Below are 53256 nucleotides of genomic sequence, written 5' to 3' on the forward strand. Positions count from 1 at the left end.
CACGGGGGCGGCGGGGGCCGCTGCACCGGTGTCCTGCGCGGTACCGGACGCCGCGTGCACCCGCGTCGGTACGTAGGCCTGCGCCGCGCTCGGCCGCCGCCCCTCCGCCGCCTCGGCCAGCATCGCCTCGGCCTCGTCGACGTCCGGCCGGGCCGCCGGGTCCTTGCGCAGGAGCGCGCTGATGACAGGACCGATCGCCCCGGCGTACGCGGGCATCTCCGGCTCGTCCTCGATGACGGCCTGCATGGTGCTCAGCGGCGACGTGCGGCGGAACGGCGAGCGGCCCTCCACGGCCGTGTACAGCGTCGCGCCGAGGGCCCACAGGTCGGCGGCGGGCCCCGGTTCGGCGCCGCTGACCCGTTCCGGCGCCAGGTAGTCCACCGAGCCGACGATCTCGCCGGTCCTGGTGATGGCCGTGTCGCCCTCGACCTGCGCGATGCCGAAGTCGGTGAGCTTGACCCGGCCGTCGGGGGCGAGCAGCACGTTGCCCGGCTTGACGTCGCGGTGCAGCACTCCGGCGGCGTGGGCGGCGCGCAGCGCCCGAAGCGTCCACAGGCCGATGCGGGCGGCCTCGGTGGGCGCGACCCTGCCGTGCTCCTTGACGACGTCGGCGAGCGAGGGGCCCTCGACCAGCTCCATGACGATCCACGGCCGGTCGTCGTGCTCGAGGACGTCGTGGACGGTGACGACCGCGGGGTGGTTGATGCGGGCGGCGGCCCGCGCCTCCGTCTGCGTACGCGCGAGCAGCACCGCGCGGTCCGCCTCGTCGGCCCACTGGGCGGCCGTCAGCTCCTTGACCGCCACGGTCCGGTGGAGGACTTCGTCGTGTGCGCGCCACACGCGGCCCATGCCACCGCGCCCGATGGCGTCACCGAGGCGGTAGCGGTCCGAGAGGAGCTGGCCCTGCTGGCCCTGCATCTGATTCACGTTCCCCCGTAATGGTCTTGACAGGGCCACATTAGGGAGCAAGGGACAGGCAAGGAACAGCCGGGGTCCGATGGAAACCGCAATGTGACGCTTTTCGCGCGGGCAGCGGCCTCGACGGCCGCCTCGGTGAAGGTCTCAACCGTCGTACGTGTACGTGCCCTCGGCCTGTTCGAACAGCCGGGTCACCTCGTCGCGCTCCGCCTCCGGCCCGCGTACCTGCACCACGTGGTACTTGCCGCCGATCAGGATGGCCACATTGCGCACGAACACCTCGCGCCCGTCCGGCCCCTGCCAGGTGAACTGCCCCTCGGCCATGGTGCGTCCACCGACGTCGATCGTCTTCATCCCGCTCGACGTGGCCCAGGTCGAGTCCCGGAACGGCTGCAGTTCCCGCTCGTGCTCGCGCTGGTAGGCCATCGGGTCGCTGCCGTACGTGGCGGCGGAGTCCCGGCCGGGCACGACGAGCAGCTCGAAGTCCCCGTGTGCGTAGACGACTTGCCGCTGCCCGTTCTCCCCCTCCCGCCGCCACCCGTCGGCGACGGCGACATGGAACCCCGCGGGGTCCTTGCGCAGGGTGAACCCGGCGGCGATGTCGGACTGGGGCTGCGTGCTGGAGGACCCGGACGCGGAGGTGGACGGCGACGAGGACGGGGAGGCGGAGGCGGCCGGGGAGGAGGCAGGGCCGGACGGGGAGCCCTGGCCGCTGTGCGGCGCGCCCGACGTGCTGGGCGACGCCTTCGGCATGAACACCATCGCGTACGCGACCGCGCCCGCGAGGCCGAGCAGGACCAGCACGAGCAGCCACCGCCCCAGCGCCCTCGGCCGCCGCTCCCCCGCGCCCGCGCCGCGCTTGTGCCGCCCGTGGGCGGTGGTCGCGGGCGCCTTGGCGCGGCGCCTGCGCACCAGCTCGCCCCGGCGGCGTACGACGGGGAGGCGGCCCGGGTCGGCGGACGGCACGGAGACGACACGGGTACCGACGTCCGGTTCCGGCGCCGAGCGCACCAACGAGGTCAGCCAGCCGCGCAGTTCCTCGACGCGGGGCCGTTCGGTGGGGTCCTGGCGCAGCAGCGACTCGACGACGGGCCGCAACGGCCCGCACTCCTCGGCGGACGCGGGCGGTTCGGCGCACACCAGCCGCGCCAGCTCGACCGCCGACTCCTCGGGGTAGGGGGCGTTGCCCTCCACGGCCCGGAACAGCAGCGCGCCGAGCGCCCACAGGTCGGTGGCGGGGCCGACCGGCGCGGCGAGCTGCCAGGTGTCGCGTACGGGCCACGCCTGTTCGGGCGCCCAGCGCTCGGTGACGGCCCCGACCACGGTCATCCGCACCTGTCGGGCCCGCTCCCCGGCGGCCGCGGGGCGCCGCCGCTCCTCGAACGCCGCGGGGGCTGGTTCCGGTTCCCTCGCCGTGGGGGCCGCTGGTTCTTCGGGTATTTCGGGTATCAGGTCGTCCTTGCGGACAAGCGGCACCCCGGAGCCGACGGCCCGCCGGGCCCCCGCCCGATAGGCCGCGATCGCACCGGCCCTGGCGGCCCGGTAGTCCTCGGGTGCGGGCTCGGCCGGTGCGGCGGGAGACGGGTCGGGCCGCTCCGCAGGGCCAGTCACAGGCTTTGGACCAGGGCCAGGCACGGGCTCGGGGGCGGGCGCGGGCTCCGGCCTCGGCACCGGGTCGTTGCCGCACAGCACCTCCTCCGCCGCACCGGCCGCGAGCCCGCTCAGCACCACCCGCCCGTCGGCGCAGACCAGCACCGTGCGCGCGGTGACATTGCGGTGCACCCACCCGTACACGTGCAGCACCCGCAGCGCCGCGAGCACGTCGGAGGCGACCTCGGCCGCCCGGTAGGGCGTCAGGGGCCGGTCGGCGAGGAGCGAGGCGAGCGGCCGCGCCGCCACCGCCTCGCTCACGATCCACAGCGAACCACCCTCGGCGAACACGTCGAAGACCTGTTCGAGCCTGGGGTGGTCGGGTATAGCCGCGGCGGCCTGCGCGGCCTCGACCGCGCGCGCCACGACCGGCTCGCCGAGACCACCGCCTCCGCCTTCGCCACCGCCACGCATCGACGGCGCGGGGCTCCCCGGCCGGAATCCTTCGGGCAGCCCGTCCGCGTCGAGCACCTCCGCCTCGACGACCTCGGGCAACGGCACCTGCCGCACGAGCACTTCCTGCCCGCTGTACGTGTCGAAGGCCGGGGTCTCGCTGAAGTCGGAGGGAATCAGCGGCAGTCGGTACCGGTCGGCGAGGACCCGGCCCGCGTACTCGTCCACATCGCCTCCCCCCTGTCGGCCGCGCACGGTCCGCAGGCACTCACGATACGTGCCGAACGGCCGTCCGGTTCACGACTTCGGCTTGAACGACCGCGTGAACGTCTTCCACGCCGCCTCGCGCTGCGCCCCGCCCCAGTCGGCGTCCTTCGCGGTGTACATCAGCCCGTACCCCAGCGAGCCGTTCACCACGAACCCCCGGTCCACGGAGTGGTACTTCGTACCCCCGTCGACATAGGTGAACTCCCAGTCGGCGGTCTTCCAGCCGCGGTAGTCCACCCCGGCTATCCGTACGCGGTGGTACTGGGGGCGCCGCATGTACTTCTCCTGGTTCTCCCAGTCCCGCACGGGGTCGGACTTGGGCGAACTCGTCCAGCCCACCAGTAGTTTCTGCCCGTTCGGGCCCGTGAAGCGGGCACCGGCCCCGCCGGTCGAGACGTACTTCCAGCCCTTGGGCAGCCCGATCGAGAAGCCCTCCGAGTGCGTGTACGTACGGTCGGCACCGGTCTTGCCGCCGCCTCCGTCTCCCGATGACGAGGCGTTCGGTGAGGCGCCCGAACTCCCGCCCGTGCCCGTGCTCGCCGACCCGTCGGGAGACCGACTCGGCGTGCGGCCGGGCGCGCCACCGCCGTTCTCGCCGTTCTTGTCCGTGCCGGAAGGTGCCCCGGTCGAGGCGGTCTTGCCGGACCCCGCCTTGGCCCCGTCGCCACCGCCACCGCCACCGCCCAGGGCGAACGCCAGAACCGTGCCGAGCACGGCGAGCGCGACGACGATCGCGGCGATCACGAGGGTGCGGCGCGGCACGACGTCCGTGATGGAGGCGCGGCTCGCGGGCGTACGGGGCGGGCCGCCGGGCTGGGCCGGGACCTTGGCGGCGGCGTTGCGCACCGACTTCAGCGCGCCCCGCATCCGCTCGGCGACCTCTTCCGTGCGGACGGCGGTGCCACCGCGCCCGGCGCCTTTCACGGCCCCGCTCTGCGGCAGCGGCACCACCTTCGTGGCCTCGACGGGCTCCGGCTCGGGCGCTACCGGCGCGGCCTTCGGCTCCGGCGCGTGCACGACGGCCTCCAGCAGGGCTCGCGCCCCCTGGTCGTCGAGCCGCTGGTCCGGGTCCTTGGCGAGCAGCCCGTAGATGGCCGGCTCCAACGGCCCGGCGTTCTTGGGCGGGTCGAGCGGTTCGGTCATCACCGCGGTCAGCGTGGCGATGGCCGAACCCTTGTCGTACGGGGGGCTACCCTCCACGGCCGCGTACAGCAGTCCGCCGAGCGACCACATGTCGGCGGCGGGGCCCGGCTTGTGGCCGCGGGCGCGCTCAGGAGCTATGTAGGAGGGGGCCCCGACGAGCATGCCGGTGGAGGTGATGGACGGGTCGCCCTCCACCTGCGCGATGCCGAAGTCGGTGAGGACGACGCGGCCGTCCTCGGCGATGAGCACGTTGGACGGCTTCACGTCGCGGTGCAGGATGCCCTCGCGGTGGGCGGACCTGAGCACGTCGAGGATCGCGAGCCCGACCTCGGCGGCGCGCCGCGGTTCGAGCAGCCCGTCCTCGCGGATGGCCTCGGCTAGCGACTTGCCCTCGACGAGCTCCATGACGATCCACGGCCGGTCGTCCTCGTCGACGACGTCGAAGACCGTGACGGCGCCGTTGTTACGGATCCGCGCGATGGCTTTCGCCTCACGCAGCGTACGGGTGACGAGCCGCCGCTTCTCCTCCTCGTCGATGCTCGACGGGAAGCGCAGTTCCTTGACCGCGACGGTGCGCCCGAGGGTCTCGTCCTTGGCGCGCCACACGGTGCCCATGCCGCCACGGCCGAGGACGGCACCGAGCCGGTAGCGCCCCGCGAGCAGCCGTGCGCCCGGCTCGTCGTCCCGCTGCTTGTCCGCCTGCTCCGCCTCCGACATGAGTCCCCTCTGCAACCCGCCCCGACAGAGCCTTCATTGTCTCCTACCCGAGAGACACGTGAAGCCCAGGGGGCAGCGCCGCCAGGGGCGCGGGGAACCGCGCGACCAGCCACGACGCTCCCGCACGCGCCACCGGGGCGAAAACAGGGCGGACCGGGGTCGCGCCCGGAGGGCCGGCGCGGCCTCAGAACCCGTGCGGCGGCACGATGTCGGGCGCGCCCAAGCGGGCGGCGTCGGCCGTGAGGTCGTCCGGCTGCCGCTGCGACTCCCGTTCCGCCTCCACCCGCTTCTCGTAGTGCTCGACCTCCCGCTCCACCTGCTCCTTGCCCCAGCCGAGCACGGGCGCCATCAGCTCCGCGGCCTCCCGCGCACACCGCGTGCCCCGGTCGAACGTCTCGATGGAGATCCGCGTACGCCGAGTCAGCACGTCATCGAGGTGCCGCGCCCCCTCGTGCGACGCGGCGTAAACGACCTCGGCCCGCAGGTAGTCGTCGGCCCCGCCCAACGGCGCGCCGAGCCCGGGGTCCTCGGCGACCAGCGCGAGCAGTTCCTCGGCCAACGCCCCGTACCGGTTGAGCAGATGCTCGACCCGGACCACGTGCAGGCCGCTGCGCGCGGCGATGCGCGCCCGCGCGTTCCACAGCGCCCGGTACCCCTCGGCGCCCGCCAGCGGCACGTCCTCGGTGACGCACTCGGCGACCCGCTGGTCGAGCCCGTGCACGGCCGCGTCGACCGCGTCCTTGGCCATGACCCGGTACGTCGTGTACTTGCCGCCCGCCACGACGACAAGGCCCGGCACGGGGTGCGCCACGGTGTGCTCGCGCGAGAGCTTGCTGGTGGCGTCGGACTCGCCGGCGAGCAGCGGGCGCAGGCCCGCGTAGACGCCCTGCACGTCGTCCCGCGAAAGCGGCACGCCCAGTACGGAGTTGACGTGTTCCAGCAAGTAGTCGATATCAGCGCTGGACGCCGCCGGATGGGCCTTGTCCAGGTCCCAGTCGGTGTCCGTCGTCCCCACGATCCAGTGCCGCCCCCACGGGATCACGAACAGCACGCTCTTCTCGGTGCGCAGGATCAGCCCGGTCGTGGAGTGGATGCGGTCCTTGGGCACGACCAGGTGGATTCCCTTGGAGGCCCGTACGTGGAACTGTCCGCGCTCGCCCACCATGGCCTGGGTGTCGTCCGTCCACACGCCGGTCGCGTTGACGACCTGGCGGGCCCGGACCTCGTACTCGCCGCCGCTCTCGACGTCCCGCACGCGGGCCCCGACGACCCGTTCGCCCTCGCGCAGGAACCCGGTGACGCGTGCCCGGTTGGCGGCCTTGGCGCCGTACATGGCGGCGGTGCGCACGAGCGTGGCCACGTAGCGGGCGTCGTCCATCTGGGCGTCGTAGTACTGGAGCGCCCCGACGAGCGCGTCCTTCTTCAGGCAGGGGGCCACCCGCAACGCGTGCCGGCGCGACAGGTGACGGTGCGTCGGAAGGCCGCGCCCGTGCCCGCGCGCCATGGACATCGCGTCGTACAGGGCGACGCCCGACCCGGCGTACAGCCGCTCCCAGCCCTTGTGCCGCAACGGGTACAGGAACGGCACCGGCTTCACCAGGTGCGGCGCGAGCCGTTCGAGCAGCAGCCCGCGCTCCTTCAACGCCTCGCGCACGAGGGCGAAGTCGAGCATCTCCAGGTACCTGAGCCCGCCGTGGACGAGCTTGCTGGAGCGGCTCGACGTGCCGGACGCCCAGTCGCGCGCCTCCACGATCCCGGTGGCCAGGCCGCGCGTCGCGGCGTCGAGGGCGGTGCCCGCGCCGACCACGCCGCCGCCCACGACGAGCACGTCCAGCTCGTGTTCGGCCATGGCGGCGAGCGCCGCGGCGCGCTGCTCGGGTCCCAGTGCGGCTGCCTCCACTGCTGCCTCCCGCTGTCGTCGGCCTCACGACGATTCTGACCGCCCTGACCGGATCCAGCCACCACGCGGCGCCACGCCCACCCGCCAATGCCACATATCGGTCATATTTACTCCTAGTCTGACCATGCGCTCGCCCGTTCCGACCACCCGGCTTGCGCACCCGCCCCGCTCCGGCCAACGCCGGTCCGTCACCCGGGAAGGACGGCATCCGCCATGCCCGCAGACCTCGCCGTCATCGGCCTCGGCCACCTCGGCCTGCCGCTCGCCCAGGCCGCCGTCGCCGCAGGCATCCAGACCGTCGGCCACGACCCGGTCCGCGCCCAGGACCTCGCGGCCGGCCGGCTCCCCTGCGACAGCGACGGCGCCGCACTCACCGCCGCCGACGTACGCCGCATGCTCGCGTGCGGGTTCCGGCCCACCGCCAACCCCGCCGAGCTCGGCCGCGTCCGCACCGCCGTCATCTGCGCCCCGGTGCCCCCCGGCCCGGACGGCGCCCCGTCGCTCACCCCGGTCGCCGAGGCGACCCGCACCCTCGCCGCCCGGCTGCGCCCGCACACCACGGTCGTCATCGAGTCGCCGGTGCCGCCCGGCACCACACAGACGGTCCTGCTCCCCCTGCTCGAAGAGGGCTCCGGGCTGCGCGCGGGCCGCGACTTCCACCTCGCACACGCGCCGGGCCGCGTCGACCCGGGCAACCGTCTGCACTCCTACGCCTCCACTCCCAAGGTCATCGGGGGCCACACCCCGGCCTGCACGGAATCCGCCGCCGCGTTCTACGGCCGCCTGACCGACAAGGTCGTACGCGCCCGCGGCCCGCGCGAGGCCGAGACGGTCCACCTCCTGGAGACCACCTACCGCCAGGTCAACATCGCCCTGGTCAACGAGATGGCCGTGCTCTGCCACGACCTGGGCGTCGACCTGTGGGACGTCATCCGCTGCGCCGAGACCAAGCCGTTCGGCTTCCAGGCGTTCCGGCCGGGGCCCGGCGTCGGCGGCCACGCCATCCCGCAGGACATGTCCGGGGGAACAGGCCGGGGCCTGCGCCTGGTCGAACTGGCCCGCCAGGTCAACGACCACATGCCGTCCTACGTCGTCCAGCGCGCGGCGGCCCTCCTCAACGAGCACGGCAAGTCGGCCCGCGGTGCCCGCGTCCTCCTCCTCGGCGTCACGTACAAGCCGGACCTCGCCGACCGACAGGCCACCCCCGCCGAGGAGATCGCCACCCGCCTGATGCGCCTGGGCGCGTCCGTCAGCTACCACGACCCGTACGTCCCGTCCTGGAGCGTCCTCGACCGCCCGGTCCCGCGCGCCGACTCCCTCTACGAGTCCGCCGCCGACGCCGACCTGACGATCCTGCTCCAGCCCCACCGCACGTACGACCTGCAGGGCCTCGCGGTGAAGGCCCAGCTCCTCCTGGACACCAGGGGGGCGACCCCGGCCGGAGCGGCACACCGTCTGTGACTGCTAATGTGCGCACGCCTTTGTGCGCACACCAGTGCGACACTCACATCCCGGGGGGACACCACCATGACTCAGCCGCCTCAGCCTGCCCAGACGCCCCAGTCGGCTCAGCCCACCCAGCAGCCCTACGCCCCGTTCCCGCAGCAGCAGGGGCAGCCGACGGCGCAGCCGGCACCCGGCGCCGCGGGCGGCTACCCGCTCGCCCCCACGGCCTCGCAGCCCGACACCGGGAAGCCGGGGCTCGGCATCCTCGCCGCGATCGTGGCGGCGGTCGTCTCGGCCGGCGTGTACGGCGCGATCATCGGCGGGACCAGGCACGAGATCGGCTACGCGGCGGTCGGCGTCGGCTTGCTCGTGGGGCTCGCCGCGGGCAAGGTCGGCGGCCGCAACCCGGTGATCCCGGTCGTCAGCGTCGTCCTGTCGCTGGCCGGGGTCTACTTCGGCCAGCTCCTCGGCGAGGCCATCCTCGCCTCCAAGGACCTGCCGGTCACCGTGTCCGAACTGTTCTTCCACCACTTCGGCCTGCTCAACCAGGCGTGGCGGGACACCGTCGACCCGCTGACCTTCCTCTTCTTCGCCATCGCGGCCGCGGCCGCCTTCAGGTCGGCCAAGAGGGCCGCGGCGTAACGGTGGCGCGCGGGGCGGGCGTCTTGGCGGTGCCGACGGAGCCCACCGGGGCGTGCACCGCGGCAGGCTCCTGACGTCCGGCCCCGCATCCGCCCCGAACGCGACCGCACGCCCCCACCCCGCCCCGCACGCCCCACACGCGTGCCGAAGGGGGCCGGCCACCACCCGGTGACCGGCCCCCTTCACGCGTGCGCGCGGCGGCGCCTACCGCCGGTGCTCCGAGTCCGCGACCGTGACCTCGACCCGCTGGAACTCCTTGAGCTCGCTGTAGCCGGTCGTCGCCATGGCGCGCTTGAGGGCGCCGAAGAAGTTCATCGAGCCGTCCGGGGTGTGGGACGGGCCGGTGAGGATCTCCTCGGTCGTGCCGACCGTGCCCAGGTCGACCTTCTTGCCGCGCGGCACGTCCTCGTGGACGGCCTCCATGCCCCAGTGGTGGCCCTTGCCGGGCGCGTCCGTGGCACGGGCCAGCGGCGAACCCATCATCACGGCGTCCGCGCCACAGGCCACCGCCTTGGGCAGGTCGCCGGACCAGCCGACGCCGCCGTCCGCGATGACGTGGACGTAGCGGCCGCCGGACTCGTCGAGGTAGTCGCGGCGGGCCGCCGCGACGTCCGCCACGGCCGTGGCCATCGGGACCTGGATGCCCAGCACGTTGCGCGTGGTGTGCGCGGCGCCGCCGCCGAAGCCGACGAGCACGCCCGCCGCGCCGGTGCGCATCAGGTGCAGGGCGGCCGTGTACGTGGCGCAGCCGCCGACGATGACCGGGACGTCCAGCTCGTAGATGAACTGCTTCAGGTTCAGCGGCTCGGCGGCGCCCGACACGTGCTCGGCGGAGACGGTCGTGCCGCGGATGACGAAGATGTCGACGCCCGCGTCCACGACCGCCTTGGAGAACTCGGCGGTGCGCTGCGGCGAGAGCGCGGCGGCGGTCACGACACCGGAGTCGCGGACCTCCTTGATGCGCTGCCCGATCAGGTCGGCCTTGATGGGCGCGGCGTAGATCTCCTGGAGACGGCGCGTCGCGGCCTCGGGCGCCAGCTCGGCGATCTCGTCGAGCAGCGGCTGCGGGTCCTCGTAACGGGTCCACAGTCCTTCGAGGTTGAGCACGCCGAGGCCGCCCATCTCGCCGATGCGGATCGCCGTCCGCGGGGAGACGACGGAGTCCATGGGCGCGGCCAGGAACGGCAGCTCGAAGCGGTAGGCGTCGATCTGCCAGGCGATCGAGACCTCCTTCGGGTCGCGGGTGCGCCGGCTCGGCACGACGGCGATGTCGTCGAAGGCGTAAGCGCGGCGGCCGCGCTTGCCGCGCCCGATCTCGATCTCAGTCACGTTGGGGGCGCCTTTCCATCTGGGTCCCACTTGGGCGTGCCCGTCCAGTATCCCTGACACGCACGGGAGGGGCGGCCCCGGGAATCCGGGACCGCCCCTCACCGTACGGCCGTCGCTACTTGCGGCTGTAGTTCGGCGCCTCGACCGTCATCTGGATGTCGTGCGGGTGGCTCTCCTTGAGGCCCGCCGAGGTGATCCGGACGAAGCGGCCCTTGCTCTCCATCTCCTCGATGGTGGCGGCGCCGACATAGCCCATGGTCTGGCGCAGGCCGCCGACGAGCTGGTGCAGCACGTTGGCGAGCGGACCGCGATAGGGGACCTGGCCCTCGATGCCCTCGGGCACGAGCTTGTCGTCGGAGGCCACTTCCGCCTGGAAGTAACGGTCCTTCGAGTACGAGCGGCCCTGGCCGCGGGACTGCATGGCGCCGAGCGAGCCCATGCCCCGGTACGACTTGAACTGCTTGCCGTTGATGAACAGCAGCTCGCCGGGCGACTCCTCGCAGCCCGCCAGGAGCGAGCCGAGCATCACCGTGTCGGCTCCGGCGGCCAGCGCCTTGCCGATGTCGCCGGAGTACTGCAGGCCGCCGTCGCCGATGACCGGGACGCCCGCCGCGCGGGCCGCGAGGGCGGCCTCGTAGATGGCGGTGACCTGCGGCACGCCGATGCCGGCGACCACGCGGGTGGTGCAGATCGAGCCGGGGCCGACACCGACCTTGACGCCGTCGACACCGGCGTCGATCAGGGCCTGGGCGCCGTCACGCGTCGCCACGTTGCCGCCGATGACGTCGACGCCGACGCTCGACTTGATCTTCGACATCCAGTTGAGGGCGTTGCTGTTGTGGCCGTGCGAGGTGTCGACGATGAGGAAGTCGACACCCGCCTCGGCCAGCGCCTGCGCCCGCTCCAGCGCCTCGGGGCTGGCGCCGACGGCGGCACCGACGAGGAGGCGGCCCTCGGCGTCCTTCGCCGCGTTCGGGTACTGCTCCGCCTTCACGAAGTCCTTGACCGTGATGAGGCCCTTGAGCACACCCGCGTCGTCGACCAGCGGCAGCTTCTCGATCTTGTGGCGGCGCAGCAGCTCCATGGCGTCGACGCCGGAGATGCCGACCTTGCCGGTGACCAGCGGCATCGGTGTCATGACCTCGCGCACCTGGCGGCCGCGGTCGGCCTCGAAGGCCATGTCGCGGTTGGTGACGATGCCGAGCAGCTTGCCGGCCGCGTCGGTGACCGGGACACCGCTGATGCGGAACTTGGCGCACAGGGCGTCCGCCTCGGCGAGCGTGGCGTCCGGGTTCACCGTGATCGGGTCGGTGACCATGCCGGACTCGGAGCGCTTGACGAGGTCGACCTGGTTGACCTGGTCGGCGACGGACAGATTGCGGTGCAGCACGCCGACGCCGCCCTGCCGCGCCATGGCGATGGCCATGCGGGCCTCGGTGACCTTGTCCATGGCCGCCGACAGGAGCGGGATGTTCACCCGGACGTTGCGGGAGATGCGGGACGAGGTGTCGACCGCGTTCGGCAGCACTTCCGACGCGCCCGGCAGCAGCAGCACGTCGTCGTAGGTCAGCCCGAGTGTCGCGAATTTGTCGGGCACTCCGTCGACGTTTGCAGTCATGACACCTTCCCCAAATGGCCTTGATCGGTGCGGATGTCCATGCTAACGGCCTGGAGAGGTGTCCCATTCCACGAGCAAGATCATCGGCGTTCTTTGTACGTTCACACGTACGCGGCCCGATTCCCGTGCTCCCGCGCGGCCTACTGCTCGGCCAGCGCCCGCAGACGGCTCAGCGCGCGGTGCTGGGCGACGCGTACGGCACCGGGTGACATGCCCAACATCTGGCCGGTCTCCTCGGCGGTGAGGCCGACGGCGACGCGGAGCAGCAGCAGTTCCCGCTGGTTCTCCGGCAGGTTGGCGAGCAGCTTCTTGGCCCATTCGGCGTCGCTGCTGAGCAGCGCCCGCTCCTCGGGGCCGAGGGAGTCGTCGGGCCGCTCGGGCATCTCGTCGGACGGCACGGCCGTCGATCCCGGTCCGCGCATCGCGGCGCGCTGCAGGTCGGCGACCTTGTGGGCGGCGATGGCGAAGACGAACGCCTCGAAGGGCCGCCCGGTGTCCTTGTAGCGCGGCAGCGCGAGCAGCACCGCGACACAGACCTCCTGGGCGAGGTCCTCCACGAAGTGCCGTGCGTCACCCGGCAGTCGGGACAGACGGGTGCGGCAGTAGCGGATCGCGAGGGGGTGGACGCGTGCGAGCAGGTCGTGCGTCGCCCGCTCGTCGCCGTCGACGGCACGGCCGACGAGCTTGCCGATGGTCCCCTGCGGGGTCGGTGCCTCGTCGTCGCGCATCGGTCCATGGTGCCTCGGCGTCGCCCGATCCGTGACATCGCGCCCGTAGTTGTGCGCTGAAGCGTTATGAGCAGGTGCGCCGGCACTCATCTCCTGCGCCCTCCCCTCTCGCTGACCCTGCTCGCCCGACTCGTTCCCGCGGAACTCCACACATCAAGGATGCGGCATCGCGCGGGAAACGAGGCAATGGCGTCCCGCGGCGCCCCCGCGAGGGGCGCGGGACATGATCCACCGGCGGCTCCGCCACACGGTGCGACCAGCCACAACGGGAGTCGCGCTCGGTCGGCGGCGGCACGGGACGACGCCCGGCGGGCGTTGCCGAAATTACCGGACCAGGCCCCACCGGAACCCGAGCGCCACGGCGTGCGCCCGGTCCGACGCGCCGAGCTTCTTGAACAGGCGCCGCGCGTGCGTCTTGACCGTGTCCTCGGAGAGAAAGAGCTCACGCCCGATCTCCGCGTTGGACCGCCCGTGGCTCATGCCTTCGAGCACCTGGATCTCACGCGCGGTGAGGGTCGGCGCGGCACCCATCTCGGCCGAGCGCAGTCGGCGCGGGGCGAGCCGCCACGTGGGGTCGGCGAGCGCCTGCGTCACCGTGGCCCGCAGTTCGGCGCGCGAGGCGTCCTTGTGCAGATAGCCGCGGGCACCGGCCGCGACGGCGAGCGCCACGCCGTCGAGGTCCTCGGCGACCGTGAGCATGATGATGCGCGCGCCGGGGTCGGCGGACAGCAGTCGTCGCACGGTCTCGACGCCGCCCAGGCCGGGCATGCGTACGTCCATCAGAATCAGGTCCGAGCGGTCGGCGCCCCAGCGGCGGAGGACTTCCTCGCCGTTGGCCGCGGTCGTCACGCGCTCGACGCCGGGCACGGTCGCGACCGCGCGGCGCAGCGCCTCTCGGGCGAGCGGGGAGTCGTCGCAGACGAGGACGGAAGTCATGACAGTGCTCCTCCGCGGCTCTCACAGCTGCTGCGCGTCACCTTGAGCCTCCAGGCTGGTACGAATCGTCACCTGTGCGGTCGACACTCTCAAGCGGATCTCCGGCAGATGGGGACACCTGCCCGACCGCTTGTTCCTTCAACCGCCTCCGCACTCTCAACGACGGTCACCCGAAAGAGTTACGGGTCGGACGGCCTGATTCGGCACTCTACGTGAGGGCCCGGACACGGTGGGAGCGGCGCGACGGACCCTCAAAGTTTCACCACAACCTATGCCCCATTTGGCGGCATTTCTTCCCTTTTGCTGGTGTCTGTAGCTAGATTCTCAATGAGTCATATTTTCATCTCCTTAGACAGTAGATGTACGGTCAAGGGCACCGTATCCGCGTCATAACGGCTACAAGGGGACACAGCAATGGCAGACTTCTCCCGCCTTCCCGGACCGAACGCAGATCTATGGGACTGGCAACTGATCGCAGCCTGCCGCGGGGTCGACAGCTCGCTCTTCTTCCACCCGGAGGGCGAGCGCGGGGCGGCGCGCAGCGCCCGTGAGAACTCGGCCAAAGAGGTGTGCATGCGCTGCCCGGTGCGGGCGGAATGCGCAGCTCACGCCCTACAGGTACGAGAGCCGTACGGAGTGTGGGGCGGACTGACCGAGGACGAGCGCGAGGAGCTCATGGGCCGGGCGCGCAACCGTCTCGTCACGGCCTCGGCGGGCGGGGGGCAGCGGACAGCGAGCGCGACCCACCACTGAAGGAACGTTTTTTCGGCAGAGGGGCGCGGCGCCGCCGCGCCCCTCCACACGTCGCCGACCCGGTGCGCCGGGTCGGCGCCTCAGCGCGTGGCGGCCTTCGCCAGATGATCGAGGGTCGCCGCGACCGCGGGCACCTGCGCCAGGTCGGGCAGCGTCAGCGCGACGATCTCCCGCCGCACGGCCGGCTCCACGCTCACCGTGCGTGCACCTCTGGGCCGAACGGACTCGATGGCGAGTTCGGGGAGCACGGCCACCCCGAGCCCGGCGCCGACGAGCCCCACCACCGCCGGGTAGTCGTCGGTCGCGAAGTCGATACGGGGCACGAACCCGGCCTCCTCGCACACCTCCACCAGCTGGCGGCGGCAGCGCGGGCACCCGGCGATCCACGGCTCGTCGGCGAACGCCCCGATGGTCACCGACCCTGCCGCCGAGAGCGGGTGCCCCTCGGGGACGAGCCCGACGAGCCGGTCGGAGAGCAGCGGCCGTACGACGAGGTCGTCCCACTCCTCCACCGCCCGCGCCCCCTCGCCCTCCCGTCTCCCGCCACCGCCCCTGCGCGCGGGCGCTTCGCGCCGCCCCTCGTACCGGAACGCGAGCGCCACGTCGCAGTCCCCCTCGCGCAGCATCTCCACCGAGCGCGGCGGCTCGGCCTCGACCAAGGACACGCGCGTACCCGGGTGTTCGGCGCGCAGGGCGGCGAGCGCCGCCGGGACCAGCGTCGAACTGCCACTGGGGAAGGACACGAGCCGCACCCGCCCCGCCCGCAGCCCCGCGATGGCGGCGACCTCCTCCTCGGCCGCGGTGAGCCCGGCGAGGATGCCCGCGGCGTGCCGCACCAGCGCCTCCCCGGCCTGCGTCAGCCGCATCTCGCGCCCGGTACGGATGAGCAGCGGCGTGCCGGCCGAGGACTCCAGCGCCTTCATCTGCTGACTGACGGCGGGCTGGGTGCAGCCGAGCTCGCGGGCGGCCGCGGAGAAGGAGCCGGTGGCGGCCACGGCACGCAGGACACGGAGATGACGGGCTTCGATCACACCTCAAGCATAAGCACATCTTGGGGTGCGAGCCACTTTCTTTGGATCGACTTTTAATGCGTGGTGTGCGGGCGCGCACCTCTCCTAGCCTTCTCGCCCATGAAGCTTCTCTCGCTCAACCTCGGCCGCCCCAAGCCCGTGGAGTACACCGACCAGGCGGAGGGAGTGACCGGCATCGACAAACGACCGGTCGAAGGTCCCGTCCGGGTGAGCGCGCCCGGCGCCAAGGGCACCGGCGGCAGCGGCCTGGCGGGGGACGCCGTGTGCGACAAGCGGCACCACGGCGGCGACGACCAGGCCGTGTACGCGTACGCGCGCGAGGACCTGGACGCCTGGGAGCGGGCGCTGGGCCGCACCCTGCCCTGCGGCGTGTTCGGCGAGAACCTCACCACCGAAGGCGTCGACGTGACCGGGGCGAAGATCGGCGAGCGCTGGCGGGTCGGCTCCGACCTCGTCCTCGAAGTGACCACGGGTCGCATCCCGTGCCGTACCTTCCAGGGCCACCTGGGCGAGAAGGGCTGGGTCAGACGGTTCACACGGGACGGCGCGTCGGGCGCGTACCTGCGGGTGATCGAGCCGGGCGAGATACGGGCGGGCGACCCGATCGAGGTGGTCCACCGGCCCGACCACGAGGTGACCGTCTCCCTGGTCTTCCGCGCGGTGACGACCGAGCGGGAGCTGCTGCCGAGAGTCCTGGCGGCGGGTGACGCCCTGCATCCGGAGGAACTGCGGGCGGCACGGGAGCACGTGGCGAAGTACGGATCGCGGAGCGGCCCGCGCGACGAGGGGTAGACGCGGACGGCAAGGGAGTTGACGTGGCGTCGGGCGCGTCGCGGCGGCGGTGATCAGCACCCCTTTCCCGTCACTACCCTTGCCCCATGACTACGGCACTGATCACGGGATCCACCGCGGGCATCGGCGCCGCGTTCGCCCGGCGGCTCGCCGCCGACGGCCACAACCTGGTGCTCGTCGCGCGCGACACGAAGCGGCTGCGCGAGCAGGCGACCGAGCTGCACGACCGGCACGGCATCGAGGCCGAGGTACTGACGGCGGACCTGGCCACGGACGACGGCATCGCGGCGGTCGAGCAGCGCCTGCGGGACCCTAAGGCACCGGTCGATCTGCTCGTCAACAACGCCGGCTTCGGCAACAAGGGACACTATCTGGAGGTCCCGATGGCCGACGAGCTGAAGATGCTCAAGGTGCACTGCGAGGCGGTGCTGCGGCTCACGTCGGCGGCGACGTCCGTGATGCGCGAGCGCGGCCGGGGCGGCGTGATCAACGTGGCCTCGGTCGCCGCGTTCGTGCCGCGCGGCACGTACGGGGCGTCGAAGGCGTGGGTCGTGCAGTTCACGCAGGGCGCGGCGAAGGACCTGGCGGGCAGCGGTGTGCGGCTCATGGCGCTGTGCCCCGGCTTCGTACGCACGGAGTTCCACCAGCGGGCCGGGATGGGCACGGACAACATCCCGAAGTGGATGTGGCTCGACGCGGACAACCTGGTGACGGCGGCGCTGTCCGACCTGGCGCGCGGCAAGTCGCTGTCGATCCCGGATCCCCGCTACAAGGCGCTGATGGGCGTGGTGAAGGTGACGCCACGCGCCCTGCTGGGCGGGCTCACGTCGCGGACGGGACGCAAGTACGGGCCTCGGTAGATCTGTCGGTGGCCGGGTACGGGTCCGTCGTGGTTCCCCGCGCCCCTGAAGGCACGCGGCTTCGCCGCTCCTTGCCCGATGAGGTGCGCACGAAGGGCGTGCGCCTCAGGGGCGCGGGGCTGTGCCGGTCAGCGGCTCTGCCGAGGGACGCGAGCAACCACACGCCGGCCGCGCCCGGCAACGAGGCACCAACCCGGCGGACGTCTGCCCGCTGAACGCCAAGGCCCGGCCCCCCGCGCATGGCGGGGGGCCGGGCCTCAGGGGCGTGTCAGGTCAGTGGGAGTGACCGTGGCCGTGGCCCGCGGCCTCCGGCTCCTCGTCCGCCGGCTTCTCGACGACCAGGGTCTCGGTCGTGAGCAGCAGCGCGGCGATGGACGCGGCGTTCTCCAGGGCGGAGCGGGTGACCTTGACCGGGTCGATGACGCCGGCCTTGACCAGGTCGCCGTACTCGCCGGTCGCGGCGTTGTAGCCGTTGCCCTTCTCGAGCTCCTGGACCTTGGAGACGATGACGTAGCCCTCCTGGCCGGCGTTCTCGCCGATCCAGCGCAGCGGCTCGACGACCGCGTTGCGGACGACCGCGACACCGGTGGCCTCGTCGCCGGTCTTGCCGAGGTTGTCCTCCAGCACCTTGGCGGCGTGCACCAGGGCGGAGCCACCACCGGAGACGATGCCTTCCTCGACCGCGGCGCGGGTCGCGGAGATGGCGTCCTCCAGACGGTGCTTCTTCTCCTTCAGCTCCACCTCGGTGGCGGCGCCGACCTTGATGACGCAGACGCCGCCGGCGAGCTTCGCGAGGCGCTCCTGGAGCTTCTCGCGGTCCCAGTCGGAGTCCGTGTTCTCGATCTCGGCCTTGATCTGGTTGACGCGGCCCGCGACGTCCTCGGACTTGCCGGCACCGTCGACGATCGTCGTGTCGTCCTTGGTGACGGTCACGCGGCGGGCGGAGCCGAGCACGTCCAGACCGGCCTGGTCGAGCTTGAGGCCGACCTCCTCGGCGATGACGGTGGCACCGGTGAGGGTGGCCATGTCCTGGAGCATCGCCTTGCGGCGGTCACCGAAGCCGGGGGCCTTCACGGCGACGGCGTTGAACGTGCCGCGGATCTTGTTGACGACCAGGGTCGACAGGGCCTCGCCCTCGACGTCCTCGGCGATGATCAGCAGCGGCTTGGAGCCACCCGCCTGGATGACCTTCTCCAGGAGCGGGAGCAGGTCCTGGATGGCGCCGATCTTGCCCTGGTGGATCAGGATGTACGGGTCGTCGAGGACGGCCTCCATACGCTCCTGGTCGGTGACGAAGTACGGGGACAGGTAGCCCTTGTCGAAGGCCATGCCCTCGGTGAAGTCCAGCTCCAGACCGAAGGTGTTGGACTCCTCGACGGTGATGACACCGTCCTTGCCGACCTTGTCCATCGCCTCGGCGATGAGCTCGCCGACCTGGTTGTCCTGGGCGGACAGACCGGCGACGGCGGCGATGTCGGACTTCTCGTCGATCGGGCGGGCCGAGGCGAGCAGGTCCTCGGAGACGGCCTTGACCGCGGCGTCGATGCCCTTCTTCAGGGCGGCCGGGGAGGCGCCCGCGGCGACGTTGCGCAGACCTTCCTTGACCAGGGCCTGGGCGAGCACGGTGGCGGTGGTCGTACCGTCACCCGCGATGTCGTTGGTCTTGGTCGCCACCTCCTTCACGAGCTGCGCGCCGAGGTTCTCGTACGGGTCCTCGATCTCGACCTCACGGGCGATGGTGACGCCGTCGTTGGTGATGGTCGGGGCACCGAACTTCTTGTCGATGACGACGTTGCGGCCCTTGGGGCCGATCGTCACCTTCACCGTGTCGGCCAGCTTGTTGACGCCGCGCTCGAGGGCGCGACGGGCGTCCTCGTCGAACTTCAGGATCTTCGCCATGGGAGCGATTCAGCCCTCTCGGAAAACTTGGGGTGAAGCTGTGTGTGAACGAACTGCGCCCCGGGCGCCCGGCTTGTCGTCGCGGGGGCCAGGGGCGCAGATCAAAGCGGAAGCCTAGGCTTCTCGGCTTGCGTACTCGTGCTTACTTCTCGACGATCGCGAGGACGTCGCGGGCCGAGAGAACGAGGTACTCGTCGCCGTTGTACTTGACCTCGGTGCCGCCGTACTTGCTGTACAGCACGACGTCGCCGACCTTGACGTCGAGCGGAAGACGCTCGCCGTTCTCGAAGCGGCCCGGACCCACGGCGAGGACGGCGCCCTCCTGGGGCTTCTCCTTCGCGGTGTCCGGAATGACCAGGCCCGAAGCCGTGGTCTGCTCGGCGTCGAGCGGCTGGACCACGATGCGGTCCTCAAGCGGCTTGATGGCAACCTTGGAGCTGGCGGTCGTCACGATCCGACCTCCCCCTTCGGAGATCTCACGGGGTTAACTGTCTGAGGTGGCGACCAGGTGGATCCGTCGTCGCGGGTGCCGGACCTGCCCGTCGCTGTTGGCACTCTATGGTGCCGAGTGCCAGAGCTGAGACTATGACCGCGATTAGCACTCGGTCAAGCGGACTGCTAATCAGCCGCGGCGCGGCGCGGGATTTCGCACCGGTTTCACGCCGCTTTCGCGCCGCGGGGGCACAGGTTGGTCTCGTTCCGGCGACCTCCGACGAGGAACGATCCGTTCCGTACGAGAGTTCCGGCATGGCCGGTCACTACCGCACTCCGCGCTCCCCCTGGGGCGACGCCGCGCTCGCCGTCTTCGTCGTGTTCGTGGACGCCGTCGCCTGCCTGAACGCGGCGCTCTGGCTCTTCGCCGCCCACGCCTGCGGCGCGGCGGTCACAGGGGCGTACCTCGGCCTCGCGGGCCTGATCGGGGTGTCGGCGGCCGCGTTCTTCGGACGTGCGGCGCTGCCGTTGACCGGCGCCGCGCAGGTCGTCGCCGCGGTGGTCCTGGGCCTCGGCGCCCTGGCCTCGCACCCCGGCGGGTGACCCGACCCGCCGGACCGACTCCGGAGCCACGGCCGGGGCCACGGCCGGGGTCGGTCCGGCGGGAGGGGCGTCAGAGGTAGTCCTCCAGGCGCGCCACCGCGTAGCCCTTGGCCGTGATGCGCTTCAGAAGGTTGCGGACCATGTCTTCCATGCTGCCCTTCAGGTCCAGGTGGTTGAAGTGCGTGAGGATGATGTCGCCGGGGTGGAGCTTCTGGTCGTCCTCCCCGTAGTCGACGGTCTTCGCGAAGACCTCGGCCTCCCACAGGGGCACGTACTTGATGCCGCAGGCCTTGGCCGCCTTGAGGGTGTCCTGGTTGTAGTTCCCGTAGGGCGGGCGGAACATCACGGGCCGCTTGCCGTAGCGCTTCTTCATGATCTTCTGCATGCCGCAGATCTCGTGCTTCTGCTGCGCGTACGAGAGGGCGGGCAGATAGCGGTGGTGGAGGGTGTGGTTGCCGAGGACGTCCCCGGCGCGCTGCACCTTCTTGTAGTAGCCGTAGTCGTCCTTGACCGCGTCGTTCGTGAGGAACGCCGAGTACGGGATCTTCAGCTCGTTCATCATCTTCACGAACTTCCGGTCCTTGTCCCACCCGTCGTCGATGGTGAGGAAGACGATCTTGTCCTTGGTGGGGACCCTGGCGAAGACCGGCGGCAGGCCCAGCTTCTTCTGGTCGTGCACCCACAGGCGCTTGCCCGGCTTGATGACCGGCTTCTTGGTCGGCGGTCTCGGCGGCAGGATCGGCACCTTCGCCACGCCCCACCGCTTGGCCACGGCCGCGCGCTGGATCTGCCGGATCTTGAGGTGGGCGGCGTACGCGCGCAGCGCGCGGGCCGCGGGGACCTTGAGCGGTGGCCCGCCGGGGGCCGGTCTCACCGGATGGGAGCCGCCGCCCTGCGCCGCGCAGCCCGTGGCCAGGGCGCAGGCGGTGAGGCCCGCGGCGGTGAGCCGGAAGACGTACTTGCGCCGCGTCCTGCGCGCGCCGGGACGCCGGTGCCGTGCCGCCGCGTCGGCCCGGACGCCTCGGCATGGACCATTCGAGTCACTTTCTTCAGTTTGTAGTACTAGTTCCATGGCGCCGGATCTTCGCAGCCGACTGGCGCGATCCCGCGCCGACACCTCCGCCGGGCGCACACCATCCACCGACTGGCCCACAATGAGCTGGTGAACGACCTCGCCGACCTCCTCACCCCCGACGGCCGTGCCCTCCTCGACGAGGTGCGCGACACCGCCCCGGCCGACGAACTCGCCGTCGCCACCCGGCTGCGCCGCGAGCACCCCGCCGCACTGGTGTCGGCGGCGCTCGGGCAGGCGCGGTTGCGGCAGCGGGCGGCGGCCAAGTTCGGCGCCGAGGACGCGGCGCGGATGTTCTTCACGCCGAACGGGGTGGAGCAGTCGACGCGGGCGACGGTGGCGACGTACCGGGCGGAGTCCTTCCGGAAGCTCGGCGTGCGCTCCGTCGCCGACCTGTGCTGCGGCATCGGCGGCGACGCCATCGCCCTCGCCCGCGCGGGGATCGCCGTCCTCGCAGTGGACCGGGACTCGCAGACCTGCGCCGCGGCGCGGGCCAACGCGGCGGCGCTCGGCCTCGGCGACCTCATCGAGGTACGGGAGGCCGACGTGACACAGGTGGACGTCGCGCCCTACGACGCGGTGTTCGTCGACCCCGCCAGGCGGGCGGCGAGGCAGGGGGGCGGCCGCGGCCGGATCTTCGACCCGGAGGCATACTCGCCGCCCCTGTCCTGGGCCGTCGCCACCGCGCGCACGGCGCCGCACGCCGCCCTGAAGATCGCGCCGGGCATCCCGCACGAGGCGATCCCCGCCGAGGCGGAGGCGGAGTGGATCTCGGACGCGGGTGACGTGAAGGAGGCCGTGCTGTGGTTCGGCACCGCGCCCGGCCGGATGCGCGCCACGCTCCTGCCGGGCCCACGCGCCCTGGTCGGCCGAGGTCTTCCGGACCCCGGGGTGCGGCCCGTGGGGCGCTACCTGTACGAGCCCGACGGCGCGGTCATCCGTGCGCACCTGGTCGCCGAGGTGGCGGACGAGCTGGACGGCGGCCTGCTCGACGAGACCATCGCCTACATCACCGCGGACGAGTTCCGCCCGACCCCGTACGCCACCGGCTACGAGATCACCGACCGGCTCCCGTTCAACGTGAAGAAGCTCAAGGCGCTGCTGCGCGAGCGCGAGGTCGGCGTCCTGACGGTGAAGAAGCGTGGCTCGGCCGTCGAGCCGGAGGAACTGCGCCGCAAGGTGATGCCGAAGCCGTACGGGAAGGCGGCGGCGACGGTGTTTCTGACGCGGGTGGCCGGGGCGCCGACGATGCTGCTCGCCGACCCCGTCCGTCCGCCTCGCTGACACCACCCACACGGGCGAACCTCTACGCTCCCTCGCCATGCCGTTCGACCACAACGACCACTACCACCCCCTGCTGCTGCGCCACCTGCCCCCGCACGGCCGCACCGCGCTCGACGTCGGCTGCGGCACGGGCCGGTTCGCACGGCGGCTTGTCGCCCACGGCTACCGGGTCGACGCGCTCGACGCCGATCCGGCGACGCTGGCGGTGGCCGAGGCGTCCGGCGGCGGCCCGCGCTACCGCCTCGCCGACGCGGCCACCGCCGAGCTGCCGCACGCCCGCTACGACGTGATCACCTGTCTGGCCGGCCTCCACCACATGCCGTTCGAGACGGTGACCCGCTTCACCCAGGCCCTCGCCCCGGGAGGCCGCCTGCTGGTCCTGGGCTGCTACGCGGGCGTGACGGCCTGGGACCTGGCGGCGATCCCGGCCAACGCCGTGGCCCGGCTCGCGGTGTACGCGGGGGAGCGCGCGATGGGCGCGGGCGCGGACACAGCGCCGCGCAAGGCGGCGGTGCGGGAGCCGGGAATGACGCTTCCCGAGGTCAGGGCGGCGGCCCAGCGACTGCTGCCCGGCAGCAGGGTCCGGCAACTTCTTTACTGGCGTTACCTGTTGGAGTTCACCGCACCTGAGTGAGCTGGGCTCAGACCGCCTCGAAGCGCCAGCGGTGGACCGGACGGCTGGTCAACGTCTCGTCGGGCTCCGGGAGTTCGGGGACCTTCGCGTCGAAGTCCTCCGCGTCCCACCATGTGATGACCAGGACGCGGTCCCCGGGGGCGCGGAACGTCTCACGGCGGGCCGGGGCGGGGTCGAGGGTCTTGCTCTTCGCCCAGGCCAGCAGGGCGTCGCCGCGGCCCTCGGTCGCGCGGGCCTCCCACATCAGGGCGAGCGTCATGAGTAGAGGTTCTCCTTGCTGACCTCGTGCACGTGCTCGTGGGAGTGGCCGGCCGATGCGTCGTCCGGCGCCGGAACGTGCGGGTCGGTCACCGGCAGGGACGAGTCCGCCGACAGGCCCCACGACGACGGGCGCCTGCCGCGGGCCACCATCTCCGCGCCCAGCGCCGCGACCATCGCGCCGTTGTCCGTGCAGAGCTTGGGGCGCGGCACGCGCAGCCGGATCCCGGCGCGTTCGCAGCGCTCCTGGGCGAGAGCGCGCAACCGCGAGTTGGCGGCCACCCCGCCGCCGATCATCAGGTGGTCGACCCCCTCGTCCTTGCATGCCTTGACCGCCTTGCGGGTCAGGACGTCCACGACCGCCTCCTGGAACGACGCCGAGACGTCGCGCACCGGAACCTCCTCCCCTGCCGCCCGCTTGGCCTCGATCCAGCGGGCCACCGCCGTCTTGAGGCCGGAGAAGGAGAAGTCGTACGCCGGGTCGCGCGGGCCCGTCAGGCCGCGCGGGAAGGCGATCGCCGTCGGGTCGCCCTCGCGCGCGTACCGGTCGATGACCGGGCCGCCGGGGAATCCGAGGTTCAGTACGCGCGCGATCTTGTCGAACGCCTCGCCCGCCGCGTCGTCGATGGTCGCGCCCAGCGGGCGGACGTCGGAGGTGATGTCCGTGGACAGGAGGAGCGAGGAGTGGCCGCCCGACACCAGCAGCGCCATCGTCGGCTCCGGCAGCGTGCCGTGCTCCAGCTGGTCGACGCAGATGTGCGAGGCGAGATGGTTGACGCCGTAGAGCGGCTTGCCCAAGGCGTACGCGTACGCCTTCGCCGCCGAGACGCCGACCAGCAGGGCGCCCGCGAGGCCGGGGCCCGCCGTCACCGAGATGCCGTCGAGGTCGGACGCGGCGACACCCGCGTCCTTCAGGGCGCGCCGGATCGTCGGGACCATCGCCTCCAGGTGGGCGCGCGAGGCGACCTCGGGGACGACGCCGCCGAAGCGGGCGTGTTCGTCGACGCTGGAGGCGACGGCGTCGGCGAGCAGGGTGGTGCCGCGGACGATGCCGACGCCGGTCTCGTCGCAGGAGGTCTCGATGCCGAGGACGAGCGGTTCGTCAGCCATGGTTCCTGGTCTTCTCCGTCTTCGCTTCGTTCGCGGGATGGTCGTTCGCGGGATGGTCGTTCGCGGGATGGTCGTTCGCGGGATGGTCGTTCGCGGGATGGTCGTTCGCGGGGTCGGTGGTCAGGCGCATCACCAGGGCGTCCACGTTGCCCGGCTGGTAGTAGCCGCGGCGGAAGCCGATCGGCTCGAAGCCGAAGCGCTCGTAGAGCTTCTGCGCGCGTGTGTTGTCGACGCGGACCTCCAGCAGCACCTCGGCGACCTCGAACGCGGTGGCCTGCCGCAGGAGTTCGGTGAGCAGCCGGGCGCCGAGCCCGGTGCCCCAGTGGTCGCGGGCGACGGCGATGGTCTGCACGTCGGCCAGGTCGTCCGCGGCGGCGAGCCCGGCGTAGCCGACGAGCCGGTCGCCGCCGTACGCGACCAGATAGCGCCGCGTCGAGCCGACGCCGCGCGCGTGCGCGAGCTCGGACCAGAACATGCCGCGCGACCAGGCGTCCTCGGGGAACAGCTCCCGTTCGAGTACGAGTACGGGGTCGATGTCCCACCAGCGCATCTCGCGCAGCTGGATGTCCGCGGCCGTCACTGGGGCGTGACCACCTTGTAGTTCTTGGGGACCTGGGCGTCGGGGCGGCGCAGATACAGCGGTCTGGGCGCGGGCAGCTCCTCCCCGGCCGCGAGCCGCTCCGCCGCGAGGGAGGCGAGCGCGGCCGCGGAGACGTGCTGCGGCTCGTGCGCCTTCGGGAACGTGTCCGGGTAGAGCAGCGCGCCCGCGCCGACCGCGGGCAGGTGGGACACCTGGTCGGCGATGTCGGCCGGCCGGTCGACGGCCGGGTCGGACAGGCGCGTGCGCGAGTCGGCGTAGCGGGCCCAGTAGACCTCCTTGCGGCGGGCGTCGGTCGCCACGACGAACGGCCCGCGCTCGACGTCTGCCTCGTACGCCAGCGCGTCGAGCGTGCACACGCCGTGCACGGGGACGCCGAGCGCGAGGCCGAAGGTGTCGGCGGTCATCAGGCCGACGCGCAGGCCGGTGTAGGGGCCGGGGCCGATGCCCACGGCGATGTCGGTGACGGCGTCGAGCGCGAGTCCGGCCGAGTCGAGCACGCGGTCGACGGCCGGAAGCAGCAGCTCTCCGTGCCGGCGCGCGTCCACCTGGGTCGACGAGGCGATGACGTGCGTGCCGTCGTGCAGGGCGACGGTGACGGCGGGGGTGGCGGTATCCAGAGCGAGCAACAGCACACGAACAGCCTACGGCTCCCGGCGACCGGACACGTCCGCGCTCCGTCAAGCCCAGGCTGACGGGTGCCGGCTGCTACCGTCGTCCGCGGGCCCGGACCGACGAGGCTGGACTGGAGAGGCAGGAACCTGTGGCACGGAGCAGCAGCGGATTCGTCGCCGCGCTGACCGCGAGCGCGGTCGCCGCGGTCGGCTTCCTCGCCTACCAGGCGTCGGCCAACGCCCCGGACACCCTCGGCAAGGCGAAGACCAAGGCCCCCGCGGCCACCGCGTCCCGCTCCCCCGCGCGCAAGGCCGACCCGGCGGCGCTGCCCGCCGATTCCGGCAGGGGCGAGCGGGTGGTGTACTCGCTGCGCGCGGACCGGGTGTGGCTGGTCGGCACGGGCGGCAAGACGCGGCGCACGTACAAGGTGATGCCCGGCACGGTCGACCCGGCGGTCGGCAAGTACACGGTGACCTCGCGGTCGGGCCATGTCACCGGTACCGACGGGGTGCCGATCGAGCACGTCGTACGGTTCGACAGCGTGAGCGGTGTGGCGGTCGGGTTCAGCGCCGCGGTCGACGGGTCGACGCCGGAGCCCGACTCGTCGAAGAAGACCGGCGGCATCCGCGAGTCGCGGGCCGACGGCCGGGCGATGTGGGAGTTCGCGACGTACGGGCGGCAGATCGTCGTCGTGCCGTAGTCAGGCCGCCGCGTTCTGCCCGTGCTCGTCCTCGTTCTCCGTCTCGGCGCGCGGCGGGGTCGACACCGCTCTGGCAGCCGCGCAGGAGGCCAGCAGAACACTCATCGGCACCTCGTGCGGCGTGTCCCTCGGCAGGTCCCGCGGCAGGTCCCGGGACTGCTCCCGCAGCCGCTCCCGCGGCCGCTCGTCGTGCCGGGCTGCTGACGCGCCCGGAGCTGGCATGGACGACATGGGCGCCTCCCGATGGCACCGGACCCGACTCAGTTAGGTAGACCTAACCAATACCGGTCTCCATGTGACCACGGCAGACGCGCGCCGCGCAACATCTTCCCGACGCCATGTCGGAATCTCTCACTCCGCCAGCGCGTCGAGCCCCGCCCCGGCCCAGCGCTCCCCGATGCCGTTCAGCGTGACGACCCGCACCTCGTCCGTGGTGTCGCCGGTCGCCCGGTCGATGATCACGTGGAGCCGGTCGTCGGACAGCTCCTCGACCTTGCCGTCGCCCCACTCCACGACGACCACCGAGTCCGGCAGGGACACGTCGAGGTCGAGGTCCTCCATCTCGTCGAGGCCGCCGCCGAGCCGGTACGCGTCCACGTGCACGAGGGCCGGTCCCTCGCCGAGGGACGGGTGGACCCGGGCGATCACGAACGTCGGCGAGGTCACCGCGCCGCGCACCCCGAGCCCCTCGCCCAGGCCCCTGGTCAGCGTCGTCTTGCCCGCGCCCAGCTCACCGCTGAGCATCACCAGGTCGCCGGGGCGCAGCCGCCGCGACAGGGCGCGGCCGAGCTCCCGCATGGCCTCCGGCGAGGTGACGGTGGCAGTGACGGTCGTGACCGGCATGGCATGGGTGAGGGGCGTGAGCGGCGTGAGGGGTGTCTCCATGGCTCCCCACGGTAGCGGCTGCGCGGGGGCGCGGTTCTCAGGCGTCGTGCGCGGCTGCGCGTCTGCACGTCCGGCACGACCGCACGCCTCGCACATCCGGCACGACCGGAACATCCGGCACGACCTGCGCGGACCTGCGGCCGCTCGGCCGCTCGTCCGCACGTCCGCACGTCCGCGCGTTTCAGACCGCCGCGCTGCGCGCCTTCTCCTTCGCGCGGGTCAGGAGGTCGGCGAGGCGGTCGGTGACCAGCTCCGGGTGCTCCAGCATCACCAGGTGCCCGGCGTCGGGCACGAGGACGAACTCGGCGTCGGGCAGCCGCTCGGCGATCACCTCGCTGTGCTCGCTGGGCGTCACCAGGTCCTGTTCCCCGGCCAGGACGAGCGTCGGCAGCCCGGCGAAACGGGCGAGCGCGGCCGTCTTGTCGTGCTCCTGGAACGCCGGGTAGAAGTCGGCGACCACGTCGATCGGCGTGCCCTCGATCATCCGCTCGGCGAACCGGGCGATCGCCGGGTCGACGTCCCGCGTCGCGAAGGAGTACCGCTTGACGATCCCCGCGAACAGGTCCGCGGTGGCCCTGCGCCCCTTCTCGATCAGGTCGGCGCGCCGCCCCATCGCTTTCAGCACGCCGGGCAGGACGCGCCGGATCGCGTTCACCCCGGCCGCCGGGAGGCCGTAGTTGACCTCGCCGAGGTTGCCGGGCGACGTGCCGACGAGCGCGACGCCGACGACGCGGTCCCGGATCAGCTCCGGGTACTGGTCGGCGAGGGCCATCACCGTCATGCCGCCCATGGAGTGCCCCACGAGGACGACCGGGCCGTCGGGCGCCGCCGCGTCGATGACCGCTTTGAGGTCGCGGCCGAGCCGGTCGATGGTGACCGGCCTGCCCTCGCCGCCCGCCCCGGGGTCCTGTTCCACGCCGCGCGCCGAACGCCCGTGGCCGCGCTGGTCCCAGTGGACGCAGCGCACGACGCCGCGCAGGGCCGCGCGCTGGAAGTGCCAGGAGTCCTGGGTGAGGCAGTAGCCGTGGCTGAAGACGACCGTGACCGGCAGCGGCGTCCTGCGTCCGAACAGGCGGCGGCGCCGCGGGGTGCTGCCGCCCTCGGGCTCGACCTCGTCGACCTCGTAGTACAGCTGTGTGCCGTCGTCCGCGCGGGCCGTGCCGGGGGTGCCGCGCAGCGTGCCGTACGGGCCCGACGCGTCGAGGGCGAGGCGGGCCTTGCGGCGCATGCCGCGCCCCACGGTGAGCCGCTCGATCGCGACACCGGCGGCCGCGCCCGCGGCGACGACGCCGATCGCGGCGCCCGCGACACCGGCCCCCCGCCGCCAGGTACCGGCGGCTGCCTGTCCGGCCGCGTCGGCGACGGCTGCCGCCGCCTGTGCGCTGGTCTCGCTCACGTGCCGCTCCTTCGCCGTTCCTGCCCTGTCCCGCGTTCCCCACCGTTCTCTTCACGGTCCCGTGTCGGCCGCCCCGCCGCACCACGGAACCACGGGCTCGTACCGCTACGCCCCGGAGCCCTCGCCCACATAGACGCGCGGGACCCGCGCACCGATCCGGGTGACGATCTCGTACGCGATGGTGCCCGACGCCACGGCCCAGTCCTCGGCCGTCGGCTCCCCGCCGTCGCCGGGCCCGAACAGGATCGCCTCGTCGCCCGCCACGGGCTCGTCCCCGCCCAGGTCGACGACGAACTGGTCCATCGCGACGCGGCCCGCGACCGTCCGCCGCTTGCCACCGATCAGGACAGGTCCCGTGCCGGACGCGTGGCGCGGGACGCCGTCCGCGTAACCGAGCGGGACGAGGCCCAGCGTCGTGTCGCCCGGCGTGACGTAATGATGCCCGTAGCTGACGCCGAGGCCGCCGGGTGCGTGTTTCACCAGAGCGAGCGACGCCTTGAGCGACATGACCGGGCGGAGGCCGAAGTCGGCGGGCGTGCCGACTTCGGGGCTCGGCGAGATCCCGTACATCGCGATGCCGGGCCTGACCAGGTCGAAGTGGGTCTCGGGGAGGGTGAGCGTGCCCGGCGAGTTGGCGATGTGCCGCACCTCCGGAGTGACACCCTCCTTCTCCGCGTACGCCACCATCTCGCGGAAGGACTCCAGCTGGGCGGCGATCGACGGGTGGCCCGGCTCGTCGGCGCACGCGAAGTGCGACCACAGGCCGGTGACCGTGACGAGACCGGCGGCCTGCGCGGCGAGCGACGCGCGGACCAGCTCGGGCCAGTCCGCGGGCAGGCAGCCGTTGCGCCCGAGCCCCGTGTCGGCCTTGAGCTGGATACGGGCGGCTCGGCCCGACTCGCGTGCCGCGCTCGTCACTTCGCGCAGCGCCCACATACCACTCACCGACATGTCGAGGTCGGCCTCGATGCCCTCGCGCCAGGGCCCGCCAGGCACCCACAGCCAGGACAGGATCCGGCCGGGAAGCCCGGCGGCGCGCAGTGCGAGCGCCTCCTCGGCGGTGGCCGTGCCCAGCCACTCCGCCCCCGCCTCCTTCGCGGCGCGGGCCACCGGCAGCATGCCGTGCCCATACGCGTCGGCCTTCACCACGGCCATGAACGCCGCCGTGGGCGCGTGGGCGCGCAGGGACCGCACATTGGCCTTCAGTGCGGCCAGGTCGACCTCGGCGCGGGCGCGGAGCGGGGCAGTCACGTTCTCGTTCATCGTGCGCCCAGTCTCTCAGAGCCCTGTGACCGTCCCTGGAACGGCGGCGGCCCGCCGGTGGGGCCCGAAACCTGTTGATCGGCCAGCCAGAACCTAGGTACCGTAAGAAAAAACCTAAGCTTCCTAGGAAACGAGTGGAGGCAAGATGGTCAGAGCCGGTCTGACCACGGACCGCGTGGTGGCGGCCGCCGCCGATCTCGCGGACACCGTGGGCTTCGACCACATCACCGTCGCGGCGCTGGCCCGCGGCTTCGGAGTCAAGGACGCGAGCCTGTACGGACACGTCAAGAGCCTCGCCGACCTGCGCACGCGCGTGGCGATCCGCTCCGGCCTCGACCTCGGCGACCGGATCGCGGACGCGCTGGCGGGCCGTTCGGGTCGCGAGGCGCTGATCGCGTTCGCGCACGCCTACCGCGACTTCGCGCTCGCCCACCCGGGCCGGTACGCGGCGACCCAGCTGGAGCTCGCCCCGTCCGCGTACGACGAGCATCCGGCGCTGCGCCGCAACCTCACCTGCACGTACGCGCTGCTTCGGGGCTACGGCCTGGCGGAACCCGCCCTGACCGACGCGGGCCGCCTGCTGCGCAGCACGTTCCACGGTTTCGTCACGCTCGAACTCGCGGGCGGCTTCCGGCACGAGCGGGATGTCGCCGCGACATGGACGAGCGCGCTCGACGCCCTCCACATCGCCCTGACCAACTGGCCGAAGGGACACGACAGTTGACTCCCCGACCCGGCACGCTCACGCCCCCCGGCGCGACCTTGTACTACGAGACCCGGGGCCACGGCCCCGCCCTGCTCCTGCTCCCCGGCGCGGGCGGCGACGCGGCCGTCCTCGACCCGCTCGCCGACGCGCTGGCCGACACGTACACGGTGATCACGCACGACCCGCGCGGCTATTCGCGCTCGGCCCTGGACGGCCCGCACACCGAGCAGCGGGTGCCGGTGCACGCGGACGACGCGCTGCGGCTGCTCGACGCGGTCTCCCCCGGCGAACCGGCGTACGTGGCGGGCTCGTCGAGCGGGGCCATCGTCGCGCTCGACCTGCTGGCCCGGCACCCCGAACGGCTCCGCCGCGTGGTGGCGCACGAGCCGCCGTCATGGAGCGTGCTGCCGGACGCGCGCGAGCAGCTGGCGTTCTTCCAGGAGGTGTACGACGCGTTCACGGCGCGGGGCCTGGACGCCGCGGGCGAGCGGTTCCTGCGCGGGGTGGGCCCGGTGCTGCTGCCGATGCCGGGGCACGACTCCCCCGTCACGGTACGCCGGCGCGAGTCGCGGGACCGTCTGGCGGCCAACGCCCCGCTGGCGATCCGGTACGAACACCGCAGCTTCGCCGCGTACACGCCCGACCTCGACGCGCTGGCCCGGTCACGGGACCGTCTGACGCTGGCCGTCGGCAAGGCCACCCGGCCCCACCTCCCCTCCCGCCCGGCGACGCTCATGGCCGACCGTCTGGGCCTGCCGGTGGCGGATTTCCCGGGCGCGCACAACGGCTGGTCGACCCACCCGCGGGAGACGGCCGACCTGCTGCGTACCCGCCTCCTGGGAGACACTCGATGACATGCGCACTGCTTACGACGTGGAGACGGTCAGGACCGCCGAACGCGCACTGATGGCGCGGCTGCCCGAGGGAGCGCTGATGCAGCGGGCCGCCGCCGGACTGGCCGCCGCCTGCGCCGACCTGCTCGGCAAGGTGTACGGGTCCCGGATCGCCCTGCTCGTCGGCTCCGGCGACAACGGCGGCGACGCCCTGTACGCGGGCGCCCGCCTCGCCCGTCGTGGCGCGGGCGTCACGGCGCTGCTCCTCTCGCCGGACCGGGCGCACGCCTCGGGCCTCGCGGCGCTGCGTTCGGCGGGCGGCACCGTGCTCGGCGCCGAGGCCGACGCGTCCACCGGGATCGTGGGCCGCGCCGACCTGGTCGTCGACGGCATCGTGGGTATCGGTGGCAAGGGCGGCCTGCGCCCGCGCGCGGCTCAACTGGCCACGGCGGCAGCGGCGTCGGACGGCCTCACGGTCGCCGTGGACCTGCCCAGCGGGGTGGACGCGGACACCGGCACGGTGCACGGCGAGGCGGTGCGGGCGGACGCGACCGTCACGTTCGGCGCGTACAAGCCGGGCCTGCTCGTCGACCCGGCCCGCGCGCACGCGGGCGCGCTGCGCCTGATCGACATCGGCCTCGAACTCCCGCCGGGCCGCGCCGAACTGACGGCGTTGCAGCACGACGACGTGGCGGCACTGCTGCCCGAACCCGCCGGGGAGAGCGACAAGTACCGCCGGGGCGTGGTGGGGGTCGTGGCGGGCTCGGCGCGCTATCCGGGCGCGGCGGTCCTCGCGGTGGCCGGGGCGCTGCGCGGTGGAGCGGGAGCGGTGCGCTATGTGGGCCCGGCCGCTCAGGCGGTGCTGTCCCGTTTCCCGGAGACGCTGGTGTCGGCGGGGCCCCCGGCCGGGGCGGGCCGCGTCCAGGCGTGGGTGATCGGTCCGGGCCTGGGCGACGACGCGTCGGGGCTCGCGGACGTGCTCTCGGCCGACGTGCCGGTCCTGATCGACGCGGACGGCCTGCGCCTCGCCGACGCGAAGACGGTCCGCGCCCGCACGGCGCCGACGGTGATGACGCCCCACGCCGGTGAGGCCGCGGCGCTGCTCGGCGTGGAACGCGGGCGAGTCGAGGCCGAACGCCTGGCATCCGTAAGGGAGTTGGCGGAGCGCTATGCCGCGACGGTCCTCCTGAAGGGCTCGACCACGCTGATCGCTCCGCCGCCGGGGGACGGCGACAGCTCCCCGACCCGCGTGAACCCGACGGGCACCCCGTGGCTGGCCACGGCCGGCAGCGGCGACGTCCTGTCGGGCCTGACGGGTTCGCTGCTCGCGGCGGGCCTGGCCCCGGCGGACGCGGCGGCGACCGGCGCCTACCTGCACGGCCTCGCGGCCCGGCACGCGGCCGACGGAGCGCCGGTGTCGGCACAGGACGTGGCGGCGGCGATTCCGGCGGTGTGGCGGGACGTACGGGGCTGACCGCGGAAGAGTGTCGCAGTCGTACGTATGACTGCGACACTTTTCTGGGCGGGTACTTGGTGGCCGGGGGCGGCTCACCCTTCGGCGACCACCACGGCCGACGCGACCCCCGCGTCATGGCTCAACGACACGTGGAACCCCTGCACCCCCAGGTCGGCCGCACGGGCGGCGACCGTCCCGGTCACCCTCAGCCTCGGCTGCCCGCTCTCCTCGACCCACACCTCGGCGTCGGTCCAGCGGAGGCCGGACGGTGCGCCCAGCGCCTTCGCCACGGCCTCCTTGGCCGCGAACCGGGCGGCGAGCGAGGCCACACCCCGCCGCTCACCACTGGGCAGCAACAGCTCCGACTCCAGGAACAACCGCTCGGCCATCCCGGGCGTACGCTCCAGCGACGCCCCGAACCGCTCGATCTCGGCCACGTCGATACCGACCCCGATGATGCTCATGCCGAGCACCCTACGGGTGCCTCGGTGACTCAGCTCGGACCGGCCTCACCCCCGGCTTCCCCCCGGCCTCAGCCCCGACCTCAGCCCCGGAGCCCTCCGGACCTCCTCCGGGCCCCACAGGGCGCTCAGGGCCTTCGCTGAACAGGTCCTCCGCGCGCTCGACCGTTCCGGCCCGGTCGAGCCAGTCGTCGAGCAGGGCGATGTCGGCGCAGGAGGTGATGCGCTCGCGCACGTCGTCGGAGACGGCGAGACCACGCAGTTCCAGGATGCGAAGCACACCCTTCGCCTCGCCGTCCAGATACGCCTCTTCAAAGACAGCGCCCCTGCCCGGGAAGTAGGTGACGACCGTCTTCTCCAGCTCCCTCCATGTCTCTCGGGCCGGAGTGTCCTCCAGGCCGGTCTCCAGCAGCTCCGACCAGTACATGGCCGTGTGTTTGCCGAACGACCGCATTCCGCGGGCCGGCAGTTCCAGTACGGCGGCGATGTCCGCGCTTTCGCTGTGCACGATGGCGCTGAGCGCCGACAGCGCGGGCTGCCGCGCCACCTCCGACTCGTCCGTGATCCTCGCGCCGGATTCACTCTTTCGAGATGTGAGCAAACGTTCACGCGGCCGCGAGGTCGCACCACACGTACTTGCCCCGGTTCTCGCCGGCGCCCAGCGGATGCCAGCCCCACCCGTCGGCACAAGCCCGCACCAGTACCAGCCCTCGCCCCGCCTCCGCCCCGGCGTCCCGCCCCGCCGCTCCGGGCGGTTCCGGCGGCTCCGGGTCCGTGTCCCAGGCCCCGATGCGCAGCACCCCGGCCGACCATCGCACCCGCAGAGCGGCCGGGCCCTTCGTGTGACGTACGGCGTTGCTCACCAGCTCCGTCGCCAGCAGTTCCGCGACGTCGACCAGGCGGATCAGACCGTGCATGGTCAGGACGAGGCGCAGCACGCGACGGCTGATGGGCACCGCGCGCGGATCGTTCGGGATGTACAGCGAGTACTCCCACGGTTCGTTTTCGGGCATGCGTCAACTCCAGTTCGGTGACGGGTGTGTCGAGAGTCCGCGAGTGCGCGGGCGGTGGCATGCCGCATCCGTCATGGCAGGACGGAGCGGTGCGCTTCCGGTGCCCCGGCGTTCCGCAGTGTGTGCGTCGCGCCACCGAGCGTAGGGACTAATTTTGGTCCCGCGCAAGCAGTTCGCGTAACCTGTCCCCCGAACGAGGCTCTGCCGCCCGGCTGTCGGAACCGAGGAGAACGCCATGCCACGCAGGCAGAACGCGAGCGCACGCCAAGAGCGACTCGGTGCCGAGCTGCGGAAACTGCGCGAGGCAGCCGGACTCAAGGGACGTGAGGCGGCCGCGCTCCTGGGCACGGACTCCGCCCAGGTGAGCCAGACCGAGGCCGGTCTCGCGGGGCTCAGTGAAGCGCGCCTGCGGCGGATGGCGGTCCAGTACGCCTGCACGGACTCGGAGTTGATCGACGCCCTGGCGGCCATGGCGACCGACCGGACACGCGGCTGGTGGGAGGCGTACCGCGGCCTGCTCCCCACGGTGTACCTGGACCTCGCCGAACTGGAGCACCACGCCACCTACCGGCAGGACATCGAGTTCCTGCACATCCCCGGGCTGCTACAGACGGAGGAATACGCCCGCGCGGTCTTCTCCTACCAGGTTCCCGCCCTGGCGGACGACGACCTGGAGTTGCGCGCCCGTCACCGGATGGACCGCCGGGTCGTCATCGAGGGCCCCTCCCCCATCCCGTACGAAGCAGTCATTCACGAAGCGGCCCTGCGCATCCGGGTGGGCGACCGTCCAGCCGCGCGGGCTCAGCTCGACCGAGTCCTGGAACTCTCGGAAGCAGCCAACGTCACCGTGCGCGTCATCCCCTTCGACCTCGACGGGTTCGCCGGCGCGTGGAGCGCCATGATGTACGCGGGTGGAGCCGTCCCCAAGCTGGACACAGCGGTGCGCGACTCACCACACGGCACCGCCTTCATCGACTCCGAGGCCCAACTCAGCGCGTTTCGAACGCTTTTCCGTAAAGTGGAGGCCGTGGCGCTCGAACCCGATCGTTCACGTGACTTCATCCACGGCCTGGCGAAGGAACTGTGAGGCACACCGTGACCCCCTCCTACCACTGGCGGAAATCGTCGTACTCCGGCGGCGGCGAGGGCAACAACTGCGTAGAGATCGCCACCCGCCCCACCCACATAGCCGTCCGCGACTCGAAGAGGCCGACCGAGCGCACTCTGGTGGTCCCGAGCGGAGCCTTCCGCGCCTTCATCTCGTCCCTGAAGGACGGCGGCCGCCCCGGGCCCGTCGGCCTCTGACGTCCCCACGCGCCACGGCGCACCGCAGGAGCCCGTCACCGGAGTGACACACCCCACCTGCCACCCCGCCCCGGCAGCCAGGACAATGAACGGGTGATCTCTCCGGTCTCCGAGCCCAGAAGCGCCCACCGGCCCCGGCCGGAGGCGACTCCCTACGTCGATCTCACCCGCAGCCAGTGGAGCGCCCTGCGGGACAAGACACCGCTGCCGCTCACCGCCGACGAGCTGGAGCGGCTGCGCGGCCTGGGCGACGTGATCGACCTGGACGAGGTCAGCGACATCTACCTGCCGCTCTCCCGGCTCCTCAACCTCTACGTGGGCGCCACCGACGGCCTGCGCGGCGCCCTGAACACGTTTCTCGGCGACACCGGCGAGAAGGCCTCGCAGTCCGGTACGCCGTTCGTCATAGGGGTCGCCGGTTCGGTGGCCGTCGGCAAGTCGACCGTGGCCCGCCTGCTCCAGGCTCTGCTCTCGCGCTGGCCCGAGCACCCGCGCGTGGAGCGGGTCACCACGGACGGGTTCCTGCTGCCCACCAAGGAGCTCCAGGCACGCGGCCTGATGTCGAGGAAGGGGTTCCCGGAGTCGTACGACCGACGCGCCCTGACGCGGTTCGTCGCCGACATCAAGGCCGGCAAGGACGAGGTGACCGCGCCCGTCTACTCCCACCTGATCTACGACATCGTGCCCGGCGAGCAGCTCGTGGTCCGCCGCCCCGACATCCTCATCGTCGAGGGCATCAACGTGCTGCAGCCCGCACTCCCCGGCAAGGACGGCCGCACCCGCGTCGGCCTCGCCGACTTCTTCGACTTCAGCGTGTACGTCGACGCGCGCGCCGAGGACATCGAGCGCTGGTACCTCAACCGGTTCCGCAAGCTGCGCGCGACCGCCTTCCAGAACCCGTCCTCGTACTTCAGGAAGTACACCCAGGTCTCCGAGGAGGAGGCCCTCGACTACGCGCGCACCACCTGGCGCACCATCAACAAGGTCAACCTCCTGGAGAACGTGGCCCCCACGCGCGGCCGCGCCAACCTGGTCATCCGCAAGGGACCTGACCACAAGGTGCAGCGGGTGCGGCTGCGCAAGCTCTGACGGCGCGCCCGTTACTGTGCGCGCATGCTGCACCTGCGCCTGATCACGCCGCCGGACCGCACCGACGCCGTCGTGCGCCTGATCGAGACATCGGTCGGCACGACGAACGTCGCGGTACTCTCCGGCGCCGCCCGCGACCCGGTGGGCGACGTCGTGCTGTGCGACGTGGTCCGGGAGGCCGGTCACGACCTCCTGCGCGCGCTGCGCGAGTCGGGCATCGAGGAGTGGGGCTCGATCGCCGTCGAGACCGTCGACGTGTCGCTGTCGCAGCGCGCCGACGAGGCGGAGCGGCAGGCGCCGGGCGAGGGCGCGGACGCGGTGGTGTGGGAGCAGCTGACCGAGGTCACGCACGAGGAGTCGACGCTCACCGTCACGTACGTGGCGTTCCTCGCGCTCGCGACGATGATCGCCGCGTGCGGTGTGATGCTCGACAACGCGATCCTGATCGTCGGCGCGATGGCCGTGGGACCGGAGTTCGGCCCGCTGGCCGGAGTCTCGACGGCACTGGTGCAGCGAGCGCCGCGCCTGATGCTGCGCTCGGTGTGGGCGCTCGTGGCGGGGTTCGCGCTCGCGATGACGCTCACGGCCGGGTTCAGCTGGTTCCTGGACGGTGTCGGCCTCTTCAGCCGGTCCATGGTGGAGGGCCCTCGGCCCAACACGGGGTTCATCTGGCGGCCGGACTGGATGTCGTTCGTGGTCGCCCTGCTCGCGGGCAGCGCGGGCACGCTCTCGCTGACCTCCGCCAAGTCGGGCGCCCTGATCGGTGTCGCCATCTCGGTGACCACGGTCCCCGCCGCCGCGAACGCGGCGGTCGCCTTCAGCTACACCGACTACGCCCAGACGTGGGGCTCGACCGCCCAACTGCTCGCCAACATGGGCGGCATCGTCCTGGCGGGCACCCTGACCCTCCTGACCCAGAAGGCACTCTGGGCCAGGAGGAAGGGACGGCCGATCGCAGGCCGAGCAGGGGCGCGGAGCGCTCCCTAGCCCAGCGCCGACTTCACCACATCCGCCAGACGCCCGGCGACGGACCGCGCCTGCTCGATGTCGGCGGCCTCGACCATCACCCGCACCAACGGCTCCGTCCCGGACGGGCGCAGCAGCACCCGCCCGGTCGCGCCGAGTTCGCGCTCCGCGTCGGCGACCGCCGCCGTCAGCTCGCCGGACGTCGCGACCCGGGACCTGTCCACGTCCGGGACGTTGATGAGCACCTGCGGCAGCCGGTTCATGACCGACGCCAGGTCCTTGAGGCTACGGCCGGTCTGCGCGACGCGCGCCGCGAGCAGCAGCCCGGTCAGCGTGCCGTCACCGGTCGTGGCGTGGTCGAGCACGATGACGTGGCCCGACTGCTCGCCGCCGAGCGCGTAGCCGTGCTCCTTCATCGACTCCAGGACGTACCGGTCGCCGACCGCGGTCTGCACGAAGCGGATGCCTTCGCGCTCCATCGCCAGCTTGAACCCGAGGTTCGACATCACGGTCGCGACAACGGTGTCCTCGCGCAGCGCGCCGCGCTCGCGCAGCGCGAGGGCGAGCACGCTGAGGATCTGGTCGCCGTCGATCTCGGACCCGGTGTGGTCCACGGCCAGGCAGCGGTCGGCGTCGCCGTCGTGCGCGATACCGAAGTCCGCGCCGTGCTCCACGACGGCGGCCTTCAGCTGGTCGAGGTGGGTCGAGCCGCAGCCGTCGTTGATGTTGAGCCCGTCGGGCTCGGCGCCGATCGTGACGATCTCCGCACCGGCGCGCGCGAACGCGACCGGAGAGACGCGCGCGGCCGCGCCGTGCGCCTCGTCGAGGACGATCTTCAGCCCGTCGAGGCGGTTCGGCAGCACGCCGACGAGGTGCGCCACGTACTGGTCGAGCCCCTCGTCGTACGTCCTGACACGGCCGACGCCCGCACCGGTCGGCCGGTCCCACGGGGCGCCGGTACGGTGCTCCGCGTACACGGACTCGATGCGGTCCTCAAGCTCGTCGGCGAGCTTGTGGCCGCCACGGGCGAAGAACTTGATGCCGTTGTCCGGCATCGCGTTGTGGCTCGCCGAGAGCATCACGCCGAGGTCGGCGCCCAGGACGCCGGTGAGGTGCGCCACCGCCGGGGTGGGCAGCACACCGACGCGCAGGACGTCGACGCCCGCGCTGGCCAGACCCGCGACGACCGCGGCCTCAAGGAACTCGCCCGAGGCCCGCGGGTCACGGCCGACGACCGCCACCGGCCGGTGGCCCTCGAACGTGCCCACCTCGCCGAGTACGTGCGCCGCGGCCACCGACAGACCGAGCGCCAGCTCGGCCGTCAGATCCGCGTTGGCGACACCGCGCACGCCGTCCGTGCCGAAGAGTCGTCCCACTTGGTGTCCTCCGAAGTAACTCACATGTTTCATAAGCCGAACGCCCCGGTGGCACAGAACGTGCCGCCGGGGCGAACGGAAAAAAGTACAAGCAGGCAGCGCGGGATTTAGCGCTTGCTGTACTGCGGGGCCTTGCGGGCCTTCTTGAGACCGGCCTTCTTGCGCTCGACCGCGCGGTCGTCGCGGCGCAGGTAGCCGGCCTTCTTGAGGGCGCCGCGGTTGTTCTCCACGTCGGCCTCGTTCAGCGCGCGGGCCACGCCCAGACGCAGGGCACCGGCCTGGCCGGAGACACCGCCACCCGAGATGCGGGCGATGACGTCGTAGCGGCCGTCGAGCTCGAGCACCTTGAAGGGCTCGTTGACTTCCTGCTGGTGGACCTTGTTCGGGAAGTAGTCCTCGAGCGTGCGCCCGTTGACCTTCCACTTGCCCGTGCCCGGCACGATGCGGACGCGCGCGATGGCGTTCTTGCGACGGCCCAGGCCGGCGGCCGGCTGCGGGTCGCCGAAGCGGGCCGGGTTGGACTCCGAGGTGTACTCGCCCTCGACGGGCGCGTCGGACTCGGTGGTGTAGCTCTCGACGTCGACGATCTCTTCGACCGGCGTCTCGGGGGTGGTCTCGGCCACGATTCTCCTCAGATTCTTTTCTGTCTTAGGGGGTGTGGCCGGAACTACTGCGCGACCTGGGTGATCTCGAACGGCACCGGCTGCTGGGCAGCGTGCGGGTGCTGGTCGCCCGAGTAGACCTTCAGCTTCGAGAGCATCTGACGGCCCAGCGAGTTCTTGGGAAGCATGCCCTTGACCGCCTTCTCGACGGCCTTCTCCGGGTTCTTCTCCAGGAGCTCGTCGTAGCGGACGGACCGCAGACCACCCGGGTAGCCGGAGTGGCGGTACGCCATCTTCTGGGTCTTCTTGTTGCCGGACAGGTGCACCTTGTCGGCGTTGATGATGACGACGAAGTCGCCCATGTCCATGTGCGGAGCATAGGTCGGCTTGTGCTTGCCACGGAGGAGACCCGCGGCAGTGGTGGCCAGACGGCCCAGGACGACGTCCTGCGCGTCGATGACGTGCCACTGGCGAGTCACATCGCCGGGCTTGGGGCTGTACGTACGCACTTAGCAGCCTTCTTCTTCTTCAGTGGATGGGTGCTGAAAATGGCATCACTGAAGCGATCGTGCAGCTGGGGACGACAGTGCCGGGTTCAGCGCCCGTATGCCGCCCACTGGTAACTGCTCCAGGGAACCCGTGCAAGGGCCTCTCACAGGAGAATGAGCAAGCCGATACACATAACGACTAGGCAGACTACCCGGGCACTGCCGGGCAGGTCAAAACGTGTAGGGCCCGCCCGTCAACAGCGGCACGCGGCGCGTCTAAGATGCGCCCCATGAGTTTCGGGCAGGGGGGACCCCAGTGGGGGCAGAACGACAACCAGTGGGGCGCCGGGAACAGCGGAGGCACCCCGGACTGGGGAGCTCTCGCCGAGGCATCTGAGGCACGCGCGCGCAAGAAGCGCTGGATGATGATCGGCGGCGCGATCGTCGCCACCCTCGCGGTCGGCGCGGTCGTCGCCTGGGGCATCGTCTCGGCCAACGGGAACAACCAGGCCGGCGACAAGCCCGCCGACCAGCTGCCCAGCACCGCGAACATCCCCAGCGGCGCCAGGACCACGGCCCCTTCGTTCGCGGAGACGACCCCGCCGCCCCCGCTCGACCCGAACGACTTCATCGACAGCGCCGCCAAGGACAAGGCGCCGCTCACGGCGAACACCCTGTTCCCCGGCAAGACGCTGACGGTCGGCGGCCGCGTCTACAAGAAGGGCGCCACGGCCAGCACCAAGAACTGCGCGTCGGTCGCGCTCAAGGGCGTGGTGGGCCTGCTGCGCAAGCACCACTGCACCCAGGTGATCCGCGCCACGTACTACAAGGGCACCGACGCGGTCACCGTCGGCGTCACCGTCTACGACACCAAGGCGCAGGCCACCAAGGTGCGCGACGAATACGACAACGGTTCGGTGCTCTCGCTGCCCGGCGACGGCGTCCCGACGTTCTGCCGCACCACGGTCTGCCGGATAACGGTGAACTCGTGGGGCCGCTACGCGTACTTCACCAACGGCGGCCACACCGACGGCAAGAACGCCACGAAGAAGGACACGGCGCTCTTCACGCTCGGCAACGATCTGAACGAGTTCGTGTTCGAGCAGATCAAGCGCCGCGGCGAGCTGCAGGCGTCGGCCGCGGCGGACGCGGGCTGAGCGGCGCGCCGACGGAGGTCCGACAGGAGCCCGACGGGGGTCGGACGGGCTGGTGACGGGGGTCGGACGGGGAGTGTGACCTGGTGTGACGCCTTTCAGCAGCACCCCCGGCCCGGCAGCGTCCGCTTGTTGCGGGCCTCGCGGTTGCGTGCGGCGAGCAGTTCGTCCGCCGGGTAGCCGACCTCTTCCAGGGTCAGTCCGTGCGGCCGCACCACGTGCACGGCGGAGTCCCGCACCCCGGCGTCGAGCACCTCGCGCGGCCAGTCCGGCGCCCGGTGCCCGTCCCCGACGAACAGCAGCGCCCCGATGAGCGAGCGCACCATGTTGTGGCAGAAGGCGTCGGCCCGCACGGTCGCGGTGACGATGCCGTCCTCGTCCCGTACGAGGCTGAGCTCCTGCAGCGTACGGATGGTGGTGGCGCCCTCGCGCTTCTTGCAGTACGCGGCGAAGTCGTGCTCGCCGAGCAGTCCGTGCGCGGCGGTGTTCATCGCGTCGACGTCCAGCGGCCAGTCGTGCCACAGCACGTGCCCGCGCAGCAGCGGGTCGACGCCGCCCGGGTGGTCGGTCACCCGGTACGCGTAACGCCGCCAGATCGCGGAGAAACGGGCGTTGAAGCCACTGGGCGCCTCGGCGACCGACCAGACCCGGACGTCCTTGGGGAGGCGGCCGGCCAGCCGCTTGAGCAGCTTCTCCCGGTGCTCGGCCCACAGCTCGCCGGGCAGATCCACGTGCGCCACCTGCCCGCGGGCGTGCACGCCCGCGTCGGTGCGCCCGGCCACGGTCAGCTCGTGCGTCCGCGAGGACCGTGTCACGGTCCGCAGCGCGTCCTCGATCTCGGCCTGCACGGTCCGCTGCCCGCGCGCCTGCTTGGCCCAGCCGGAGAAGCCCGCCCCGTCGTACGACAGGTCGAGCCGCAGCCGCACGAACCCGTCGGCCACCTCGTCACTCACACCCAGTTCCTCTCCCGTACCCGTATCCGAACCCGAGCCCGATATCCCGATCCGATCGACCCGCACAACGCGAGAACGGGCCCGCCCCCGAAAGGGCGGACCCGCTCACGCACACGACGAGGCAGTGCCTCAGGCGTCCTCGGACTCCTGCTTGGCGTCCTCGACGACCTCGGCGGGCGTCTCGGCCTTGGCCTCGGCGTCCTTGGCGGCGCGCTTGGTGGCGGCCTCGGCCTCACCGGTGGCCTGCTGCGCGACCGTCAGCGCCTCGACCAGCTCGATGACAGCCATGGGCGCGTTGTCGCCACGGCGGTTACCGATCTTGGTGATGCGGGTGTAGCCACCCGGACGGTTCTCGTAGCGCGGGGCGATCTCCGTGAAGAGCGTGTGGACGACGCTCTTGTCGGTGATGACCTGGAGCACCTGACGGCGGTTGTGAAGGTCGCCCTTCTTCGCCTTGGTGACCAGACGCTCCGCGTACGGGCGCAGACGGCGGGCCTTGGCCTCGGTCGTCGTGATCTTGCCGTGCTCGAAGAGGTTCTTCGCGAGGTTCGCGAGGAGCATCTTCTCGTGCGCGGCGCCGCCACCCAGACGGGCACCCTTGGCGGGCTTCGGCATGATGTTTCTCCTAGGTGTCTGCCCCGGCCGTATCAGGTACCGGGGTCAGTATCCGAGCAGGCGGTCGCCTGTCGGAGACCCGCGCCCCAGAGGGACGCGGGGCGGTGTCGAGCGAGCTCTCAGTACTGCTCGGTCTCGACGAACCCGGTGTCGCCCTCGTCCTCGGCGCCGAAGGCGTCAGCCGCGGCGGTCGGGTCGAAGCCGGGAGGCGAGTCCTTCAGGGCGAGGCCCATACCGGCCAGCTTGGCCTTGACCTCGTCGATGGACTTCGCACCGAAGTTGCGGATGTCGAGCAGGTCCGCCTCGGAGCGGGCGACGAGCTCACCCACTGAGTGGATGCCCTCGCGCTTGAGGCAGTTGTACGACCGGACGGTGAGCTCCAGCTCCTCGATCGGAAGAGCCAGGTCCGCCGCGAGCGCGGCGTCCGTCGGCGACGGGCCCATGTCGATGCCCTCGGCGTCGACGTTGAGCTCGCGGGCCAGACCGAACAGCTCGACCAGCGTCTTGCCGGCGGACGCCATGGCGTCGCGCGGCCGCATGGCCTGCTTGGTCTCGACGTCGACGATCAGCTTGTCGAAGTCGGTGCGCTGCTCGACACGCGTGGCCTCGACCTTGTACGTGACCTTGAGAACCGGCGAGTAGATCGAGTCGACCGGGATACGGCCGATCTCCTGGCCCACCTGCTTGTTCTGCACGGCCGAGACGTAGCCGCGACCGCGCTCGACGGTCAGCTCCATCTCCAGCTTGCCCTTGCCGTTGAGCGTGGCGAGGACGAGGTCGGGGTTGTGCACCTCGACACCGGCCGGGGGCGCGATGTCGGCGGCGGTGACCAGACCCGGGCCCTGCTTGCGCAGGTACATCACGACCGGCTCGTCGTGCTCCGAGGAGACGACCAGCTGCTTGATGTTGAGGATCAGGTCGGTGACGTCTTCCTTGACGCCCGGCACGGTGGTGAACTCGTGCAGGACACCGTCGATCCGGATGGACGTGACGGCCGCACCCGGGATCGAGGACAGAAGAGTCCGGCGGAGGGAGTTGCCGAGGGTGTAGCCGAAGCCCGGCTCCAGCGGCTCGATGACGAACCGGGAGCGGAACTCGTCGACGACCTCTTCGGTCAACGAGGGACGCTGAGCGATCAGCATGAAGTGATTCCTTCAGTTCAGGGGCACCCACTATTTGATGCCCTGAGATACATCAAGGGTACGGGCGGTACGGCTCGTAAGAGCCGCACCGCCCGAAAACCTCAGACCAAACGGTCGTGCGTCAGACGCGGCGACGCTTGGGCGGACGGCAGCCGTTGTGCGGCGTCGGCGTGACGTCCTGGATGGAGCCGACCTCGAGGCCGGTCGCCTGCAGGGAGCGGATGGCGGTCTCGCGACCGGAACCCGGGCCCTTGACGAAGACGTCGACCTTGCGCATGCCGTGCTCCTGGGCGCGGCGCGCGGCGTTCTCGGCGGCCATCTGCGCGGCGAACGGCGTGGACTTGCGCGAGCCCTTGAAGCCGACGTGGCCGGCGGAGGCCCACGAGATCACGTTGCCGGTCGGGTCCGTGATGGACACGATCGTGTTGTTGAACGTGCTCTTGATGTGCGCGTGGCCGTGAGCGACGTTCTTCTTTTCCTTGCGGCGCACCTTCTTGGCAGCGCCCTGACGACCCTTGGGGGGCATGTCGTTCTCCTACGGGAGGTGGTCGGTCCTACAGCGAAGACCGCTGGACGGCGAGTCCGCTGCGGACTACTTCTTGCCCGGCTTCTTCTTACCGGCGATGGCGCGACGCGGGCCCTTGCGGGTACGGGCGTTCGTGCTGGTGCGCTGACCGTGGACCGGGAGGCCGCGACGGTGACGCAGACCCTGGTAGCAGCCGATCTCCACCTTGCGGCGGATGTCGGCCTGGATCTCGCGACGGAGGTCACCCTCGGTCTGGAAGTTCTGGTCGACGTACTCGCGGATCTTGACGAGGTCGTCCTCGCCCAGGTCGCGAACGCGGATATTGCGGTCGACACCGGTGGCGTCCAGCGTCTGCTGGGCGCGGGTACGGCCGATGCCGAACACGTAGGTGAGGGCAACCTCGATGCGCTTGTCGCGCGGGAGGTCAACGCCTTCAACGCGTGCCATTCATGGCTCCTGTTGATCTTCGGAGGTCTGCAGCAGGACCACTCCCGCCCGCCGTCCCCTTTGATGCAAAAGAGTCGGTACGAACCGGGTCCCCGGCCTCCGACCGAGGGTGTCGCCACGATGGCGGTTGCCACCGCCGGCGGGTCCTGCGTATGTACTCGTTGTGTTGCGTGCGTCGCGCGAATCTCTGCGAACGAACTGCAGTCAGTCGTGCGTCAGCCCTGGCGCTGCTTGTGGCGCGGGTTGTCGCAGATCACCATGACCCGGCCGTGACGGCGGATCACCCTGCACTTGTCGCAGATCTTCTTGACGCTCGGCTTGACCTTCATGGGTGAGGTTCTCCGGGTCAGTTGCCGGCAGCCCGCGGGAAGCGGGATCAGGCAAGATCTACTTGTACCGGTAGACGATCCGGCCACGCGTCAGGTCGTACGGAGACAGCTCCACCACGACCCGGTCGTCAGGGAGGATGCGGATGTAGTGCATGCGCATCTTGCCGCTGATGTGTGCCAGGACCTGGTGGCCGTTCTGGAGCTCGACCTTGAACATGGCGTTCGGCAGAGACTCGACGACAGTGCCCTCGATCTCGATGGCACCTTGCTTCTTGGCCACGCTTCGCCCTTCGAATCGACTACCTTGATCGACTCTCCTCACACATGCGGGCATGCGGAGACACGAGAGCCGACGCGTCAGTCTACGCCAGTGCCCCCGGAAAGACGAATCCGGGGATTCTCCCCCGGCGGCAAGATCGTTACGCACCTTGGGGAGCTGTCGGAGGAGCCCTGAAGGGGCGCGGACCGGATCGACATACGGCTCCGCCGCACGGGTGCGGGCAACCACCGCCCGCCCGCACCCGGCCACGAAGCTCAGCCCAGCGGGTCGGGAGCCGCGGTAACCCCCAGCTCGGCCAGCTTCGCCCGCCCCCCGTCGGGAGACGTGAGCACGAGCGGGCCCTCCTCCGTCAGCGCGACGGAGTGCTCCCAGTGCGAGGACCAGGTGCCGTCGATCGTCACGACCGTCCACTCGTCCTCAAGGACCTCGGTCTTCGGGGTGCCGAGGGAGACCATCGGCTCGATGGCGAGGCAGAAGCCGGGCACGAGCTTGGGACCGCGGCCGCGGCGCCGCTCGACGTAGTTCAGCAGGTGCGGGTCCATGTGCATCTCGGTACCGATGCCGTGGCCGCCGTAGTCCTCGACGATGCCGTACTTGCCGCCGCCGGGCTTGGGCTGGCGGCGGATGTACGTCTCGATGGCGCGGGAGATGTCCACGAGGCGGTTGCCCGCCTTCACGGCGGCGAGCCCGGCCCACATCGACTCCTCGGTCACCCGGGAGAGCTCGATCAGCTCCGGAGCGTGGCCAGAGCCGACGAAGCAGGTGTACGCGGCGTCGCCGTGCCAGCCGTCGACGATCGCGCCGGCGTCGACGGAGATGATGTCGCCGTCCTCCAGGACGACGTCGTCGCTCGGGATGCCGTGGACGACGACCTCGTTCTTCGAGGTGCAGATGGTGGCGGGGAAGCCGCCGTACCCGAGGAAGTTCGACTTCGCCCCGTGCTCGGCGATCACCTTGCGGGCGACCTCGTCCAGGTCCCGGGTGGTCGCGCCGGGCACGGCCGCCTCACGGGTGGCCGCGTGGATCGCCGCGACGACAAGCCCCGCCTCCCGCATCTTGCGAATCTGCTCGGGGGTCTTGATCTGCACCATGGGGGCCTGCGCTCTCATACCGGTATAGGAATACGCATCAACACTAAGGCCGCGGACCCCCATAAGGGGAACCGCGGCCTCAGGAACGTACAGAAGAAGGCTGAACCTAGCGGCCCAGAGCCTCCATCGCCCGCTTCGTCACGTCCTCCACCTTGCCGAGCGCGGAGATCGTCACGACGAGCCCCTGCTCCCGGTAGTAGTCGATGATCGGCTCGGTCTGCGTGTGGTAGACCTCGAGCCGCTTGCGGACGGTCTCTTCCTTGTCGTCGTCACGCTGGTACAGCTCGCCGCCGCAGGCGTCGCAGACGCCCTCGGTGCTCGGCTGCGAGTACTCGACGTGGAACACGTGCGACGAGTCGTTGCGGCAGATGCGGCGGCCGGCGATGCGCTTGACCACCTCGTCCTCGGGGACCTCCAGGTCCAGAACCGCGTCCAGCTTCACGTCGTCCGCCTTGAGGGCGACGTCGAGCGCCTCCGCCTGCGAGACGTTGCGCGGGAAGCCGTCGAGCAGGAAGCCGTTCACGGCGTCCGGCTGCTCCATGCGGTCCTTGGCCATCCCGATGGTGACCTCGTCCGGAACCAGCTGACCGGCGTCCATGAAGGACTTGGCCTGCTTGCCCAGCTCCGTGCCCTGGCTGATGTTGGCACGGAAGAGGTCGCCCGTGGAGATGTGCGGGATCGACAGGTTCTTGGCCAGGAACGCGGCCTGCGTTCCCTTGCCAGCACCGGGCGGCCCGACGAGGACGATACGCATCAGCGGAGGAACCCTTCGTAATTGCGCTGCTGGAGCTGGCTCTCGATCTGCTTCACCGTCTCCAGACCCACACCCACGATGATCAGGATGCTGGTCCCGCCGAACGGGAAGTTGCCGCTTGCATTGAACCCGACCAACGCCATTGTCGGAACGAGAGCGATCAGGCCCAGGTACAGCGAGCCCGGCCAGGTGATCCGGTTGAGCACGTACGAAAGGTACTCAGCGGTCGGTCGGCCAGCCCGGATGCCCGGGATGAAGCCACCATACTTCTTCATGTTGTCCGCGACTTCCTCGGGGTTGAACGAGATCGCCACGTAGAAGAAGGCGAAGAACACGATCAGGAGGAAGTACGTAACGATGTAGATCGGGTGATTTCCCTTGGTCAGGTTGTCCTGGATCCAGATTTTCCACGATCCGTTGCCGCCCACGAACTGTGCGACCAGCGCCGGAATGTAGAGCAGCGACGACGCGAAGATGACAGGAATCACACCCGCCTGATTCACCTTCAACGGGATGTAAGTGGACGTACCGCCGTACGACCTGCGGCCGATCATCCGCTTCGCGTACTGCACCGGGATGCGGCGCTGGGCCTGTTCGACGAAGACGACCAGGCCGACCATGACGAGGCCGACCGCGATGACGGTGCCGAACTCGATCCAGCCGCCGGCCAGCGAGCCCTGCTTCTTGATGGCCCACAGCGCGGACGGGAACGTGGCGGCGATCGAGATGAACATCAGGATCGACATGCCGTTGCCGATGCCGCGGTCGGTGATCAGCTCACCGAGCCACATCATGACGGCGGTGCCCGCGGTCATGGTGACGACCATGGTGATGGTGGTGAAGATCGACTGGTCCGGGACGATCTGACTGGCGACCGGGCAGCCCTGGAAGAGCGCGCCGGTGCGGGCCGTGGCGACGAGACCGGTGCCCTGCAGGATGGCCAGCGCCACCGTCAGATAACGGGTGTACTGCGTGATCTTCGCCGTACCGGCCTGGCCCTCCTTCTTCAGGGCCTCCAGTCGCGGGATCACCACCGTCAGCAACTGCAGGATGATGCTCGCCGTGATGTACGGCATGATGCCGAGCGCGAAGATCGTGATGTGCAGCAGCGCGCCACCGCTGAACATGTTGACCAGACCGAACAGACCCGTGTTGGAACTGGCCTGGTCCATACAGGTCTGGACGCTCTTGTAGTCGATGCCCGGGATCGGCACATGCGCGCCGAGACGGTAGACGGCGACGATGCCGAGCGTGAAGAGCAGCTTCTTGCGCAGGTCGGGCGTCCTGAACGCCCGGGCGAACGCGGTGAGCACGGTGCCTCCTGCGACCCCCGCGCGCGTGCGTCAGAGGTGACGGTCTTGAGGATTCGACGAATACGTAACGGTCAAGGACCGGGATTGGTGCCGGGGGGCACGCAACACCCTGAAGTTGACAACGAAGGCCACCTTACCGGCGTACCTGCCCCCTAGGAACGACCAACCGGGGATGCCCCATTTGTGGGGCATCCCCGGTCGGGATCGTTCAAGTCACGCGAACGCTCGTCCGGTTCAGACGAGCTCGGTGACGGTACCGCCGGCGGCGGTGATCTTCTCCTTGGCAGAGCCGGAGACGGCATCGACCGTCACCTGCAGCGCCACGGAGATCTCGCCCTGGCCGAGGACCTTGACGAGGCTGTTCTTGCGCACGGCACCCTTGGCCACCAGGCCCTCGACCGTGACCTCGCCGCCCTCGGGGTAGAGCGCGGCGAGCTTGTCCAGGTTCACGACCTGGAACTCGGTCTTGAACGGGTTCTTGAAGCCCTTCAGCTTCGGAAGACGCATGTGGAGGGGCATCTGGCCACCCTCGAAGCGCTCCGGAACCTGGTAACGGGCCTTCGTGCCCTTGGTACCACGACCGGCCGTCTTACCCTTCGACGCCTCACCACGACCGACACGGGTCTTCGCGGTCTTGGCGCCGGGGGCCGGACGGAGGTTGTGGATCTTGAGCGGGTTCTGCTCCGCCATGATCAGTCGACCTCCTCGACCGTCACGAGGTGGCGGACGGTGTGCACCATGCCGCGGAACTCGGGGCGGTCCTCCTTGACGACCTGCGTGTTGATGCCCTTGAGACCAAGGGAACGCAGGGTGTCACGGTGGTTCTGCTTGCTGCCGATGTACGACTTCGTCTGCGTGATCTTGAGCTGAGCCATGATTACGCACCCGCTCCCGCACGCGCACGCAGGAGAGCCGCGGGGGCGACGTCCTCGAGCGGCAGGCCGCGGCGGGCCGCGACCTCCTCGGGACGCTGCAGGCCCTTCAGGGCCTCCACGGTCGCGTGCACGATGTTGATCGCGTTGTCGGAGCCGAGCGACTTCGACAGGATGTCGTGGATACCGGCGCACTCGAGCACGGCACGCACCGGGCCACCGGCGATAACACCGGTACCGGGGGAAGCCGGCTTGAGCAGGACGACGCCCGCGGCCTTCTCGCCCTGGATCGGGTGCGGGATGGTGCCCTGGATACGGGGGACCTTGAAGAAGTGCTTCTTGGCCTCCTCAACACCCTTGGCGATGGCGGCCGGCACCTCCTTGGCCTTGCCGTAACCGACACCCACGGTGCCGTCACCGTCGCCCACCACGACCAGCGCGGTGAAGCTGAAGCGACGACCACCCTTCACAACCTTGGCGACGCGGTTGATCGCGACGACGCGCTCAACGTACGCGGTCTTCTCGGCGGCGGCGTTGCCACCGTCGCGACCCTTCCGGTCCCGCCGCTCGCCGCCACCGGCACCGCCACCGCGGCGCTGGGGTCCAGCCATTGGAATTACCTCTCTCTGTTTCCGCTAGCTACGGCAGGCTCAGAACTTGAGCCCGGCTTCGCGGGCGGCGTCCGCCAGGGCGGCGATGCGCCCGGCGTACTGGTTGCCACCACGGTCGAACACGACAGCCTCGACACCGGCGGCCTTGGCACGCTCGGCGACCAGGGCGCCGACCGACTTGGCCTGCGCCGACTTGTCGCCCTCGCCACCGCGGATCGAAGCGTCCAGGGTCGACGCCGACGCGAGGGTGTGGCCCTTCACGTCGTCGATGACCTGGGCGACGATGTTGCGGTTCGAGCGCGTGACGACGAGGCGCGGACGCTCGGCCGTACCCGAGATGTTCTTGCGGATACGGATGTGGCGGCGCTTGATCGCGGCGCGCTTGTAGGCATCGCCCTTGAGGATCTTCTGCCCGTATGCCATGGCTTACTTACCCGCCTTTCCGACCTTGCGGCGGATGACTTCGCCCTCGTACTTGACGCCCTTGGCCTTGTACGGGTCGGGCTTGCGCAGCTTGCGGATGTTGGCCGCAACCTCGCCGACCTTCTGCTTGTCGATGCCCTCGACCGAGAACTTGGTCGCCGACTCCACGTTGAACTTGATGCCCTCGGGAGCCTCGACCAGGATCGGGTGGCTGTAGCCGAGCGAGAACTCCAGGTTGGAGCCCTTCGCGACGACGCGGTAACCGACACCGCTGATCTCGAGCTTCTTCACGTAACCCTGGGTCACGCCGGTGATCATGTTCGCCACCAGCGTGCGGGACAGGCCGTGCAGGGCCTTGTTCTGACGCTCGTCGTTCGGGCGGGTGACGTTCAGGACGCCGTCCTCGCCCTTGGCGATCTCGATCGGCGCCACGACGGTGTGGGTCAGGGAGCCCTTCGAGCCCTTGACCGTGACCGTCTGGCCGTCGATGGTGACGTCCACGCCGGCGGGAACCGTGATGGGGAGCTTGCCAATACGCGACATAGCTGTTTCCTCCGTTCCCTTCCGCTACCAGACGTAGGCGAGGACTTCCCCACCCACGCCCTTCTTCTGCGCCTGCTGGCCGGTCAGGAGACCGTGCGACGTGGAGATGATCGCCACGCCCAGGCCACCGAGGACCTTCGGCAGGTTGGTGGACTTCGCGTAAACACGCAGACCCGGCTTGGAGATGCGCTTGATGCCGGCGATCGAACGCTCACGGTTCGGGCCGAACTTCAGCTCCAGGACGAGGTTCTTGCCGACCTCGGCGTCCTCGACCTTCCAGCCGGTGATGAAACCCTCCTGCTGGAGGATCTCGGCGATGTGCGACTTGATCTTGCTGTGCGGCATAGCCACGGTGTCGTGGTACGCCGAGTTCGCGTTCCGCAGACGCGTAAGCATGTCTGCGATCGGATCAGTCATGGTCATGAATTGGCCTTCGGCCTCTCTCGCCGGGGTTTCCTGTATGCGCCATCCCTCTCCCCACACAGGGGCGGGACGGGTGCGGCGCGGGGACCTACGGCGTAGTAAGTCGGTCAGGGCGGCAGAGCGCCCAACCCTCCCAGCCTAAGCCATGAGAGCGGGAGCCTCTGCCGTCCCTTTACTTACCGAGAGTTCGAGGCAATCCCAACTAGGGGATTACCAGGAGCTCTTGGTCACGCCCGGCAGCTCGCCACGGTGAGCCATCTCACGGAGGCACACGCGGCACAGGCCGAACTTGCGGTACACGGAGTGCGGGCGGCCGCAGCGCTGGCAGCGGGTGTAGCCACGCACACCGAACTTGGGCTTACGAGCAGCCTTCGCGATGAGAGCCTTCTTCGCCATCTCGCTCACGCCTCCTTGAACGGGAAGCCGAGGTGACGGAGAAGGGCACGGCCCTCTTCGTCGTTGGTCGCCGTGGTGACCACGGTGATGTCCATACCCCGGACGCGGTCGATCTTGTCCTGGTCGATCTCGTGGAACATGACCTGCTCGGTGAGACCGAAGGTGTAGTTGCCACGGCCGTCGAACTGCTTGGGGGACAGACCACGGAAGTCGCGGATGCGCGGCAGCGCGAGCGACAGGGTGCGGTCCAGGAACTCCCACATGCGGTCGCCACGGAGCGTGACGTGGGCACCGATCGGCTGGCCCTCACGCAGCTTGAACTGCGCGATGGACTTGCGGGCCTTGGTGATGGCCGGCTTCTGACCCGTGATGGTGGTCAGGTCGCGGACAGCACCGTCCATGAGCTTCGAGTCACGCGCGGCGTCACCGACACCCATGTTGACCACGATCTTGACCAGACCGGGGATCTGCATGACGTTCTCGTACGAGAACTCGTCCTGCAGCTTGGCCTTGATCTCGTCGCGGTACTTCTGCTTCAGACGCGGGGAAGTGGTGGTCGTCATCAGATGTCCTCACCCGTCCGCTTGGCAACGCGGATCTTGTTGCCTTCGTCGTCGAAGCGGTAGCCGACGCGCGTGACGACCTTGTTGCCGTCCTTCTCCACGACCAGCTGGACGTTGGAGACGTGGATCGGCGCCTCGGTGGTCACGATGCCACCGGCCTGCGAGCCGGAGGCCGTGGGGCCGGCCTTGGTGTGCTTCTTGACCCGGTTGACACCCTCGACCAGGACACGCTCGTCGCGCGGGTAAGCGGCAATGACCTTGCCCTGCTTGCCCTTGTCCTTGCCGGTGATGACCTGGACCAGGTCGCCCTTCTTGATCTTCATGCTTACAGCACCTCCGGCGCGAGCGAGATGATCTTCATGAACTTCTTCTCGCGCAGCTCACGGCCCACGGGGCCGAAGATACGGGTGCCGCGAGGGTCGCCGTCGTTCTTCAGAATGACGGCGGCGTTCTCGTCGAAGCGGATGTACGAGCCGTCCGGACGGCGGCGCTCCTTGACGGTGCGAACGATGACCGCCTTGACGACGTCACCCTTCTTCACGTTGCCACCGGGGATCGCGTCCTTGACGGTGGCGACGATGACGTCACCGATGCCCGCGTAGCGGCGGCCCGAGCCACCGAGAACACGGATGGTGAGAATTTCCTTCGCACCCG

63 protein-coding genes (1 of these 63 only partly in view) are annotated in these 53256 nt (G+C 70.9%); 17 read left to right on the plus strand and 46 right to left on the minus strand.

The genetic code is table 11. The features are described from left to right. The 4 genes from OFY01_RS11245 to OFY01_RS11260 form a co-directional block, all read right to left on the minus strand. The coding region (locus OFY01_RS11245; RefSeq protein ID WP_266598832.1) for a serine/threonine-protein kinase at positions 1–918 on the minus strand (918 nt) is incomplete at its 3' end. A 144-nt stretch (positions 919–1062) separates the two neighbouring features. Further along, positions 1063–3189, minus strand: a complete 2127-nt coding sequence (locus OFY01_RS11250; protein ID WP_266598833.1) for a protein kinase — start codon at positions 3187–3189, stop codon at positions 1063–1065. 69 nt (positions 3190–3258) lie between these two features. After that, positions 3259–5088 carry a serine/threonine-protein kinase gene (locus OFY01_RS11255; protein WP_266598834.1) on the minus strand — a complete coding sequence of 610 codons (1830 nt, stop codon included), beginning with the start codon at positions 5086–5088 and terminating at the stop codon, positions 3259–3261. Positions 5089–5272: 184 nt separating this feature from the next. Then, a complete protein-coding gene (locus tag OFY01_RS11260; RefSeq protein WP_266598835.1) occupies positions 5273–6988 on the minus strand; it encodes a glycerol-3-phosphate dehydrogenase/oxidase in 1716 nt (571 codons plus the stop codon). Between the two features lie 213 nt (positions 6989–7201). Here OFY01_RS11260 and OFY01_RS11265 point away from each other — a divergent pair, with 213 nt between their 5' ends. Both OFY01_RS11265 and OFY01_RS11270 read left to right on the plus strand, forming a co-directional pair. Further along, entirely contained in the window at positions 7202–8449 is a 1248-nt protein-coding gene (locus tag OFY01_RS11265) for a nucleotide sugar dehydrogenase (protein WP_266598837.1), read from the plus strand. Positions 8450–8515: 66 nt separating this feature from the next. Next, positions 8516–9076, plus strand: coding sequence for a hypothetical protein (locus OFY01_RS11270; RefSeq protein WP_266598839.1), 561 nt, complete (start codon positions 8516–8518; stop codon positions 9074–9076). A 204-nt stretch (positions 9077–9280) separates the two neighbouring features. Here the strand turns inward: OFY01_RS11270 and OFY01_RS11275 are convergent, their stop codons facing one another. From OFY01_RS11275 to OFY01_RS11290, 4 genes are all read right to left on the minus strand, one after another. Continuing rightward, complete coding sequence (locus tag OFY01_RS11275; RefSeq protein WP_266598841.1) at positions 9281–10405, minus strand: GuaB3 family IMP dehydrogenase-related protein; 1125 nt, start codon at positions 10403–10405, stop codon at positions 9281–9283. Positions 10406–10520: 115 nt separating this feature from the next. Then, positions 10521–12023 (minus strand): IMP dehydrogenase, encoded by a 1503-nt coding sequence (gene guaB, locus OFY01_RS11280; RefSeq protein WP_266598843.1) that lies wholly within the window; start codon positions 12021–12023, stop codon positions 10521–10523. Positions 12024–12163: 140 nt separating this feature from the next. Continuing rightward, on the minus strand, positions 12164–12751 hold the full coding sequence (locus tag OFY01_RS11285; RefSeq protein ID WP_266598845.1) for a sigma-70 family RNA polymerase sigma factor: 588 nt from the start codon (positions 12749–12751) through the stop codon (positions 12164–12166). A gap of 324 nt (positions 12752–13075) precedes the next feature. Further along, complete coding sequence (locus OFY01_RS11290; RefSeq protein WP_003948568.1) at positions 13076–13687, minus strand: response regulator transcription factor; 612 nt, start codon at positions 13685–13687, stop codon at positions 13076–13078. A 414-nt stretch (positions 13688–14101) separates the two neighbouring features. Between OFY01_RS11290 and OFY01_RS11295 the strand changes: the two genes are divergently transcribed. After that, complete coding sequence (locus OFY01_RS11295; protein WP_266598847.1) at positions 14102–14440, plus strand: WhiB family transcriptional regulator; 339 nt, start codon at positions 14102–14104, stop codon at positions 14438–14440. Between the two features lie 80 nt (positions 14441–14520). On the opposite strand, the gene OFY01_RS11300 is transcribed toward OFY01_RS11295, so the two are convergent. Beyond that, positions 14521–15471 (minus strand): LysR family transcriptional regulator, encoded by a 951-nt coding sequence (locus OFY01_RS11300; RefSeq protein ID WP_266598849.1) that lies wholly within the window; start codon positions 15469–15471, stop codon positions 14521–14523. Positions 15472–15570: 99 nt separating this feature from the next. Between OFY01_RS11300 and OFY01_RS11305 the strand changes: the two genes are divergently transcribed. After that, positions 15571–16263, plus strand: a complete 693-nt coding sequence (locus OFY01_RS11305) for an MOSC domain-containing protein (protein WP_266598851.1) — start codon at positions 15571–15573, stop codon at positions 16261–16263. Positions 16264–16349: 86 nt separating this feature from the next. After that, a complete protein-coding gene (locus tag OFY01_RS11310) occupies positions 16350–17123 on the plus strand; it encodes an SDR family NAD(P)-dependent oxidoreductase (RefSeq protein ID WP_266598853.1) in 774 nt (257 codons plus the stop codon). Between the two features lie 273 nt (positions 17124–17396). Here OFY01_RS11310 and groL read toward each other — a convergent pair whose 3' ends face one another. Further along, the gene (groL, locus tag OFY01_RS11315) at positions 17397–19022 is read right to left on the minus strand and encodes a chaperonin GroEL (RefSeq protein WP_266598855.1); all 1626 of its coding nucleotides are present in this window, start codon (positions 19020–19022) and stop codon (positions 17397–17399) included. A 142-nt stretch (positions 19023–19164) separates the two neighbouring features. After that, the gene (groES, locus tag OFY01_RS11320; protein ID WP_006347174.1) at positions 19165–19473 is read right to left on the minus strand and encodes a co-chaperone GroES; all 309 of its coding nucleotides are present in this window, start codon (positions 19471–19473) and stop codon (positions 19165–19167) included. 296 nt (positions 19474–19769) lie between these two features. On the opposite strand from groES, the gene OFY01_RS11325 reads away from it, so the two are divergent. Then, positions 19770–20057 carry a hypothetical protein gene (locus OFY01_RS11325; protein WP_266598857.1) on the plus strand — a complete coding sequence of 96 codons (288 nt, stop codon included), beginning with the start codon at positions 19770–19772 and terminating at the stop codon, positions 20055–20057. A 70-nt stretch (positions 20058–20127) separates the two neighbouring features. On the opposite strand, the gene OFY01_RS11330 is transcribed toward OFY01_RS11325, so the two are convergent. Further along, positions 20128–21129: a polysaccharide deacetylase family protein gene (locus tag OFY01_RS11330; RefSeq protein WP_266598859.1), complete on the minus strand. Its 1002-nt coding sequence runs from the start codon at positions 21127–21129 to the stop codon at positions 20128–20130. Between the two features lie 90 nt (positions 21130–21219). Between OFY01_RS11330 and OFY01_RS11335 the strand changes: the two genes are divergently transcribed. Together OFY01_RS11335 and OFY01_RS11340 are read left to right on the plus strand one after the other, a co-directional pair. Continuing rightward, a complete protein-coding gene (locus OFY01_RS11335; RefSeq protein ID WP_266598861.1) occupies positions 21220–22413 on the plus strand; it encodes a THUMP-like domain-containing protein in 1194 nt (397 codons plus the stop codon). A gap of 37 nt (positions 22414–22450) precedes the next feature. Beyond that, entirely contained in the window at positions 22451–23047 is a 597-nt protein-coding gene (locus OFY01_RS11340; RefSeq protein ID WP_266598863.1) for a class I SAM-dependent methyltransferase, read from the plus strand. Positions 23048–23054: 7 nt separating this feature from the next. Here OFY01_RS11340 and OFY01_RS11345 read toward each other — a convergent pair whose 3' ends face one another. The 4 genes from OFY01_RS11345 to tsaB are packed head-to-tail and all read right to left on the minus strand — an operon-like array spanning position 23055 to position 25648. Further along, positions 23055–23306: a hypothetical protein gene (locus OFY01_RS11345; RefSeq protein WP_266598865.1), complete on the minus strand. Its 252-nt coding sequence runs from the start codon at positions 23304–23306 to the stop codon at positions 23055–23057. Then, a complete protein-coding gene (gene tsaD / locus OFY01_RS11350; RefSeq protein WP_266598867.1) occupies positions 23303–24415 on the minus strand; it encodes a tRNA (adenosine(37)-N6)-threonylcarbamoyltransferase complex transferase subunit TsaD in 1113 nt (370 codons plus the stop codon). Before tsaD ends, OFY01_RS11345 begins: the two co-directional genes overlap by 4 nt. Next, positions 24408–24965: a ribosomal protein S18-alanine N-acetyltransferase gene (gene rimI / locus OFY01_RS11355; protein WP_266598949.1), complete on the minus strand. Its 558-nt coding sequence runs from the start codon at positions 24963–24965 to the stop codon at positions 24408–24410. The genes tsaD and rimI overlap by 8 nt, the downstream gene beginning before the upstream one ends. Before the next feature lie 26 nt (positions 24966–24991). Further along, positions 24992–25648, minus strand: coding sequence for a tRNA (adenosine(37)-N6)-threonylcarbamoyltransferase complex dimerization subunit type 1 TsaB (gene tsaB / locus OFY01_RS11360; protein WP_266598869.1), 657 nt, complete (start codon positions 25646–25648; stop codon positions 24992–24994). A 128-nt stretch (positions 25649–25776) separates the two neighbouring features. Here tsaB and OFY01_RS11365 point away from each other — a divergent pair, with 128 nt between their 5' ends. Next, positions 25777–26328, plus strand: a complete 552-nt coding sequence (locus OFY01_RS11365) for a hypothetical protein (RefSeq protein ID WP_266598871.1) — start codon at positions 25777–25779, stop codon at positions 26326–26328. On the opposite strand, the gene OFY01_RS11370 is transcribed toward OFY01_RS11365, so the two are convergent. The 4 genes from OFY01_RS11370 to alr form a co-directional block, all read right to left on the minus strand. Further along, positions 26329–26559: a hypothetical protein gene (locus tag OFY01_RS11370; RefSeq protein ID WP_266598873.1), complete on the minus strand. Its 231-nt coding sequence runs from the start codon at positions 26557–26559 to the stop codon at positions 26329–26331. Positions 26560–26679: 120 nt separating this feature from the next. Continuing rightward, positions 26680–27213, minus strand: a complete 534-nt coding sequence (gene tsaE / locus OFY01_RS11375) for a tRNA (adenosine(37)-N6)-threonylcarbamoyltransferase complex ATPase subunit type 1 TsaE (RefSeq protein WP_407700321.1) — start codon at positions 27211–27213, stop codon at positions 26680–26682. Between the two features lie 181 nt (positions 27214–27394). Then, complete coding sequence (locus OFY01_RS11380) at positions 27395–28609, minus strand: alpha/beta fold hydrolase (protein ID WP_266598875.1); 1215 nt, start codon at positions 28607–28609, stop codon at positions 27395–27397. A 105-nt stretch (positions 28610–28714) separates the two neighbouring features. After that, positions 28715–29872, minus strand: a complete 1158-nt coding sequence (gene alr, locus OFY01_RS11385; RefSeq protein ID WP_266598877.1) for an alanine racemase — start codon at positions 29870–29872, stop codon at positions 28715–28717. Between the two features lie 145 nt (positions 29873–30017). Here alr and OFY01_RS11390 point away from each other — a divergent pair, with 145 nt between their 5' ends. Genes OFY01_RS11390 through OFY01_RS11400 form a run of 3 tightly spaced genes read left to right on the plus strand, consistent with a single transcriptional unit; the run spans position 30018 to position 32885 of the window. Next, on the plus strand, positions 30018–30596 hold the full coding sequence (locus OFY01_RS11390; protein WP_266598879.1) for a TetR-like C-terminal domain-containing protein: 579 nt from the start codon (positions 30018–30020) through the stop codon (positions 30594–30596). Further along, on the plus strand, positions 30593–31432 hold the full coding sequence (locus tag OFY01_RS11395; RefSeq protein WP_266598881.1) for an alpha/beta fold hydrolase: 840 nt from the start codon (positions 30593–30595) through the stop codon (positions 31430–31432). Before OFY01_RS11390 ends, OFY01_RS11395 begins: the two co-directional genes overlap by 4 nt. Before the next feature lies 1 nt (position 31433). Further along, positions 31434–32885, plus strand: coding sequence for an NAD(P)H-hydrate dehydratase (locus tag OFY01_RS11400; RefSeq protein WP_266598882.1), 1452 nt, complete (start codon positions 31434–31436; stop codon positions 32883–32885). Positions 32886–32959: 74 nt separating this feature from the next. Here OFY01_RS11400 and OFY01_RS11405 read toward each other — a convergent pair whose 3' ends face one another. Genes OFY01_RS11405 through OFY01_RS11415 form a run of 3 tightly spaced genes read right to left on the minus strand, consistent with a single transcriptional unit; the run spans position 32960 to position 34341 of the window. Next, positions 32960–33331 (minus strand): holo-ACP synthase, encoded by a 372-nt coding sequence (locus tag OFY01_RS11405; protein ID WP_266598883.1) that lies wholly within the window; start codon positions 33329–33331, stop codon positions 32960–32962. A gap of 10 nt (positions 33332–33341) precedes the next feature. Next, the gene (locus OFY01_RS11410) at positions 33342–33875 is read right to left on the minus strand and encodes a hypothetical protein (protein ID WP_266598885.1); all 534 of its coding nucleotides are present in this window, start codon (positions 33873–33875) and stop codon (positions 33342–33344) included. A 58-nt stretch (positions 33876–33933) separates the two neighbouring features. Further along, positions 33934–34341: an ATP-binding protein gene (locus tag OFY01_RS11415; RefSeq protein ID WP_266598887.1), complete on the minus strand. Its 408-nt coding sequence runs from the start codon at positions 34339–34341 to the stop codon at positions 33934–33936. A gap of 235 nt (positions 34342–34576) precedes the next feature. Here OFY01_RS11415 and OFY01_RS11420 point away from each other — a divergent pair, with 235 nt between their 5' ends. The 4 genes from OFY01_RS11420 (at position 34577) to OFY01_RS11435 (ending at position 37722) form a co-directional block, all read left to right on the plus strand. After that, positions 34577–35428, plus strand: a complete 852-nt coding sequence (locus tag OFY01_RS11420) for a helix-turn-helix domain-containing protein (protein WP_266598889.1) — start codon at positions 34577–34579, stop codon at positions 35426–35428. Beyond that, on the plus strand, positions 35425–35646 hold the full coding sequence (locus tag OFY01_RS11425) for a DUF397 domain-containing protein (RefSeq protein ID WP_266598891.1): 222 nt from the start codon (positions 35425–35427) through the stop codon (positions 35644–35646). Before OFY01_RS11420 ends, OFY01_RS11425 begins: the two co-directional genes overlap by 4 nt. A 93-nt stretch (positions 35647–35739) precedes the next feature. Beyond that, complete coding sequence (gene coaA / locus OFY01_RS11430) at positions 35740–36735, plus strand: type I pantothenate kinase (protein ID WP_266598893.1); 996 nt, start codon at positions 35740–35742, stop codon at positions 36733–36735. A 24-nt stretch (positions 36736–36759) separates the two neighbouring features. Beyond that, the gene (locus tag OFY01_RS11435; RefSeq protein ID WP_266598895.1) at positions 36760–37722 is read left to right on the plus strand and encodes a DUF389 domain-containing protein; all 963 of its coding nucleotides are present in this window, start codon (positions 36760–36762) and stop codon (positions 37720–37722) included. Here the strand turns inward: OFY01_RS11435 and glmM are convergent. The 3 genes from glmM to rplM all read right to left on the minus strand — a co-directional run bounded on the left by glmM (position 37719) and on the right by rplM (position 40188). Then, on the minus strand, positions 37719–39077 hold the full coding sequence (glmM, locus tag OFY01_RS11440; protein WP_266598897.1) for a phosphoglucosamine mutase: 1359 nt from the start codon (positions 39075–39077) through the stop codon (positions 37719–37721). The two genes, OFY01_RS11435 and glmM, sit on opposite strands and share 4 nt — an antisense overlap. A 107-nt stretch (positions 39078–39184) precedes the next feature. Further along, the gene (gene rpsI, locus OFY01_RS11445; protein ID WP_266598899.1) at positions 39185–39700 is read right to left on the minus strand and encodes a 30S ribosomal protein S9; all 516 of its coding nucleotides are present in this window, start codon (positions 39698–39700) and stop codon (positions 39185–39187) included. Between the two features lie 44 nt (positions 39701–39744). Beyond that, positions 39745–40188 carry a 50S ribosomal protein L13 gene (rplM, locus tag OFY01_RS11450; RefSeq protein ID WP_266598901.1) on the minus strand — a complete coding sequence of 148 codons (444 nt, stop codon included), beginning with the start codon at positions 40186–40188 and terminating at the stop codon, positions 39745–39747. Positions 40189–40457: 269 nt separating this feature from the next. Here rplM and OFY01_RS11455 point away from each other — a divergent pair, with 269 nt between their 5' ends. After that, positions 40458–41324 (plus strand): hypothetical protein, encoded by an 867-nt coding sequence (locus tag OFY01_RS11455; RefSeq protein WP_266598903.1) that lies wholly within the window; start codon positions 40458–40460, stop codon positions 41322–41324. Positions 41325–41419: 95 nt separating this feature from the next. Here OFY01_RS11455 and truA read toward each other — a convergent pair whose 3' ends face one another. The 20 genes from truA to rplN form a co-directional block, all read right to left on the minus strand. Continuing rightward, positions 41420–42274 (minus strand): tRNA pseudouridine(38-40) synthase TruA, encoded by an 855-nt coding sequence (gene truA, locus OFY01_RS11460; protein WP_266598905.1) that lies wholly within the window; start codon positions 42272–42274, stop codon positions 41420–41422. Between the two features lie 129 nt (positions 42275–42403). Next, positions 42404–42889 carry a 50S ribosomal protein L17 gene (rplQ, locus tag OFY01_RS11465; protein WP_266598907.1) on the minus strand — a complete coding sequence of 162 codons (486 nt, stop codon included), beginning with the start codon at positions 42887–42889 and terminating at the stop codon, positions 42404–42406. Positions 42890–43008: 119 nt separating this feature from the next. Continuing rightward, on the minus strand, positions 43009–44031 hold the full coding sequence (locus OFY01_RS11470) for a DNA-directed RNA polymerase subunit alpha (RefSeq protein ID WP_266598909.1): 1023 nt from the start codon (positions 44029–44031) through the stop codon (positions 43009–43011). Between the two features lie 121 nt (positions 44032–44152). Continuing rightward, entirely contained in the window at positions 44153–44557 is a 405-nt protein-coding gene (rpsK, locus tag OFY01_RS11475) for a 30S ribosomal protein S11 (RefSeq protein ID WP_266598911.1), read from the minus strand. Between the two features lie 66 nt (positions 44558–44623). After that, a complete protein-coding gene (gene rpsM / locus OFY01_RS11480; protein WP_266598913.1) occupies positions 44624–45004 on the minus strand; it encodes a 30S ribosomal protein S13 in 381 nt (126 codons plus the stop codon). 215 nt (positions 45005–45219) lie between these two features. Further along, on the minus strand, positions 45220–45333 hold the full coding sequence (gene rpmJ, locus OFY01_RS11485) for a 50S ribosomal protein L36 (RefSeq protein WP_003974245.1): 114 nt from the start codon (positions 45331–45333) through the stop codon (positions 45220–45222). A gap of 58 nt (positions 45334–45391) precedes the next feature. Further along, on the minus strand, positions 45392–45613 hold the full coding sequence (infA, locus tag OFY01_RS11490; RefSeq protein ID WP_003948620.1) for a translation initiation factor IF-1: 222 nt from the start codon (positions 45611–45613) through the stop codon (positions 45392–45394). A gap of 254 nt (positions 45614–45867) precedes the next feature. Continuing rightward, complete coding sequence (gene map, locus OFY01_RS11495; protein WP_266598953.1) at positions 45868–46704, minus strand: type I methionyl aminopeptidase; 837 nt, start codon at positions 46702–46704, stop codon at positions 45868–45870. A gap of 106 nt (positions 46705–46810) precedes the next feature. Beyond that, entirely contained in the window at positions 46811–47458 is a 648-nt protein-coding gene (locus OFY01_RS11500) for an adenylate kinase (protein ID WP_266598915.1), read from the minus strand. Further along, positions 47458–48771 carry a preprotein translocase subunit SecY gene (secY, locus tag OFY01_RS11505; protein ID WP_266598917.1) on the minus strand — a complete coding sequence of 438 codons (1314 nt, stop codon included), beginning with the start codon at positions 48769–48771 and terminating at the stop codon, positions 47458–47460. Before secY ends, OFY01_RS11500 begins: the two co-directional genes overlap by 1 nt. Positions 48772–49005: 234 nt before the next feature. Further along, on the minus strand, positions 49006–49461 hold the full coding sequence (gene rplO / locus OFY01_RS11510) for a 50S ribosomal protein L15 (protein ID WP_023547373.1): 456 nt from the start codon (positions 49459–49461) through the stop codon (positions 49006–49008). Between the two features lie 2 nt (positions 49462–49463). Further along, complete coding sequence (rpmD, locus tag OFY01_RS11515; RefSeq protein WP_005481207.1) at positions 49464–49646, minus strand: 50S ribosomal protein L30; 183 nt, start codon at positions 49644–49646, stop codon at positions 49464–49466. A 2-nt stretch (positions 49647–49648) separates the two neighbouring features. Then, positions 49649–50254 carry a 30S ribosomal protein S5 gene (gene rpsE, locus OFY01_RS11520; RefSeq protein ID WP_266598918.1) on the minus strand — a complete coding sequence of 202 codons (606 nt, stop codon included), beginning with the start codon at positions 50252–50254 and terminating at the stop codon, positions 49649–49651. A 39-nt stretch (positions 50255–50293) separates the two neighbouring features. Beyond that, on the minus strand, positions 50294–50677 hold the full coding sequence (gene rplR / locus OFY01_RS11525; protein ID WP_266598919.1) for a 50S ribosomal protein L18: 384 nt from the start codon (positions 50675–50677) through the stop codon (positions 50294–50296). Between the two features lie 3 nt (positions 50678–50680). Beyond that, the gene (gene rplF / locus OFY01_RS11530; RefSeq protein WP_266598921.1) at positions 50681–51220 is read right to left on the minus strand and encodes a 50S ribosomal protein L6; all 540 of its coding nucleotides are present in this window, start codon (positions 51218–51220) and stop codon (positions 50681–50683) included. 24 nt (positions 51221–51244) lie between these two features. Next, a complete protein-coding gene (gene rpsH / locus OFY01_RS11535) occupies positions 51245–51643 on the minus strand; it encodes a 30S ribosomal protein S8 (RefSeq protein WP_188337378.1) in 399 nt (132 codons plus the stop codon). A 210-nt stretch (positions 51644–51853) separates the two neighbouring features. Continuing rightward, on the minus strand, positions 51854–52039 hold the full coding sequence (locus OFY01_RS11540) for a type Z 30S ribosomal protein S14 (protein ID WP_003948630.1): 186 nt from the start codon (positions 52037–52039) through the stop codon (positions 51854–51856). A 5-nt stretch (positions 52040–52044) separates the two neighbouring features. Continuing rightward, positions 52045–52602 carry a 50S ribosomal protein L5 gene (gene rplE, locus OFY01_RS11545; protein WP_266598922.1) on the minus strand — a complete coding sequence of 186 codons (558 nt, stop codon included), beginning with the start codon at positions 52600–52602 and terminating at the stop codon, positions 52045–52047. Next, on the minus strand, positions 52602–52925 hold the full coding sequence (gene rplX / locus OFY01_RS11550; protein WP_018543913.1) for a 50S ribosomal protein L24: 324 nt from the start codon (positions 52923–52925) through the stop codon (positions 52602–52604). The genes rplE and rplX overlap by 1 nt, the downstream gene beginning before the upstream one ends. A 2-nt stretch (positions 52926–52927) precedes the next feature. Then, positions 52928–53256 carry the 3' portion of a 50S ribosomal protein L14 gene (gene rplN, locus OFY01_RS11555; RefSeq protein WP_003974257.1) on the minus strand. It continues 40 nt past the right edge of the window, so only the last 329 of its 369 coding nucleotides appear in the window; the start codon falls outside the window, past its right edge — the gene reads right to left on this strand; its stop codon occupies positions 52928–52930.

Origin of the sequence: Streptomyces beihaiensis (assembly GCF_026274175.1) — a bacterium.
Taxonomy (GTDB): Bacteria; Actinomycetota; Actinomycetes; order Streptomycetales; family Streptomycetaceae; genus Streptomyces; species Streptomyces beihaiensis.

What these genes read in the sequence shown, in the direction of transcription:
- OFY01_RS11255 (WP_266598834.1), bottom strand. Translation starts at nt 5,088, where the DNA reads ATGTCGGAGGCGGAGCAGGCGGACAAGCAGCGGGACGACGAGCCGGGC.
- OFY01_RS11265 (WP_266598837.1), top strand. Translation starts at nt 7,202, where the DNA reads ATGCCCGCAGACCTCGCCGTCATCGGCCTCGGCCACCTCGGCCTGCCG.
- OFY01_RS11270 (WP_266598839.1), top strand. Translation starts at nt 8,516, where the DNA reads ATGACTCAGCCGCCTCAGCCTGCCCAGACGCCCCAGTCGGCTCAGCCC.
- guaB (WP_266598843.1), bottom strand. Translation starts at nt 12,023, where the DNA reads ATGACTGCAAACGTCGACGGAGTGCCCGACAAATTCGCGACACTCGGG.
- OFY01_RS11285 (WP_266598845.1), bottom strand. Translation starts at nt 12,751, where the DNA reads ATGCGCGACGACGAGGCACCGACCCCGCAGGGGACCATCGGCAAGCTC.
- OFY01_RS11290 (WP_003948568.1), bottom strand. Translation starts at nt 13,687, where the DNA reads ATGACTTCCGTCCTCGTCTGCGACGACTCCCCGCTCGCCCGAGAGGCG.
- OFY01_RS11295 (WP_266598847.1), top strand. Translation starts at nt 14,102, where the DNA reads ATGGCAGACTTCTCCCGCCTTCCCGGACCGAACGCAGATCTATGGGAC.
- OFY01_RS11305 (WP_266598851.1), top strand. Translation starts at nt 15,571, where the DNA reads ATGAAGCTTCTCTCGCTCAACCTCGGCCGCCCCAAGCCCGTGGAGTAC.
- OFY01_RS11310 (WP_266598853.1), top strand. Translation starts at nt 16,350, where the DNA reads ATGACTACGGCACTGATCACGGGATCCACCGCGGGCATCGGCGCCGCG.
- groL (WP_266598855.1), bottom strand. Translation starts at nt 19,022, where the DNA reads ATGGCGAAGATCCTGAAGTTCGACGAGGACGCCCGTCGCGCCCTCGAG.
- OFY01_RS11325 (WP_266598857.1), top strand. Translation starts at nt 19,770, where the DNA reads ATGGCCGGTCACTACCGCACTCCGCGCTCCCCCTGGGGCGACGCCGCG.
- OFY01_RS11330 (WP_266598859.1), bottom strand. Translation starts at nt 21,129, where the DNA reads ATGGAACTAGTACTACAAACTGAAGAAAGTGACTCGAATGGTCCATGC.
- OFY01_RS11340 (WP_266598863.1), top strand. Translation starts at nt 22,451, where the DNA reads ATGCCGTTCGACCACAACGACCACTACCACCCCCTGCTGCTGCGCCAC.
- OFY01_RS11345 (WP_266598865.1), bottom strand. Translation starts at nt 23,306, where the DNA reads ATGACGCTCGCCCTGATGTGGGAGGCCCGCGCGACCGAGGGCCGCGGC.
- tsaD (WP_266598867.1), bottom strand. Translation starts at nt 24,415, where the DNA reads ATGGCTGACGAACCGCTCGTCCTCGGCATCGAGACCTCCTGCGACGAG.
- rimI (WP_266598949.1), bottom strand. Translation starts at nt 24,965, where the DNA reads ATGCGCTGGTGGGACATCGACCCCGTACTCGTACTCGAACGGGAGCTG.
- OFY01_RS11370 (WP_266598873.1), bottom strand. Translation starts at nt 26,559, where the DNA reads ATGTCGTCCATGCCAGCTCCGGGCGCGTCAGCAGCCCGGCACGACGAG.
- tsaE (WP_407700321.1), bottom strand. Translation starts at nt 27,213, where the DNA reads ATGGAGACACCCCTCACGCCGCTCACGCCCCTCACCCATGCCATGCCG.
- alr (WP_266598877.1), bottom strand. Translation starts at nt 29,872, where the DNA reads ATGAACGAGAACGTGACTGCCCCGCTCCGCGCCCGCGCCGAGGTCGAC.
- OFY01_RS11390 (WP_266598879.1), top strand. Translation starts at nt 30,018, where the DNA reads ATGGTCAGAGCCGGTCTGACCACGGACCGCGTGGTGGCGGCCGCCGCC.
- OFY01_RS11400 (WP_266598882.1), top strand. Translation starts at nt 31,434, where the DNA reads ATGCGCACTGCTTACGACGTGGAGACGGTCAGGACCGCCGAACGCGCA.
- OFY01_RS11405 (WP_266598883.1), bottom strand. Translation starts at nt 33,331, where the DNA reads ATGAGCATCATCGGGGTCGGTATCGACGTGGCCGAGATCGAGCGGTTC.
- OFY01_RS11415 (WP_266598887.1), bottom strand. Translation starts at nt 34,341, where the DNA reads ATGCCCGAAAACGAACCGTGGGAGTACTCGCTGTACATCCCGAACGAT.
- OFY01_RS11420 (WP_266598889.1), top strand. Translation starts at nt 34,577, where the DNA reads ATGCCACGCAGGCAGAACGCGAGCGCACGCCAAGAGCGACTCGGTGCC.
- OFY01_RS11435 (WP_266598895.1), top strand. Translation starts at nt 36,760, where the DNA reads ATGCTGCACCTGCGCCTGATCACGCCGCCGGACCGCACCGACGCCGTC.
- OFY01_RS11455 (WP_266598903.1), top strand. Translation starts at nt 40,458, where the DNA reads ATGAGTTTCGGGCAGGGGGGACCCCAGTGGGGGCAGAACGACAACCAG.
- rplQ (WP_266598907.1), bottom strand. Translation starts at nt 42,889, where the DNA reads ATGCCGAAGCCCGCCAAGGGTGCCCGTCTGGGTGGCGGCGCCGCGCAC.
- OFY01_RS11470 (WP_266598909.1), bottom strand. Translation starts at nt 44,031, where the DNA reads ATGCTGATCGCTCAGCGTCCCTCGTTGACCGAAGAGGTCGTCGACGAG.
- rpsK (WP_266598911.1), bottom strand. Translation starts at nt 44,557, where the DNA reads ATGCCCCCCAAGGGTCGTCAGGGCGCTGCCAAGAAGGTGCGCCGCAAG.
- rpsM (WP_266598913.1), bottom strand. Translation starts at nt 45,004, where the DNA reads ATGGCACGCGTTGAAGGCGTTGACCTCCCGCGCGACAAGCGCATCGAG.
- rpmJ (WP_003974245.1), bottom strand. Translation starts at nt 45,333, where the DNA reads ATGAAGGTCAAGCCGAGCGTCAAGAAGATCTGCGACAAGTGCAGGGTG.
- map (WP_266598953.1), bottom strand. Translation starts at nt 46,704, where the DNA reads ATGGTGCAGATCAAGACCCCCGAGCAGATTCGCAAGATGCGGGAGGCG.
- OFY01_RS11500 (WP_266598915.1), bottom strand. Translation starts at nt 47,458, where the DNA reads ATGCGTATCGTCCTCGTCGGGCCGCCCGGTGCTGGCAAGGGAACGCAG.
- rplO (WP_023547373.1), bottom strand. Translation starts at nt 49,461, where the DNA reads ATGGCGGAGCAGAACCCGCTCAAGATCCACAACCTCCGTCCGGCCCCC.
- rpmD (WP_005481207.1), bottom strand. Translation starts at nt 49,646, where the DNA reads ATGGCTCAGCTCAAGATCACGCAGACGAAGTCGTACATCGGCAGCAAG.
- rpsE (WP_266598918.1), bottom strand. Translation starts at nt 50,254, where the DNA reads ATGGCTGGACCCCAGCGCCGCGGTGGCGGTGCCGGTGGCGGCGAGCGG.
- rplR (WP_266598919.1), bottom strand. Translation starts at nt 50,677, where the DNA reads ATGGCATACGGGCAGAAGATCCTCAAGGGCGATGCCTACAAGCGCGCC.
- rplF (WP_266598921.1), bottom strand. Translation starts at nt 51,220, where the DNA reads ATGTCGCGTATTGGCAAGCTCCCCATCACGGTTCCCGCCGGCGTGGAC.
- rpsH (WP_188337378.1), bottom strand. Translation starts at nt 51,643, where the DNA reads ATGACCATGACTGATCCGATCGCAGACATGCTTACGCGTCTGCGGAAC.
- OFY01_RS11540 (WP_003948630.1), bottom strand. Translation starts at nt 52,039, where the DNA reads ATGGCGAAGAAGGCTCTCATCGCGAAGGCTGCTCGTAAGCCCAAGTTC.
- rplE (WP_266598922.1), bottom strand. Translation starts at nt 52,602, where the DNA reads ATGACGACCACCACTTCCCCGCGTCTGAAGCAGAAGTACCGCGACGAG.
- rplX (WP_018543913.1), bottom strand. Translation starts at nt 52,925, where the DNA reads ATGAAGATCAAGAAGGGCGACCTGGTCCAGGTCATCACCGGCAAGGAC.